Source organism: Stenotrophomonas sp. YJH_SMC_122, from assembly GCF_059369535.1.
In genome coordinates, this window is sequence record NZ_JCAFST010000009.1 from 110897 (window position 1) to 168336 (window position 57440).

At 67.1% G+C, this 57440-nt stretch carries 51 protein-coding genes and 2 tRNA genes (2 of these 53 running past the window's edge); 22 read left to right on the forward strand and 31 right to left on the reverse strand.

Translation table 11 applies throughout. The features are described 5' to 3' along the window. Together AC5P66_RS13485 and AC5P66_RS13490 are read right to left on the reverse strand one after the other, a co-directional pair. Positions 1 to 623, reverse strand: partial view of a bifunctional alpha/beta hydrolase/class I SAM-dependent methyltransferase gene (locus AC5P66_RS13485; RefSeq protein WP_100478835.1) — the start only. Its footprint begins 1129 nt before the window's first position; 623 of the gene's 1752 nt are visible here — the first part of the coding sequence; its start codon is at positions 621 to 623; the stop codon falls past the left edge of the window. A 34-nt stretch (positions 624 to 657) separates the two neighbouring features. Then, positions 658 to 1275: a CDP-alcohol phosphatidyltransferase family protein gene (locus tag AC5P66_RS13490; protein WP_099485488.1), complete on the reverse strand. Its 618-nt coding sequence runs from the start codon at positions 1273 to 1275 to the stop codon at positions 658 to 660. Positions 1276 to 1488: 213 nt separating this feature from the next. On the opposite strand from AC5P66_RS13490, the gene purH reads away from it, so the two are divergent. Together purH and purD are read left to right on the forward strand one after the other, a co-directional pair. Next, positions 1489 to 3072 (forward strand): bifunctional phosphoribosylaminoimidazolecarboxamide formyltransferase/IMP cyclohydrolase, encoded by a 1584-nt coding sequence (gene purH / locus AC5P66_RS13495; protein ID WP_099495605.1) that lies wholly within the window; start codon positions 1489 to 1491, stop codon positions 3070 to 3072. Between the two features lie 61 nt (positions 3073 to 3133). Next, entirely contained in the window at positions 3134 to 4417 is a 1284-nt protein-coding gene (purD, locus tag AC5P66_RS13500; RefSeq protein WP_099495604.1) for a phosphoribosylamine--glycine ligase, read from the forward strand. Positions 4418 to 4521: 104 nt separating this feature from the next. On the opposite strand, the gene rpoH is transcribed toward purD, so the two are convergent. The 6 genes from rpoH to rhlB all read right to left on the reverse strand — a co-directional run bounded on the left by rpoH (position 4522) and on the right by rhlB (position 10758). Beyond that, positions 4522 to 5397 carry an RNA polymerase sigma factor RpoH gene (rpoH, locus tag AC5P66_RS13505; protein ID WP_049412914.1) on the reverse strand — a complete coding sequence of 292 codons (876 nt, stop codon included), beginning with the start codon at positions 5395 to 5397 and terminating at the stop codon, positions 4522 to 4524. Positions 5398 to 5675: 278 nt separating this feature from the next. Next, positions 5676 to 6389 carry a uracil-DNA glycosylase gene (gene ung, locus AC5P66_RS13510; protein ID WP_049412912.1) on the reverse strand — a complete coding sequence of 238 codons (714 nt, stop codon included), beginning with the start codon at positions 6387 to 6389 and terminating at the stop codon, positions 5676 to 5678. Beyond that, positions 6386 to 7228, reverse strand: coding sequence for a response regulator (locus AC5P66_RS13515; RefSeq protein WP_005411271.1), 843 nt, complete (start codon positions 7226 to 7228; stop codon positions 6386 to 6388). The genes ung and AC5P66_RS13515 overlap by 4 nt, the downstream gene beginning before the upstream one ends. Before the next feature lie 7 nt (positions 7229 to 7235). Next, positions 7236 to 8183, reverse strand: a complete 948-nt coding sequence (gene ftsX / locus AC5P66_RS13520) for a permease-like cell division protein FtsX (protein WP_049441097.1) — start codon at positions 8181 to 8183, stop codon at positions 7236 to 7238. 3 nt (positions 8184 to 8186) lie between these two features. Beyond that, a complete protein-coding gene (ftsE, locus tag AC5P66_RS13525; protein WP_005419728.1) occupies positions 8187 to 8873 on the reverse strand; it encodes a cell division ATP-binding protein FtsE in 687 nt (228 codons plus the stop codon). A 160-nt stretch (positions 8874 to 9033) separates the two neighbouring features. After that, complete coding sequence (gene rhlB, locus AC5P66_RS13530; RefSeq protein ID WP_088497439.1) at positions 9034 to 10758, reverse strand: ATP-dependent RNA helicase RhlB; 1725 nt, start codon at positions 10756 to 10758, stop codon at positions 9034 to 9036. 508 nt (positions 10759 to 11266) lie between these two features. Between rhlB and trxA the strand changes: the two genes are divergently transcribed. The 3 genes from trxA (at position 11267) to AC5P66_RS13545 (ending at position 15357) form a co-directional block, all read left to right on the forward strand. Beyond that, a complete protein-coding gene (gene trxA, locus AC5P66_RS13535) occupies positions 11267 to 11596 on the forward strand; it encodes a thioredoxin (RefSeq protein ID WP_005411275.1) in 330 nt (109 codons plus the stop codon). A gap of 228 nt (positions 11597 to 11824) precedes the next feature. Further along, positions 11825 to 13573, forward strand: a complete 1749-nt coding sequence (gene rho / locus AC5P66_RS13540) for a transcription termination factor Rho (protein WP_049412906.1) — start codon at positions 11825 to 11827, stop codon at positions 13571 to 13573. A gap of 209 nt (positions 13574 to 13782) precedes the next feature. Further along, positions 13783 to 15357, forward strand: coding sequence for a sensor domain-containing diguanylate cyclase (locus tag AC5P66_RS13545; protein WP_049412905.1), 1575 nt, complete (start codon positions 13783 to 13785; stop codon positions 15355 to 15357). Positions 15358 to 15395: 38 nt separating this feature from the next. Here the strand turns inward: AC5P66_RS13545 and AC5P66_RS13550 are convergent, their stop codons facing one another. From AC5P66_RS13550 to AC5P66_RS13600, 11 genes are all read right to left on the reverse strand, one after another. After that, positions 15396 to 16298 (reverse strand): energy transducer TonB, encoded by a 903-nt coding sequence (locus AC5P66_RS13550; RefSeq protein ID WP_099495602.1) that lies wholly within the window; start codon positions 16296 to 16298, stop codon positions 15396 to 15398. Between the two features lie 80 nt (positions 16299 to 16378). Beyond that, positions 16379 to 18109: a bifunctional isocitrate dehydrogenase kinase/phosphatase gene (aceK, locus tag AC5P66_RS13555; RefSeq protein ID WP_495216424.1), complete on the reverse strand. Its 1731-nt coding sequence runs from the start codon at positions 18107 to 18109 to the stop codon at positions 16379 to 16381. Between the two features lie 146 nt (positions 18110 to 18255). After that, positions 18256 to 18615, reverse strand: coding sequence for a hypothetical protein (locus AC5P66_RS13560; protein WP_005419760.1), 360 nt, complete (start codon positions 18613 to 18615; stop codon positions 18256 to 18258). A 53-nt stretch (positions 18616 to 18668) separates the two neighbouring features. Further along, entirely contained in the window at positions 18669 to 19085 is a 417-nt protein-coding gene (locus AC5P66_RS13565) for a roadblock/LC7 domain-containing protein (RefSeq protein WP_049440368.1), read from the reverse strand. Further along, complete coding sequence (locus AC5P66_RS13570) at positions 19078 to 19626, reverse strand: GTP-binding protein (RefSeq protein WP_099495601.1); 549 nt, start codon at positions 19624 to 19626, stop codon at positions 19078 to 19080. The genes AC5P66_RS13565 and AC5P66_RS13570 overlap by 8 nt, the downstream gene beginning before the upstream one ends. Further along, positions 19619 to 20584: a hypothetical protein gene (locus AC5P66_RS13575; RefSeq protein WP_099488376.1), complete on the reverse strand. Its 966-nt coding sequence runs from the start codon at positions 20582 to 20584 to the stop codon at positions 19619 to 19621. The genes AC5P66_RS13570 and AC5P66_RS13575 overlap by 8 nt, the downstream gene beginning before the upstream one ends. 316 nt (positions 20585 to 20900) lie before the next feature. After that, complete coding sequence (locus AC5P66_RS13580; RefSeq protein WP_495216425.1) at positions 20901 to 23123, reverse strand: NADP-dependent isocitrate dehydrogenase; 2223 nt, start codon at positions 23121 to 23123, stop codon at positions 20901 to 20903. Between the two features lie 315 nt (positions 23124 to 23438). Further along, positions 23439 to 23951: a hypothetical protein gene (locus AC5P66_RS13585; RefSeq protein ID WP_049410689.1), complete on the reverse strand. Its 513-nt coding sequence runs from the start codon at positions 23949 to 23951 to the stop codon at positions 23439 to 23441. Between the two features lie 45 nt (positions 23952 to 23996). Continuing rightward, complete coding sequence (locus tag AC5P66_RS13590) at positions 23997 to 24290, reverse strand: LysM peptidoglycan-binding domain-containing protein (protein WP_049410686.1); 294 nt, start codon at positions 24288 to 24290, stop codon at positions 23997 to 23999. A gap of 189 nt (positions 24291 to 24479) precedes the next feature. After that, the gene (gene queF, locus AC5P66_RS13595) at positions 24480 to 25298 is read right to left on the reverse strand and encodes an NADPH-dependent 7-cyano-7-deazaguanine reductase QueF (RefSeq protein ID WP_049410682.1); all 819 of its coding nucleotides are present in this window, start codon (positions 25296 to 25298) and stop codon (positions 24480 to 24482) included. Between the two features lie 492 nt (positions 25299 to 25790). After that, the gene (locus AC5P66_RS13600; RefSeq protein WP_049410704.1) at positions 25791 to 27110 is read right to left on the reverse strand and encodes a M20 family metallopeptidase; all 1320 of its coding nucleotides are present in this window, start codon (positions 27108 to 27110) and stop codon (positions 25791 to 25793) included. A 186-nt stretch (positions 27111 to 27296) separates the two neighbouring features. Here AC5P66_RS13600 and AC5P66_RS13605 point away from each other — a divergent pair, with 186 nt between their 5' ends. From AC5P66_RS13605 to AC5P66_RS13645, 9 genes are all read left to right on the forward strand, one after another. Beyond that, positions 27297 to 28541 carry an efflux RND transporter periplasmic adaptor subunit gene (locus AC5P66_RS13605; protein ID WP_099494580.1) on the forward strand — a complete coding sequence of 415 codons (1245 nt, stop codon included), beginning with the start codon at positions 27297 to 27299 and terminating at the stop codon, positions 28539 to 28541. 74 nt (positions 28542 to 28615) lie between these two features. After that, positions 28616 to 31849 carry an efflux RND transporter permease subunit gene (locus tag AC5P66_RS13610; protein WP_099494579.1) on the forward strand — a complete coding sequence of 1078 codons (3234 nt, stop codon included), beginning with the start codon at positions 28616 to 28618 and terminating at the stop codon, positions 31847 to 31849. Positions 31850 to 31880: 31 nt separating this feature from the next. Beyond that, positions 31881 to 35003: an efflux RND transporter permease subunit gene (locus AC5P66_RS13615; protein ID WP_099494578.1), complete on the forward strand. Its 3123-nt coding sequence runs from the start codon at positions 31881 to 31883 to the stop codon at positions 35001 to 35003. A gap of 171 nt (positions 35004 to 35174) precedes the next feature. Next, a complete protein-coding gene (gene yccS, locus AC5P66_RS13620) occupies positions 35175 to 37352 on the forward strand; it encodes a YccS family putative transporter (RefSeq protein WP_049439062.1) in 2178 nt (725 codons plus the stop codon). Positions 37353 to 37492: 140 nt separating this feature from the next. Next, complete coding sequence (locus AC5P66_RS13625) at positions 37493 to 38287, forward strand: SDR family NAD(P)-dependent oxidoreductase (RefSeq protein WP_049439061.1); 795 nt, start codon at positions 37493 to 37495, stop codon at positions 38285 to 38287. A gap of 98 nt (positions 38288 to 38385) precedes the next feature. Further along, positions 38386 to 40275 carry an MFS transporter gene (locus tag AC5P66_RS13630; protein WP_049410662.1) on the forward strand — a complete coding sequence of 630 codons (1890 nt, stop codon included), beginning with the start codon at positions 38386 to 38388 and terminating at the stop codon, positions 40273 to 40275. Positions 40276 to 40504: 229 nt separating this feature from the next. Further along, a complete protein-coding gene (locus tag AC5P66_RS13635) occupies positions 40505 to 40792 on the forward strand; it encodes a CD225/dispanin family protein (protein WP_005419784.1) in 288 nt (95 codons plus the stop codon). Between the two features lie 34 nt (positions 40793 to 40826). After that, the gene (locus tag AC5P66_RS13640; protein ID WP_005419785.1) at positions 40827 to 41105 is read left to right on the forward strand and encodes a CD225/dispanin family protein; all 279 of its coding nucleotides are present in this window, start codon (positions 40827 to 40829) and stop codon (positions 41103 to 41105) included. Between the two features lie 43 nt (positions 41106 to 41148). Next, a complete protein-coding gene (locus tag AC5P66_RS13645) occupies positions 41149 to 41574 on the forward strand; it encodes a DUF2752 domain-containing protein (protein ID WP_049410657.1) in 426 nt (141 codons plus the stop codon). Between the two features lie 630 nt (positions 41575 to 42204). Here the strand turns inward: AC5P66_RS13645 and ampE are convergent. The 5 genes from ampE to AC5P66_RS13670 all read right to left on the reverse strand — a co-directional run bounded on the left by ampE (position 42205) and on the right by AC5P66_RS13670 (position 45900). Further along, entirely contained in the window at positions 42205 to 43092 is an 888-nt protein-coding gene (ampE, locus tag AC5P66_RS13650; RefSeq protein ID WP_099495301.1) for a regulatory signaling modulator protein AmpE, read from the reverse strand. A 146-nt stretch (positions 43093 to 43238) separates the two neighbouring features. Continuing rightward, entirely contained in the window at positions 43239 to 44144 is a 906-nt protein-coding gene (nudC, locus tag AC5P66_RS13655; RefSeq protein ID WP_049415385.1) for an NAD(+) diphosphatase, read from the reverse strand. 119 nt (positions 44145 to 44263) lie between these two features. Further along, entirely contained in the window at positions 44264 to 44656 is a 393-nt protein-coding gene (gene erpA / locus AC5P66_RS13660) for an iron-sulfur cluster insertion protein ErpA (RefSeq protein ID WP_005419789.1), read from the reverse strand. Between the two features lie 31 nt (positions 44657 to 44687). Further along, positions 44688 to 45152 carry a bactofilin family protein gene (locus AC5P66_RS13665; protein ID WP_049415389.1) on the reverse strand — a complete coding sequence of 155 codons (465 nt, stop codon included), beginning with the start codon at positions 45150 to 45152 and terminating at the stop codon, positions 44688 to 44690. A 4-nt stretch (positions 45153 to 45156) separates the two neighbouring features. Next, complete coding sequence (locus AC5P66_RS13670; protein WP_005411304.1) at positions 45157 to 45900, reverse strand: DUF6776 family protein; 744 nt, start codon at positions 45898 to 45900, stop codon at positions 45157 to 45159. Positions 45901 to 46079: 179 nt separating this feature from the next. On the opposite strand from AC5P66_RS13670, the gene AC5P66_RS13675 reads away from it, so the two are divergent. The 3 genes from AC5P66_RS13675 to AC5P66_RS13685 are packed head-to-tail and all read left to right on the forward strand — an operon-like array spanning position 46080 to position 50867. After that, positions 46080 to 46697, forward strand: coding sequence for a DUF4126 domain-containing protein (locus AC5P66_RS13675; RefSeq protein WP_049415391.1), 618 nt, complete (start codon positions 46080 to 46082; stop codon positions 46695 to 46697). A 44-nt stretch (positions 46698 to 46741) separates the two neighbouring features. Continuing rightward, positions 46742 to 48631: an EAL domain-containing protein gene (locus AC5P66_RS13680; RefSeq protein ID WP_099495302.1), complete on the forward strand. Its 1890-nt coding sequence runs from the start codon at positions 46742 to 46744 to the stop codon at positions 48629 to 48631. A 1-nt stretch (position 48632) separates the two neighbouring features. Further along, the gene (locus AC5P66_RS13685; protein ID WP_099495303.1) at positions 48633 to 50867 is read left to right on the forward strand and encodes an ATP-binding protein; all 2235 of its coding nucleotides are present in this window, start codon (positions 48633 to 48635) and stop codon (positions 50865 to 50867) included. A gap of 1 nt (position 50868) precedes the next feature. Here AC5P66_RS13685 and bfr read toward each other — a convergent pair whose 3' ends face one another. The 3 genes from bfr to AC5P66_RS13700 form a co-directional block, all read right to left on the reverse strand. Beyond that, positions 50869 to 51339 (reverse strand): bacterioferritin, encoded by a 471-nt coding sequence (gene bfr / locus AC5P66_RS13690; RefSeq protein ID WP_005419804.1) that lies wholly within the window; start codon positions 51337 to 51339, stop codon positions 50869 to 50871. A 142-nt stretch (positions 51340 to 51481) separates the two neighbouring features. Next, positions 51482 to 51691: a (2Fe-2S)-binding protein gene (locus tag AC5P66_RS13695; RefSeq protein WP_005411309.1), complete on the reverse strand. Its 210-nt coding sequence runs from the start codon at positions 51689 to 51691 to the stop codon at positions 51482 to 51484. Between the two features lie 203 nt (positions 51692 to 51894). After that, positions 51895 to 52518 carry an RNA pyrophosphohydrolase gene (locus AC5P66_RS13700; RefSeq protein ID WP_005419809.1) on the reverse strand — a complete coding sequence of 208 codons (624 nt, stop codon included), beginning with the start codon at positions 52516 to 52518 and terminating at the stop codon, positions 51895 to 51897. Positions 52519 to 52639: 121 nt separating this feature from the next. On the opposite strand from AC5P66_RS13700, the gene AC5P66_RS13705 reads away from it, so the two are divergent. Beyond that, positions 52640 to 52716: transfer RNA gene (locus AC5P66_RS13705), tRNA-Met, on the forward strand. Between the two features lie 55 nt (positions 52717 to 52771). Next, a tRNA-Gln gene (locus AC5P66_RS13710) sits at positions 52772 to 52846 on the forward strand. A 322-nt stretch (positions 52847 to 53168) separates the two neighbouring features. On the opposite strand, the gene rpsI is transcribed toward AC5P66_RS13710, so the two are convergent. Then, a complete protein-coding gene (rpsI, locus tag AC5P66_RS13715) occupies positions 53169 to 53561 on the reverse strand; it encodes a 30S ribosomal protein S9 (protein WP_099495304.1) in 393 nt (130 codons plus the stop codon). A 2-nt stretch (positions 53562 to 53563) separates the two neighbouring features. Beyond that, positions 53564 to 53992 (reverse strand): 50S ribosomal protein L13, encoded by a 429-nt coding sequence (gene rplM, locus AC5P66_RS13720; protein ID WP_005414692.1) that lies wholly within the window; start codon positions 53990 to 53992, stop codon positions 53564 to 53566. A 196-nt stretch (positions 53993 to 54188) separates the two neighbouring features. Here rplM and coq7 point away from each other — a divergent pair, with 196 nt between their 5' ends. Further along, positions 54189 to 54833 (forward strand): 2-polyprenyl-3-methyl-6-methoxy-1,4-benzoquinone monooxygenase, encoded by a 645-nt coding sequence (gene coq7 / locus AC5P66_RS13725; RefSeq protein WP_099495305.1) that lies wholly within the window; start codon positions 54189 to 54191, stop codon positions 54831 to 54833. 82 nt (positions 54834 to 54915) lie between these two features. On the opposite strand, the gene AC5P66_RS13730 is transcribed toward coq7, so the two are convergent. Both AC5P66_RS13730 and speD read right to left on the reverse strand, forming a co-directional pair. Beyond that, positions 54916 to 55236 (reverse strand): DMT family transporter, encoded by a 321-nt coding sequence (locus AC5P66_RS13730; protein WP_005419816.1) that lies wholly within the window; start codon positions 55234 to 55236, stop codon positions 54916 to 54918. A gap of 168 nt (positions 55237 to 55404) precedes the next feature. After that, positions 55405 to 56199 (reverse strand): adenosylmethionine decarboxylase, encoded by a 795-nt coding sequence (gene speD, locus AC5P66_RS13735; protein WP_005411315.1) that lies wholly within the window; start codon positions 56197 to 56199, stop codon positions 55405 to 55407. A 149-nt stretch (positions 56200 to 56348) separates the two neighbouring features. On the opposite strand from speD, the gene crp reads away from it, so the two are divergent. Together crp and AC5P66_RS13745 are read left to right on the forward strand one after the other, a co-directional pair. After that, a complete protein-coding gene (crp, locus tag AC5P66_RS13740) occupies positions 56349 to 57038 on the forward strand; it encodes a cAMP-activated global transcriptional regulator CRP (RefSeq protein ID WP_010482649.1) in 690 nt (229 codons plus the stop codon). 133 nt (positions 57039 to 57171) lie between these two features. Beyond that, on the forward strand, positions 57172 to 57440 hold the start of the coding sequence (locus tag AC5P66_RS13745; protein ID WP_049415405.1) for a sulfite exporter TauE/SafE family protein. Its footprint extends 493 nt past the window's final position; only the first 269 of its 762 coding nucleotides appear in the window; it begins with the start codon at positions 57172 to 57174; its stop codon lies off the right edge, out of view.

Consider the following 57440-nt stretch of genomic DNA (forward strand, 5'->3'; position numbering starts at 1 on the left):
CGATCGGCCGCCTCGTACAGGCCCAGCAGCACCCGCACCGAGATTGGCCGGGTGATCAGCGGATCGGTGCGGTAGCTCTCCACCCGCGCCGGATCGTGGGTCAGCCATTGCGGCTTGACGTAACTGTTGACGAAGAAGTTGCCGCGCAGCTTCTGCATCAATGCCAGGCCCGGGCGTGCGAACGGCACGTACAGCTTCACCTTGAACGCCGGGGAGGCCATCACCAGCGCACGCAGGCGTGGCGCGTAGTCGTGCACCCAAGTGGCGGCGACCACGGCGCCCACGCTCTGCGCGATCACCACGATGTCTTCCACCGCGATCCCATGCTCGGCGCCGATGTGGGCGATGAAGCTGTCCAGGTCGCGCACCAGCGCCGGAAAGCCCGGTGCATCGCCACGCGCGCCCGGCGAACGGCCATTGCCGCGCGCATCCCAGGCGAAGAAGGCGGTGTCAGGCAGGTCCAGCTCATCGACCAGATGGGTGACACGCCCGGAGTGCTCGTGCCCACGGTGCAGCAGCACGATGGCCCGGGTGGCCGGGGTGGCGGTGGTGCCCGCCCAGTACCGGTAGAACAGCGGTACCTGGTCGAAGCTGTGGAATTCCCGTTCCTGCGCCTGACGCATGCAATCTCCTGATTGTCTTTTTCTATCTGCTTGATTAATTTGGCGAAACTGCGGTTTCCCGCAGTCCGCGACGGACCCGGTTGATCATCGTCAGCACGCACAGCACCGCCATGGCCGCGGCCACGCCCGTGACCGTCATCGCGCCAACCCACTCAAACGCCAGCAGCAGGCCCAGCGCACCGATCACGAAGGCGCGGTCGCTCTTGCCCATCGGGCCGTCATAGCGGCGGCTGGCGCCGACCATCAGCCCCAGCACGCCGGCGTATTCGCTCAGCGCCGCGGTCCAGGCCAGCAGCCACAGCGCCTCCGGGCGCACGCCCGGCACGCTGAGCAGGCTCAGGTACAGCGCCGCATCGGCGATCACATCGCACAATTCGTTCAGATAGGCCCCCAGCCGCGACTGCTGGCCGAATTCGCGGGCCAGCATGCCGTCCACCGCGTTGAGCGCCATGCGCAGCAGCATCCACAGCGGCAGCAGCAGGTACAGCCATGGCTGCGCCGGCGCGCAGCACCAGACGGCGCCGGCCACCAGCAGCGAGACCACGGCAGCGGCCACGGTCACCGCATTGGCGGTGATCCCCATGCGGTACAGGCCGCGTACGGCCGGGCGCAGGAGGTCCTGAAAACGTCCCTTCAATGCATAGATCGACACGATCCGAACCCGCTGATCCTTGGCAGTTCCGGCACAGCCTACCCGATTGGGGCCGCGCGCCCCATCGAATTGATTGCCGCCCCCCCCCCCCCCGGCCAGACTGTGCCGAAGGCGGCCACAGGCCATCGGTGCGGGTTGATTGCCACCACCAGCGCCCGCCACCGGCCCCCACCGCCTACAATATCGGCCCCGCTCCGCTGCCGATTCTGTCCCATGACTGCTGATCTGTTGCCCGTCCGCCGGGCCCTCCTCTCCGTTTCCGACAAGACTGGTCTGGTCGAGCTGGCCACTGCGCTGGCGGCACGCGGCGTGGAGCTGCTGTCCACCGGCGGCACCGCCAAGGCGATCCGCGAGGCGGGCCTGGCAGTGAAGGACGTGGCCGAGGTCACCGGTTTCCCGGAAATGATGGACGGCCGGGTCAAGACCCTGCACCCGATGGTGCACGGCGGCCTGCTGGGCCGCTCCGGCCTGGATGACGCGGTGATGGCCGAGCACGGCATCGGCGCCATCGACCTGCTGGTGCTGAACCTGTACCCGTTCGAATCGGTCACCGCCAAGGCCGACTGCACCCTGGCCGACGCGGTCGAGAACATCGACATCGGCGGCCCGGCCATGCTGCGTTCGGCGGCCAAGAACTTCGCCCGCGTGGCAGTGGCCACCGACCCGTCGCAGTACCCCGAGCTGCTGGCCTCGCTGGAGGCCAACGACGGCCAGCTGTCGGCCGCCACCCGCTTCGCGTTCTCGGTGGCCGCGTTCAACCGCGTCGCCCAGTACGATGCGGCGATCAGCAACTATCTGTCGGCGGTCACCGCCACCGACGCCGCCGTGCCGGTGCGTGCCGAGTACCCGGCACAGATGAACTCCACCTTCGTGAAGGTGATGGACCTGCGCTACGGCGAGAACCCGCACCAGAGCGGCGCGTTCTACCGCGACCTGTACCCGGTGCCGGGCACGCTGGCCACCTTCCAGCAGCTGCAGGGCAAGGAACTGAGCTACAACAACCTGGCCGATGCCGACGCGGCGTGGGAATGCGTGCGCCAGTTCGATGCGCCGGCCTGCGTCATCGTCAAGCACGCCAACCCGTGTGGCGTGGCCGTCGGCGCCGGCAACGGCGATGCCTACGAGCTGGCCTACGCCACCGACCCGACCAGCGCCTTCGGCGGCATCATCGCCTTCAACACGCCGCTGGACGCCGCCACCGCCAAGGTGATCCTGGACCGCCAGTTCGTGGAAGTGCTGATTGCCCCGGACTACGAGCCGGCTGCGCTGGAATACGCGCAGAAGAAGGCCAACGTGCGCGTGCTGCGCATCCCGCATGGTGACGGCCTGAACAACTTCGACAGCAAGCGCGTCGGCTCGGGCCTGCTGCTGCAGTCCTCGGACAACCGCGGCATGACCCGCGACGAGCTGAAGGTGGTCAGCAAGCTGGCGCCGACCGACAAGCAGTTCACCGACCTGCTGTTCGCCTGGAAAGTTGCCAAGTTCGTGAAGTCCAACGCGATTGTGTACGCCAAGGACAACCGCACGATTGGCGTGGGCGCCGGCCAGATGAGCCGCGTGTACTCGGCGCGCATCGCCGGCATCAAGGCTGCCGATGCGAACCTGGTGGTCGAGGGTTCGGTGATGGCTTCCGATGCGTTCTTCCCGTTCCGGGACGGCATCGACGCCGCCGCTGCCGCCGGCATCAAGGCGGTCATCCAGCCGGGCGGTTCGATGCGCGATGCCGAAGTGATCGCCGCCGCCGACGAACATGGCCTGGCCATGGTGTTCACCGGCGTGCGCCACTTCCGCCACTGATCCGCATCACCAAGCCGGGCCCTGCCCGGCTTTTCTTTTCCGTATCCGAGAACCCTGTCCCATGAAGATCCTCGTCATCGGCTCCGGCGGCCGCGAACACGCCCTGGCATGGAAGCTGGCCCAGTCCTCCCGTGTCACCGACGTGATCGTGGCGCCCGGCAACGCCGGTACCGCCTGCGAAGACAAGTGCCGCAACGTGGCGGTGAAGGTGACCGATATCGACGGCCTGCTGGCGCTGGCCCAGGCTGAAGGCGTGGCGTTGACCGTGGTCGGCCCGGAAGTACCGCTCGTGGCCGGCGTGGTCGACCGCTTCCGCGCCGCCGGCCTGCGCATCTTCGGGCCGACCGCCGCCGCCGCGCAGCTGGAAGGCAGCAAGGCCTACGCCAAGGACTTCCTGGCCCGCCACAACATCCCCACCGCGTTCTATGCCGTGCACACCGACGTGGACGCTGCCCTGGCCTACATCCGCGAGAAGGGCGCACCGATCGTGGTCAAGGCCGATGGCCTGGCCGCCGGCAAGGGCGTGATCGTCGCAATGACGTTGGCCGAAGCCGAAGACGCAGTGCGTGACATGCTCTCCGGCAACGCGTTCGGCGATGCCGGCGCCCGCGTGGTGATCGAGGAATTCCTCGGCGGCGAGGAAGCCAGCTTCATTTCGATGGTGGACGGCGTGCATGCGCTGCCGATGGCCACCTCGCAGGACCACAAGCGCGTCGGCGACGGCGACACCGGCCCCAACACGGGTGGCATGGGCGCGTACTCGCCGGCGCCGGTAGTGACGCCGGAGGTGCATGCACGCGTGATGCGCGAAGTGGTGAACCCGACCGTGCAGGGCATGATCGCCGACGGCATCCCGTTCACCGGTTTCCTCTACGCCGGCCTGATGATCGATGCCAGCGGCGCGCCGAAGGTGATCGAATTCAACGTGCGCTTCGGCGATCCGGAAACCCAGCCGGTGATGCTGCGCCTGCAGTCGGACCTGGTCGAGCTGGTGGAAGCGGCGATTGATGGCCGCCTGGACCAGGTAGAAGCGCAGTGGGATGCGCGCCCGTCACTGGGCGTGGTACTGGCCGCGAAGCCCTACCCGGAAGCGCCGATCACCGGTGACGTGATTTCCGGCCTGGGCGACGTGCCAGCCAGCGCCAAGGTGTTCCATGCCGGTACGGCGTTGGATGCCCACGGCCAGGTGGTCAGTGCCGGCGGGCGCGTGCTGTGCGTGGCGGCACTGGGTGACAGCGTGCGTGATGCGCAGACGAAGGCCTATGCCGGCGTGGCCAAGGTCAGCTGGGCCAACGAATTCCACCGCAACGACATCGGCTGGCGCGCGATCGCGCGCGAGGGGTGAGGCGGGTGCGGCATCAGGGCATCCACGTGGCGTGGATGAGAACGCCGCAAAAAACAAAAAGGCCCGGCAATGCCGGGCCTTTCTTCATTCCAACGCCTTCCCGCTTACGCGGTGAACAGCGCCTTCATCTTCTTCAGCGCGTTCGCCTCGACCTGGCGGATGCGCTCGGCGGACACGCCGTACTCGTCGGCCAGCTCCTGCAGCGTCACCTTGCTGTCGGCATCCAGCCAGCGACGACGGATGATGTCGCGCGAACGCGCATCCAGTTCGGCCAGGCCTTCGCGCAGCAGCTGCATCTGGTTGTCTTCGTTGTCCTCGCGCTCGTAGGCCATCGACGGGTCTTCGTCATCGGCAACCAGGAACGCAGCCGGCGACGGCGGTGCGTGTTCGTTGTCCTCGTCGGTCGGCGCATCGAAACCGATATCGCGACCGGACAGGCGCGACTCCATTTCCATGACCTCGCGCTCGGACACGTTCAGGTCCTTGGCCACCGCGCTGACTTCCGCCGCGTTCATCCAGCCCAGGCGCGTCTTCGACTTGCGCAGGTTGAAGAACAGCTTGCGCTGCGCCTTGGTGGTGGCGACCTTCACGATGCGCCAGTTCTTCAGGATGAACTCGTGCATTTCGGCACGGATCCAGTGCACGGCGAAGGAGACCAGGCGCACGCCCATGTCCGGGTCGAAGCGCTTGACCGCCTTCATCAGGCCGATGTTGCCTTCCTGGATCAGGTCGCCCAGCGCGAGGCCGTAGCCGTTGTAGCCGCGGGCCACGTGCACCACGAAGCGCAGGTGCGAATGCACCAGCTCGCGGGCGGCGTCCAGATCGTTGCCGTCGCGGAAGCGACGGGCCAGGTCCTGTTCGTCATCGACCGACAACACCGGGATCTGGTGCACGGCACCGATGTAGGCGTCCAGCGAACCGAGCGCACTGGGAATCGGGAGATTGTTTGCCACAAGGGCAGTAGAGGTGTTCTGGCTCATAGGCACCCATCTTAGCAGTCCGGGATTTGGACTGCTAAAGGAGGAAAAAGTTCCAGCATCCTATTGATGCAACACTGGTCCCAAACAGAGCCCTACCGTAGCGCGATTTGATGACAGTGGCGAGCACGCTTTTCGGGATTCACAATCCCTTGCAATTCAAGCAATTACCTGCCGTAAAGCGGCCGATTCCAGTCAAGCGGAGCTGAACGGGCCGTTCTGGAGGCCCATTCAGGCCCGGGGACGTTGCCCGGTGTTCAGGCCCAGCGGCCCGCCGGCGCTCAGAGCGCCGAACGCGGCGGCAGCGACCAGTCGATCGGGGTCTGGCCGCGGCGCTGCAGGTACTCGTTGGCCATCGAGAAATGCCGGCAGCCGAGGAAGCCACGATGGGCCGACAGCGGCGACGGGTGCGGCGACTTCAGCACGCGATGGCGACGGGTATCGATGACCTTGCCCTTCTGCTGCGCATAGGCACCCCACAGCATGAACACCAGGCCTTCGCGTTCGCGGTTGAGCACGTCCACCACGTGATCGGTGAAGCCCTCCCAGCCACGTCCCTGGTGGGCGCCAGCCTTGCCCTCTTCCACCGTCAGCACGGCATTGAGCAGCAGCACCCCACGTTGCGCCCACGGAATCAGGCAGCCGTGGTCCGGGCGCGGGATGCCGAGATCGCTCTCGATCTCCTTGTAGATGTTCAGCAGCGACGGCGGCACCGGCACGCCCGCCGGCACCGAGAAACTCAGGCCATGCGCCTGGCCGCGGCCGTGGTACGGGTCCTGCCCGAGGATCACCACCTTCACCTGCTCGAACGGCGTGGCGTCGAACGCGGCGAAGATCTGCGGGCCGGGCGGGAACACCGCCGCACCACTGGCCTTGCGCTGGCGCAGGAAGCTGGACAGCTCGCGCATCTGCGGCTGCAGCAGGTAATCGCCGACATGCTGCTTCCAGCTCGGTTCCAGCTGGATCGTCGGGGTGTCAGCTACTTCATCCATCATCGAATCAGGGGTCCATCGTTCAATCGGGCCAGGCGCAGCTGGAACAGCACCTTGGTGACCAGCAGCCGCTCTTCGATCGGCTTGAGCACCAGGTCGTTGGCACCGGACTGCAGCAGCCCGGTCTGGTTGTGCGGGTTGCCGTCACCGGTCATCACCAGCACCGGCAGGCGGCGCTTGCCGTAACCGAAGTCCACGCGCACGCGCTGCACCACGTCGCGCCCACTCAGTTCGCCCTTCAGGGTGACATCGGTCAGCACCAGGTCGATGCGGTGGCGGCTGCGGCCCAGCGACTCGGCAGTGAGCAGGGTGAATGCCTCTTCGGCGCTGACCACGTGCAGGACGTTCAACTGCTGCCGCTCAAGCATGCGCTTGGTGGCCTCGGCCACCACGCGGCTGTCCTCGATGTAGAGGATGGTGGCGCCGGGGATGGTCTGCGGCTGCACGTAGCCACGGATGAAGGTCGCCAGTGCCTCATGGCCCAGCGCCTTGTCGAAATAGTCGGTGACGTACTCGGTGAAGCGACGCTGCTCCAGGTGCTGCTGGGCATCGCCGGACACAACGATCACCGGCACATAGGCCTGACCGGCGGCTTCGCGCACCATCCGCGCCAGCGCCAGACCGTCGCCATCGCGCAGGGTCAGCGAGGTCGTCACCAGGTCCACCGGGCCCTGCGCCAGCGCCTGCTGCGCATCCTCGATGCTGTCGCAGCCGATCACCTCCACGCCCGGCAGGTCACGCTGCAGGACATCGGCGATCAGCTTGCGCACCAGCTTCGAACCATCGACCACCATCACCCGCGTCGCGGGCCCTTCAAGGTGCTTCAGCGCTTGCGGTTGCATGCCGGTCTCAGGTGTCGGTCGGGCGGGTCTGGCGGAGGAAGTGGCCGGTTACCAGCCAGGCGCCCAGCCAGCCCAGCAGCAGCGTGCCGACCAGGACCAGGCCGCCGTGCAGCAGGTCCAGGCCATGCAGCACGAACGGGCTGCCGTAGCTGCGCGAGAGTTCGGCCAGCGGCACGCGCAGGGCGGCACCGGCGGCGCCGATCAGGGCCAGCGCTACCGCGCCGGCGCCCAGCCCGTACCACGCGCCCAGGTACAGGAACGGGCGGCGGATGAAGCCATCGCTCGCGCCGAGCAGCTGCAGCACGCCGATCTCTTCGCGACGGGCCTGGATGTCAAGGCGCACCGTGTTGCCGACCACCAGCGCGGCGCCCACGCCGAGCAGCACCGACAGCACCTGCACCAGACGTGCACCGAACGCCAGCCAGGCGTCCAGGCGCTGGCGCCACAGCGCATCGTGCTGCACCAGATCGGCCTCGGGCAGGCTTTCCAGCGCGCGTGCCAGACGTGCGTCGTCCTTGCCCTGGCCCGGGGTGATCACCAGCAGCGAGGGCAACGGATTGTCGTTGAGCGCATCGATCGCCTCACCGAGGCCGGCATCGCGCAGTTCCTGCAGGCCCTGCTCGGGTGTGCGCACATTCACTCCGGCCACATCATCGCGGTCGCGCAGCTGGCCGGCCAGGCGAAGCGCACCGGGACCATCGACGTTGCTCTTCAGGAACACGTTGATGTCGCGCGACTGCTGCACGCTGCCGGCGAACTGCTTGAGGTTGTCCAGCGCGATCGACAGCCCCAGCGGCAACGCCAGGGCCAGCGCCATGACCATCACGGTCAGCAGGGTCGCCCACGGCTTGCGGCAGGCGCGGCCCAGGCTGAACACCACGCTGTGCACGTGGTGCTGGAACCAGACGCCCACGCGCGACGGGGCGGCGGCTTCGCTGTTTTCGTTCTTCGCCATCGGTTACTCCGCCAGGTCCTGCGGCGAGATGTCATCCACCAGCCGGCCGTGGTCGAGGATCAATACGCGCTTGCGCATGCGGCGCAGCAGCGGCAGGTCGTGGCTGACCACCAGCACGCTGGTACCGCGCGAGGGCAGCTCGGCGAACAGGGCCATGATCTCCGCTGCCAGGGTCGGGTCGAGATTGCCGGTCGGCTCATCGGCCACCAGCAGCTTGGGCTCGCCGACGATGGCGCGGGCGATGCCGACGCGCTGCTGCTCGCCGGCCGACAACTGCGAGGGCAGTGCTTTCTCACGATGGCCCAGGCCCATGCGCTCGAGCACTGAACGCACGCGCTTGTTGATGTCGCCCCGGCGGGTACCACGCAGGATCAGCGGCAGCGCCACGTTCTCGGCAATCGAGCGATCCATCAGCAGGCGGTGGTCCTGGTAGACCGCCCCCACCGCGCGCCGGTGGCGCGGCACGTCGCCGCCGCGCACCTTCAGCAGGTTGCGCTCGTCGAACACCACCGCGCCGCGGCTGGGCCGCTCGTCGAGGTGGATCAACTTGAGCAGCGTACTTTTACCCGCACCGGAATGGCCGGTGACGAACAGCATCTCGCCCGGCGCGACCTCGAAGCTGACATCGGTCAGCGCCTCGTGGCCACCGGCGTACTGTTTGCTGACATTGTCGAAGCGCAGGACACTCATGCCCCGATTATGCAGGACCGGCGCGACGGCGTGGAGATGGTCACGGGATCGGTAGTGCCGGCCGCTGGCCGGCAGCTATGTGGGTTGCCGGCCAAGGTGGGTGCCGACCGTTGGCCGGCACACCTTTCAAGGCCACCCGACCAAGGTCGGGTGCTACCCGCTAGTTGCCCGACAGCATCCGGCGGATCTTGCGGCCGATGCGGGTCAGGAACGAATCGCCGGTATCGGCGGCGGTACGCACCGGCTTGGCCACCACCTGCACCGGGGTGACCGGGCTGGCGCCGTTGCCGGCGTTGGCCTGCACACCCTCTGCACCCTCGACCGGACGGCCGTGGCGACGACGACGGCGCTTGCGCGGCTTGTGTTCACCATCCACGGCAGCGTCCGGTGCACCTTCGGCGCGCGGCGGACGCGGTGGACGCGGGGCCTGGGCAGCGGCGCCTTCAGCACCGGCGACCGGGGCGGCAGCCCCCTGCTCGCCTTCCACGCGCGGCTTGCGCGGGCCGCGCGAACGGCGTTCGCCGCTGCGCTCGCCGTCACGGCCACCACGACCACCACCACTGCCGGAACGACCGCCACTGCGGCCGCCACCCCGACGCTCTTCTTCGGCGGCGCGGGCTTCGCGCGCTTCACGGAAGATCTGGCCGACGCTTTCGTTGTCCTCGCCTTCCTCGCCTGCAGCCGGCGCCGGGCGTTCCGGGCGCGGCAGCGGCGTCAGCAGTTCCTTGGTGACCGGCTCGGAGGGAATCTTCTGCTCGATGTAGGCCTCGATGTCCGGCAGGCCCATCGCGTAGCGTTCGCAGGCGAAGCTGATCGCATCACCCTCTTCGCCCAGGCGCGCGGTACGACCGATGCGGTGCACGTAGTCTTCGGCATCGAACGGCAGGTCGTAGTTGTAGACGTACTTGATGCCATCGATGTGCAGGCCACGGGCGGCCACGTCGGTGGCCACCAGGATTTCCAGCTGGCCCTTCTGGAAGCGGTTGAGCAGGCTCTCGCGCTTCTTCTGCGGCACATCGCCGGACAGAACGCCGACACGGTAGCCGGCCTTCTCCAGCGAGCGGGCGACGCGCTCGACGAAGACCTTGGTGTTGACGAACACCATGGTCCGCGCGCCTTCGCTGCGCGACAGCAGGCCCAGCAGCAGCGGGATCTTCTCGTCGTCGGCCGGGAAGTAGATGCGCTGGCGCACGCGGGCAGCGGTGATGGTCTCGGCTTCGACCACCAGCTTCTGCGGCTCGTTCATGTGCTCGTAGGCCAGCTCCAGCACGCGATGGCTGAGGGTGGCGCTGAACAGCAGGGTCTGGCGGATGGTGCGTTCCGGCATGCGGCGCAGCAGGAAGCGGATGTCCTTGATGAAGCCCAGATCGAACATGCGGTCGGCTTCGTCCAGCACGCAGATCTCGCAGGCATGCAGCGAAACCACCTTGTGCTGCTTGACGTAGTCGATCAGGCGGCCCGGGGTGGCGATGATCACGTCCACGCCCTGCTGCAGCAGCTCGCGCTGCTTGTCGTAATCCACGCCACCGTAGACCAGCGCGAAACGCAGGCCCAGGTCGGAACCGAACTTCACCGCATCCTTGTGGATCTGGATGGCCAGCTCACGGGTTGGGGCGAGGATCAGGGCGCGGGGATCTTCCGGCTTGCGGTCGGCCAGCGCCGGACGGGTCAGCAGGCGGTTCACGACAGCGACCAGGAAGGCCAGGGTCTTGCCGGTACCGGTCTGGGCCTGGCCGGCAACATCACCACCGGGCAGCGCGACCGGCAGGGTCAGCGCCTGGATCGGGGTGCAGCGGGTGAATCCGGCTCCTTCAAGGCCGGCCTGCAGGGCCGGGTGCAGCTCGAAGGAGGAGAAGGTCAAATCGGTCAGCGGTTTGTCGCTCATGAGTCCGTCTTGGTATGGCCGCCGGCCCGTGGGGCGGCTGGCACTTCATCGTCTGGGGGCACCGTCGCAACTGCGGCCCCTGCGGCGGGTTGGCAGGCAGGGACCACCTGGTCCGCACGCCGCGCAATGCCCCAGTTTACCGCACTCGGGCAGGCAAACCGGAATGCGGCGTCTCATGGCATGCAGAGACACCACCTTCACCCAGCCACACCGGACTTGAACGGCCCGCACGGGGGCGCTGGTGTCGCCCACTGCCAGCCCCATCTTCAGGAAGACAGTGAAATCCGACACATACCGGCCATCGAAGCGATCACGATACGCTGGGTTCCAGACGGCGCCTGTCCCTGCCCCGCGATAGGGGTACACTGCCGGCCGTGAGCGTCCAGGCATCCCGCCGAACGCACCGCGGCAGTGCGCCGCGAGGCAACGACGAGGGTCGCGCCACCGGGCAAGGCCCAGTTCACCCACCTCCGGCATGGCCGGGTGCAATCCAAGACGAGAAACCAAGATGAGCGACAAGGTTGTACATGTCGGCGACGCCGACTTTGATAGCGCAGTGCTGAATTCCAAGGAACCGGTGCTGGTCGATTTCTGGGCCGAGTGGTGTGGCCCCTGCAAGATGATCGCCCCGGCGCTGGACGAGCTGGCCGATGCCTACCAGGGCCGCGCCAAGATCGCCAAGGTCAACGTTGACCACAACCGTGCGCTGGCCGCGAAGTACCACGTGCGTTCGATTCCGTACCTGGTCGTGTTCAAGGATGGCGAGAAGGTCGGCGAGCAGATCGGTGCGGTGGGCAAGGCCCAGCTGGCCGGCCTGCTGGACAAGGCCCTGGCCTGATCCTGCCGGTCTCCGGCAGCCGCCGAGCGCGGCTGCCGGCGGGCGCACCACGCCCATGATGAATGCTGTTCCCGGCGACCCTTGCATGGCGCCGCAGGCCGATGATAGTGTCGGCATATCCGGCCGCGTTCGCGTGCCGCACCCTCTGGACGCAGTTTCTTCCAGACCCATTCCCAACGTTCGCCGCCCCAGCCGGGCGCTCGCACCGTCAAGCGAGGAATAACGCTCTTGTCCGATAACACTTCCGAAACCGGCAGCGCTGATGCGCCCGCCGAAAAGCGCGTGCGCAAGCCCCGCGTGAGCAAGGCCGCCGCCCCGGCAGCCGCAGAAACCAGCGCCGCTCCGGCGCAGCCGACCCTGCCGCTGGCCGCCGCGCCCGAAGCAGCGGCGCCGGCCGCAGCACCTGCGCCGAGCGCGCCCGCCGCCGAGGCCCCTGCCAGCAGTGGCGGTGGCGAGGGTGGCGAGGGCCGCGAATCCGGCCAGCCGCGGCAGCAGAATCACCAGGGGGGTGGCCAGAACCAGGGCCAGAACCCGTACAACCAGAACGGCCAGCAGGGCCAGGGGCAAGGTCAGGGCAACCGACGCGACCGCTTCCGCAACCGCCGCGACCGTGACCGCAACAACCGCTTCCGCGACGATGGCATGTCCAATGACGGCGGCGAACAGCAGCCGTTCGTGCCGCGCCCGCACGCCAACGTGCCCGAGGGCTTCCCGGTCTACTCGCTGAGCGACCTCAAGCGCATGCCGGCACAGAAGCTGCTGGAAATCGCCGAGCAGCTGCAGATCTCCGAAGGCGTGGCCCGTGCCCGCAAGCAGGACGTGATCTTCGCCCTGCTGAAAGTGCTGACCCGCCACGGTGACGGCGTCGCCGCCGACGGTGTGCTGGAAATCCTGCCGGATGGCTTCGGTTTCCTGCGCGCGGCCGAAGCCAGCTACCTGGCCGGACCGGACGACACCTACATCTCGCCCAGCCAGATCCGCCGCTTCAACCTGCGCACCGGCGACCACATCTCCGGTCGCATCCGCTTCCCGAAGGACGGCGAGCGCTACTTCGCGCTGAACATCGTCGACACCATCAACGGCGAGCCGATCGAAGCGTCGAAGAACAAGGTGCTGTTCGAGAACCTGACCGCACTGTTCCCGCGCCGCCGCTTCACCCTGGAGCGTGGCAACGGTTCGTCGGAAGACATCACCGGCCGCATCCTCGACCTGATGGCGCCGCAGGGCAAGGGCCAGCGCTCGCTCATCGTGTCGCAGCCGAAAGCCGGCAAGACGATGATGATGCAGCAGGTCGCCACCGCCATCACCACCAACCATCCGGACGTGCACCTGATCGTGCTGCTGATCGACGAGCGCCCGGAAGAAGTGACCGAAATGCAGCGCACCGTGCGCGGCGAAGTCATCAGCTCGACCTTCGACGAGCCGGCCGCGCGCCACGTGCAGGTGGCGGAAATGGTCATCGAGCGCGCCAAGCGCCTGGTCGAGCACAAGAAGGATGTGGTGATCCTGCTCGACTCGATCACCCGCCTGGCCCGGGCCTACAACAACGTGGTGCCGAGCTCGGGCAAGGTGCTGACCGGTGGTGTGGACGCCAACGCCCTGCACCGCCCGAAGCGCTTCTTCGGTGCCGCGCGCAACGTGGAAGAAGGCGGCAGCCTGACCATCATCGCCACCGCGCTGGTCGACACCGGCTCGAAGATGGACGAGGTGATCTACGAAGAGTTCAAGGGCACCGGCAACAGCGAAGTGCACCTGAGCCGTCGCATCGCTGAAAAGCGCGTGTTCCCGGCCATCGACATCAACCGTTCCGGTACCCGCCGCGAAGACCTGCTGATCGAACCGGAGCTGCTGCAGAAGATCTGGATCCTGCGCAAGCTGCTGCATCCGATGGATGAAATGGCCGCGATGGAATTCCTGCTGGACAAGATGAAGAACACCAAGTCCAACGACGAGTTCTTCGGTTCGATGAAGCGCTGATCCACGGCATTGCATTGAAAAGAACCTGCCGCCCGCTGCGGCAGGTTTTTTTTTGGCTGCAGGGCGACCTGTTTCACTTTGCCGCCGCTGACTTTTGGCGATAATTCGCCCGACACCCTGCCCGGCCCCAAGGGCGTGGCCACCGATTCCCGCTGTCGCCCCTTCCGGAGAACCGGTCGGGTCCAGCCTCCTGCCGGATCCGTCGACGCATGCGAACGCTGTCCCCCCGCCTCAACCTGGGCAAGCTGATCCTCGCCCTGGCCCTGCTCAGCGCCATCATCGCCCTGGCCAATACCCTGCTCGCCAGTTACCGCGTGCAGCGCGACCAGCTGGTCGGCAACACGCTGGAGGCCAACCGCGTCTATGCCACCAAGCTGGCCGAGACCACCCAGAATTTCCTGCTGGCCGCGCAGCAGGAGCTGGCCTATGCCGCCACCCGGCTCGGCCAGAATGATCTCGATCCGGCACAGGCCCAGGATGAAGCCAGCCGGCTGCAGCTGCAGACCAACAGCTTCAACTCCTCGCTGGTGGTCGACGCCGACGGCCTGGTGATCGCCACCTCGCCGCAGACCCTGCAGCTGCAGGGCGAGATCCTGCACAGCGCCGGCAACAACGCCGCACTGGCCGCGCGCCAGCCGATGATCAGCGATCCCTACCAGTCGACCACCGGCAAGCTGCTGGTCTCGCTGTCGCACCCGATCTTCGACCGCAGCGGCCACTACCGCGGTTACGTCAGCGGCACCCTGTACCTGCGCCAGCGCAGTGCGCTGCACACGCTGCTGGGCAAGCACTATTACCGCGACGGCTCGTACCTGTACGTGGTGGACCGCAATGGCCGCCTGTTGTACCACGCCGATGGCAAGCGGGTCGGCGACTACGTGGTCGGCAACCCGGCGGTGAAGGCAGTCGTGCGCGGTGAACGCGGTGCGCAGCAGGTCCGCAACAACCTGGGCGTGTCGATGCTGGCCGGCTATGCACCGGTACCGGCCACCGGCTGGGGCATCATCGCCCAGCGGCCGACCGAGGCCACGCTGCAGCCATTGTCACGGTTGATGACCGCGGTGATCTGGAATGCGATCCCGCTCGGCCTGCTGTCACTGCTGGTCACCTGGTGGTTCGCCCGTCGCATCTCGATGCCGCTGTGGCAGCTGGCGCGAAACGTGCAGGGTGGCGAGGACACCGGCAACGCGATCAGCCACGTCAGCGGCATCCGCGCGTGGTACTTCGAGGTGGCCCAGCTCAAGCAGGCGGTGCTGCACAGCTTCAACGCGCTGCAGGACCGCATCGGCACGCTCAGCCGCGCCAACCGTACCGATCCGCTGACCGGCCTGCTCAATCGCCGCGGCCTGCAGCAGGCGCTGGATGCATTGCAGGTGCAGGGCATTCCGTTCGCGATCCTGGCGCTGGACATCGATCGCTTCAAATCGATCAACGACAGCCACGGCCATGACGTCGGTGACGCCGCCATCGTCCATATCTCCGACCAGATGCGCCGCTACTCGCGCGACAGCGACATCCTCTGCCGCGCCGGCGGCGAGGAATTCCTGCTGCTGTTGCCGGGCATCAGCACCGACTCGGCGCGCCAGGCCGGCGAGCGCCTGCGCCAGCACATCGCCGATCATCCGTTCGCACCGGTCGGCACCATCACCGTGTCACTGGGCGTGGCCCACTTCCCCAGCTTCCATGTCGATGCCGAGCAGGCGCTGCGGCTGGCCGACAAGGCCCTGTACATGGCCAAGGAACAGGGCCGCAACCGCGTTGTGGTCTACCCGTACGCGGACTGAGACGCGGCCGGCTGACCGACCGCTTCACCGCGCCGGGCTCAGCGCTGCGCCAACGGTGTCAGCAGGCGCAGGCCGCGCTGGGTGCCATCGACCATGTACACGCCCCCGGCAGGCAGCAGATCACTGCCCGCCTGTCCGGCGGCATCCGGCTTGCGCCACGGTGCGGCCTGGCGCGGGCCGGGGATGAAGGCACGCCAGCGGCCATAGCGTTCCGGCTGGGCATTGCCGTTGCTGCCGGTGTCGCTGTTCAGGGCGAAGTTCACCGGCACGCGCACGGTCCAGAAGTCGCGCGTGCTGTTCTCGCCGGTGGTCGGCGGGACGAAGGTCCACTTGCGGGCGCCGCTGATGCTGGCCTTGGCGAGCAGGTCGCGCATCTTGGCCAGGGTCCGCTCCGGCGCGACCACGGTCATGTTCACCTGTTCGGCAATGACGTCGGCCACGGTCCCGTCGCGGGCCACCTTGACCAGCAACAGCACATCACCCTGCCCACCACTGCGGAAGACATCCTCGGGGTAGCGCGGTGGCGGCATGCTCTTCCGGGTCACCGAATCGGTAGCCTTCGGGTCATACTCACTGAAGTCGACACCGGTCATGCTGACCTGGTAGCTGCCGTCGTCCTGCTGCTTGCCACGCAGGCGCACCCGCAGTGGTGCGTGGACCGCCACCGGCTTGCCATCGCGCAGCGTCGGCTCGAACTGCCAGCCACGGATGGTGCCCTCCACGAATGAGGCGATACCCGGTGCGAGCATCGCCTGCTGGTCCAGGACCAGCGCGCTGACCGAGCCGTCGGCCGCCACCTCGATACTGCCCGACAGCGCCATGCTCATCTCGGCGGTGGCACGCACGGCGCGCGCGTTCTGGGCGACGGCCTCGGCTGGCAGCAGGGGGGCCCCGGCGGAGAACGCCAGGGCCAGCGCAAGGAACAGGTGGGAACGCATCATTGCCGGATCCGTGGTGATGAAGTGAGCACCGAGCGTACCGCAGTCCAGACCGGATCGGCACGCGCTTCACGCCACGCCGTTCAGGCCAGGCGATGGGCCGCTGCGTAGGGCGGCGTATCCGGATAATCACCCGCGACGAAGCGCGCCTGCAGGTCCTGCCACCACGTCGGATCGAACAGGTGCCGGTAGTGCTCCCTCACCGCCGCCAGTTCGCTGGCGGGCAGGCCCATGAACGGCCCGAAGCGCTCGGGAAACACGTCGCGTGGACCGACATGGAACCAGGGCTCGTCGGCCATGGCGTCCTCCGGCGTACGTGGCTGCGGCCAGGTGCGGAACACGCAGTCGCTGACCAGGCACAACTCGTCATAGTCGTAGAACACGGCCCGGCCATGCCGGGATACGCCGAAGTTCTTCGGCAGCATGTCGCCGGGGAAGATGTTGTTGCGCGCCATGTCGGTGATCGCCTGCGCATAGTCCAGTACCGCCGCGCGCACGGCCTCACCGCCCTGCTCGCGCAGGTACAGGTTCAATGGCCGGAAGCGGCGCTGTACGTAGCACAGTGCCACTTCCACCTCGTCGCCATCCACGCGCACGCTCTGCGCGCATTGCTGCAGCAGCTCTTCCAGCAAGGCCGGTGCGAAACGGTCTCGCGGGAAGCGCAGGTGGCGATACGGCTGCGCATCGAGCAGGCGGCCGACGCGGTCGAGGTTGAACACCAGCGCGTACTTCTCTTCCACCTGCTGCCGCGACATCGCCTTGGGCCAGGCGAAGCGGTCGCGGATCAGCTTGAACACCAACGGATAGCTGGGCAGGGTGAACACCGCCATGACCATGCCCGGCGTGCCTTCGGCGGGCACCAGCCGCTCCTGCGGATGCTCGTTGAAGTGGCGGAAAAAGGTGCGGTAGCGCTCGGTCTTGCCCTGCTTGGCGCGTCCCAGCACCGTGTAGATCTCATCGATGGGCTTGCCCGGCAGCAGGCTGCGCAGGAACACCACCGCATCGCCGACCGTGGCGAGGTCAGCCTGGAAGTAACTGCGCGATACACCGAACAGGTGGGCGACGTCGCGACGACGGGTCAGCACCGCGTCGGCACGCAGGCCACGCTCATCGTTGACCAGTGCGATCACGCACGGTGAGAAGCGGTGCTCGCCGAACACGCGGCCAACCAGGTAGGCACGGCGCTCGCGATAGAACACGGTGTCGAGCAGCTCGATGCTGCGCACCGGCGTATCGCCCCAGTGCGCCAGATCGTCCTGCAGGCGCACGGCAATGGCCGCCGCGCAGCGCAGCTGGTGCGCATACGGAATGTCGAAGCGGTAATCGGCCAGCACGCGCTGCAGGGCCTCCACCGGCCGCGTCGGCGAGACGGCATAGGTATGCCGGGCGACCGGATGGGTGATCGCGTCGGACGGCTCGACATCGAAGGCGATGAACTCCAGCGCCGGATCCACGCCACGGATGGAAAACAAGCGCCGCGACAACGTGTTGTAGAAGGTCTTGTACAGTTCGGCGTCGATCAGCCCCCGCAGCAGTGCGCTGTACTGCGCATGCACCTGCAGCCACAGCGCGCGCTCGCCGATCGCTTCGCCGGCGAGGCGGCGCAGTGCATCCATCTGCTCGGCGATGCACAGGTCATACAACGCGATGCGCTCGACTGCATCCTGGCGCGCGCCCGCCCAGTCACGCTGCTCGAAGCGCTGCCGTGCACGGGCGGTGATCGCCGCGAAGCGGGCATGGTACTGCTCGAAACCATCGCGGATGGCGCCGGCGATGCGCGGCGCCAGCTCGGCAGCGGTGTCAGGCTCGGACATGCAGGGCTCACCCGGAAGGACCGGCTTCACCATACGCTGGCGTGTGCAATGGCGTCGAGTGCGAAGGTAGTGCCGGCCGCTGGCCGGCAGCACCTGGACCGTCGATGGATCGATGCAGACGCCGGCCAGCGGCCGGCACTACCGGCTCAGATCGCCAGTTCGGCCTCTACGTCCTGCACCTTGCGTCGGGCCAGTGCAAGGTTGGACTTGGTCCGGTCCAGCACGATGTAGAAGAACAGGCCCTTCTTCTTCGCGACCGGTCGCATGATGTGGTACGCCTTGCCCAGCGAGATCAGGATATCCTCGATGCTGTCATTGAGGTTCAACGAGGCAGCGGTCTTCATCTTGGCCCGGATCACTTCGGTGTTGCCGGCGGCGGCCACTTCCATGTCCATGCCGGCACCGGCTTCGCCCAGCAGCATGCCGCTTTCGTAGTCGACCAGCGCCACTGCCTGCGCGCCGTCGATGCCCATCAGTGCGTTCAACGATTCATTCAATCCAGCCACGTCGCACCCCTTGTCGATGTTGGTTCGAGCCCCTCGTTCCCCTGCGGCCGGGCTCACGATCCGCCGAGTTCGGCCAGGATCGCCTGGCCACATTCCCTGCTCTGCCACAGCACCTGCCCGATCACGCTGCGCTGGTCGCAGGCCGCCATCAGCAGCAGCGGCGCACGCCCTTCGGCCTGGATCGCCAGCATCAGCACCTTCCCGCCCATCGCTTCGAGCATCAGCGTCTGCAGATCGCCCAGCACCAGTTCGCGCCCCACCGCTGCGGCCAACGCCAGCATCGCGCTGGTCATCGCCGCCAGCCGTTCACCGCGCCCGTCGGCTCCGGCGCTGACCAGGGCGAAGCCATCAACGCTGGCCAGGACCACGGTACGTACGCCTTCGACCCGCTGCTGCAGGTCCTGCAGCAGGGGTTGCAGGCGCTCACGCTGGCCGGCGTCGGGCAATACCGCCATCTGCCCGTCAGCCATGCGCAGCCACCAGTGCGTGCGCTTCCATTTCGCTCATCAGTACGTCCATCAGCAGCAGTCCCTGTTCCCGGTCACGGGCATCGATGGCCAGCAGCGGCAGTGGCTGGTCGTCCAGGCAGGCTCGGCTGGCCCAGTCATCCAGTGCCGCCTGCGGCGCCTGGTCGAGGTGGGTGACCGCCACCACCAGTGCCAAGGACGATGCAAACGGCTGCAGCACCTGCAGGTAGTCCTGCAGCTCGCTGGCCAGGCCCGCGCGACGTGCGTCCAGCAGCAGCACCCCGCCCCGTGCACCCTGCAGCAGGATCGGCCACAGGAAATCGAAACGCTGCTGGCCGGGCGTTCCGTAGAGACGCAGGCGTTCTCCGTTGGGCAGGTCGATGTCTGCATAGTCCAGCGCGACGGTGGTGGAGGCCTTGTCGGCACCGAGGCGATCACTGTTGGCCACATCGGTGTCGACTACGGCGCCGGCCGCGATGCTGCGCACCAGCGTCGACTTTCCGCTGCCCATGCCGCCCAGCACCACCACCTTGTGCTCACGCATTGCGCTCACTCCCACGCAGGTGCCGCCACAGGCGGGCAAGCAATCCGTTGTCGGTTCGGATGCCACCGGTCGCCACCATCGGCGCCGCCGTGGCGGCCTGCAGCTGCGCGTAGCCACACAGGTAGGCCGCGTGGATGAAATCGCGAACGGCCGCCGCCGGCAGTTCGAGCAGCATCGCGCATTCCTCAACCGTGCAGGCGCGCTTGAGCAGCAGCGAGCACAGGCGGAATCCATCGTGGTCGTGTCCCAGCACGCGGAAATCCGGCCAGCGCAGCAGCTTCACCGAAGCGCCGCGCAGGCGTTCGTCCAGTGCCTGCCAGTGGCGGCTGCGTTGCGCCCATTGCCACAGCAGCGGCCGCAGCGGCTGGCGTGGTCGCTCACCAGCCAGTGCCTGCAGGCGCGCCGGCGTCAGCGCATCCAGCTGCAGGCGTTCGAACGCATCGGCCAGGCGCTCCACCAGCACGCTCGCAGGTTCCTGCAACAGCACGGCCTGGTCGTGCTCCAGATCCATCAACAGCAAAGGTTCGCCCGCATCACTCAACAGTGCCTGGCCATGGCGCAGCGGCAACCGCTCGCGCAGCAGGCGGGTGATGGCGTGTGCGCCATCGGCCAGACGTATCAGCGCGGGTGCGGGCATGGCCAGGGGCTCCGGTGCCAACTGCATGCGACGCAGCGCGCGGCCGATGGCACCGTCGTCGAGCACATCCTGGTGTCCGTCGCCGTCGCGCAGTTGGCCGCCGTTGTCCTCGATCCAGCATTGCAGGCGCGGTCGCTGCTGGCGCATGCGCTGGGCCGCGTTGCGCAGTGCCGGGGTATCGCGGATGACCAGCAGGTCGCAATCGTCCAGGTCCTGGCTGCGGCGGACCTGGCCGTCCGGCAGTGCCGACGCCAGGCGCAGCCGTTGCAGCAGGGCCTGCTCGCCCTGGATGTCGGTCCCCACTACCAGCACGCGTGCCATCCGTGTTCCCCGGGCGACCACCTCCCCGGTGGTCTCGCGTCGCCAAGGCTAGGGTATCGCCGACGAAGACCGTCGTGATCGACTGCTCAGATTGAGCGGGGCTACATCGGCGTGCTGATCGGTTCTGCGACGGCCATCGCGGGCAAGTTTCATGCCCCGTTGACGGCAGTCCGACAGCTGACGGATGTCACGGTTTCATCGCTCGGGGTCGGATCGCTTTTGCGCGCAGAAGGGATCTGACCCCGAGCGGCCCCGGAAAAAGAAAACCCGCGCCGAAGCGCGGGTTTCCATGTTGCGGCAGGCGAACGGCGCTGGATCAGCCGCGCAGCTGCTCCAGCGCGGCGTTGAAGGTCGCGCTCGGGCGCATCGCCTTGCTGGCCTTGGCCACGTCCGGGCGGTAGTAGCCCCCGATGTCCACGGCCTTGCCCTGCACCGCGATCAGCTCGTCGACGATCTTCTGCTCGTTGTCGGTCAGCGCCTTGGCCAGCGGGGCGAAGCGCGCCTTCAGTGCGGCGTCCTCGTCCTGCGCGGCCAGGGCCTGCGCCCAGTACAGCGCGATGTAGAAGTGGCTGCCGCGGTTGTCGATGCCACCCAGCTTGCGCGACGGCGACTTGTCGTTGTCCAGGAACTGGCCGTTGGCTTCGTCCAGCGCCTTGGCCAGCACACGGGCGGCGGCGTTGTCATAGCGGTTGCCCAGGTGTTCCAGCGACGCGGCCAGGGCCAGGAACTCACCCAGCGAATCCCAGCGCAGGTAGTCCTCTTCGACGAACTGCTGCACGTGCTTCGGGGCCGAACCACCGGCGCCGGTCTCGAACAGGCCACCACCGGCCATCAGCGGCACGATCGACAGCATCTTGGCGCTGGTGCCCAGCTCCATGATCGGGAACAGGTCGGTCAGGTAGTCGCGCAGCACGTTGCCGGTCACCGAGATGGTGTCCTCGCCCTTGCGGATGCGGTCCAGCGAGAACGCGGTCGCTTCCACCGGCGGCAGGATGCGGATGTCCAGGCCGGTGGTGTCGTGGTCCTTCAGGTACTGCTCGACCTTGGCGATGACCTGCGCGTCGTGGGCGCGGGCGGCATCCAGCCAGAACACGGCCGGGGTGCTGCTCAGGCGGGCGCGCTCGACGGCGAGCTTGACCCAGTCCTGGATCGGCGCGTCCTTGGTCTGGCACATGCGCCAGATGTCACCGGCTTCCACGGCGTGCTCGAACACCACGGTGCCGGCATCGTCGGTGACCTTGACCACGCCATCGGCAGCGATCTGGAAGGTCTTGTCGTGCGAGCCGTACTCTTCGGCCTTCTGTGCCATCAGGCCGACGTTGGGCACCGAGCCCATGGTGGCCGGGTCGAAGGCGCCGTGCGCCTTGCAGTCGTCGATGACGGCCTGGTACACGCCGGCGTAGCAGCGGTCCGGAATGACCGCCTTGGTGTCCTGCAGCTTGCCTTCGGCGTTCCACATCTTGCCGGAGTCGCGGATCATCGCCGGCATCGAGGCGTCGACGATGACGTCGCTCGGCACGTGCAGGTTGGTGATGCCCTTGTCCGAATTGACCATGGCCACGCCCGGGCGCTGTGCGTACTCGGCAGCCAGGTCGGCTTCGATCGCAGCACGGGTGGCTTCCGGCAGCGACGGCAGGCGCGCAGCCAGGTCACCGATGCCGTTGTTGGCGTCGAAACCGGCCTGCTTGAGCACTTCGGCGTGCTTGGCCAGCACGTCCTTGTAGAACCCATTGACCGCCACGCCGAACATGATCGGGTCGGAGACCTTCATCATGGTCGCCTTCAGGTGCAGCGAGAACAGCACGCCCTGGGCCTTGGCATCGGCGATCTGCTCACCGATGAACGCGGCCAGCGCCTTGCGGCTCATCACGGCGGCGTCGACGATCTCGCCGGCCTTGACCGCAGTCTTTTCCTTCAGCACGACGGCGCTGCCGTCCTTGCCGTGGAAGGTGATCTTCAGCGAACCCGCGTTGGCGACGGTGGCCGACTTTTCGCTGCCATAGAAGTCACCGGCGGCCATGTGCGCGACGTGCGACTTCGAATCGGCCGACCAGGCACCCATGCGGTGCGGGTGCTTGCGCGCGTAGTTCTTCACCGACAGCGGTGCGCGGCGGTCGGAGTTGCCTTCGCGCAGCACCGGGTTCACCGCACTGCCCTTGACCTTGTCGTAGCGCGCCTTGTAGTCGCGCTGCTGATCGTCGGCCGGGGTTTCCGGGTAATCCGGCAGCGGATAGCCCTGGTCCTGCAGTTCCTTGATGGCCGCCTTCAGCTGCGGCACCGAGGCGGAGATGTTCGGCAGCTTGATGATGTTGGCGTCCGGGGTGGTCGCCAGCTGGCCGAGCTCGGCCAGGTCGTCGCTGACCTTCTGCGCGTCGGACAGCAGTTCCGGGAACTGCGACAGGATGCGGCCGGACAGCGAGATGTCACGGGTTTCCACCACGATGCCGGCAGTGGCGGTGTAGGCGTCAACGATCGGCAGCAGCGACTGGGTGGCCAGGAACGGTGCTTCGTCGGTCAGCGTGTAGAGGATCTTGGACATGGGGGACTTGGACTCTGTAGCAATGCTCAGGGGAAGGCCGGCGCCAGCGCCGGGCCACGTGCAACCGTGTCGCGCGCGGGGTTGGCCCCCGCGCTTTCCCCCGTCGCCGTCAGGGTGGGCGCGCGGCGGGGAAACCCCTGCATTGTCGCGTTTTCGGCCGCGCGGGGCAAAGCTGTGCCATACGCGGCGGTACTGCATGCCGGCAACGCTGTGATCCATCGACGCCTGGATGAAGCCGACCATCATCCAACAAAAAAGGACGCAGCCTCGCGGCTGCGTCCATCGTGAGCCCTGCCGGGAGAGAGTCGGCTGGACTTACTTGACCTCGAACTCCTGCGGCGTTCCGGCCGCCTTGCCATCGACGGTGACTTCGGCGCGGTACTTGCCGGCCGGCCAGCCCTTTGCATTCTTGAAGGTGACGTTGGTGGTTTCCGCACCGCTGGTGTTCAGCGTGGCATTTTGTTCGCCGGCCACCTGGCCGTCCTGGTAGGTCAGCTTCGCGCCAACGGTGACGTTGTTGGCAGCACCGTCGGTCTTGACCGAGACGATGATGTCGTCCTTCGGCGCGAACAGAGCCGTCGTCGCAACCGACTTGTCGGCGGCTGCGGTCTTGCCGACAGTGACCGACGAGACGCTGACAGCAGCGGCTTCGGCCATCGGCGGCGGCGCGCCGGTCATCGGGGCCGGTGCTGCCGGTTCGGCCGGAGCAGTCGCTGCCGGAGCGGCATTGGTGTCGGTCGACTCTTCTTTCTTCTTGCAACCGACCAGGGCGACGCTGCCCAGCAGGGCGGCGATCAGGGCGGTCTGGAGCGGGGTGGTCTTGATCATTCGGGGTTCCTCCCAGGGATTGTCGGATGGCGTTCGATCGCCGGCTTACTTCGGCGGCAGTTTCAGGGTCTGGCCCGGGAAGATCTTGTCCGGGTCATCAAGCACATCGCGGTTGGCTTCGAAGATCTTCTTCCAGGCATTGGCGTCGCCCAGATGCTGCTTGGCGATCTTCGACAGCGAGTCCCCCTTCTGCACGGTGTAGGTGCCGCCGCTGACAACGTCGGCGGTGCTGTCCACCGAGGCGCTGACGCCGGAAAAGTCCGCCTTCGGTGCCTGTTCGGCGGTACTGTCGACGCTGCTGCTGACGCCGGAGAAATCGGCTTTCTTCTCGGTACTCATCCACAACTCCCGTCTGCATGACTACGTGATTGGCACGGTGCCATGGAGGTTGTTAAATGGGGATGGTGCAGATGTGAAGCCGCCCCCGGGGGCGACTGAACAATCGGGGGAATGGACGCCCGGTAGTGCCGGCCGCTGGCCGGCGCGCGCCGGGCATGGCCCGGCACAACGGGTAACCGCCTGCGGCGGTTACTGCCGCAGCTCGCGGTAGGTCGCGGCCGGGGCGGCGATGCCCCGGCTGGCACGCCAGGGATTGATGTCCAGGCCACCGCGGCGGGTGTAGCGGGCCTCGACCTCCAGCCAGTGCGGCCGGCAGCGCGCGGACACCTCGCTGAAGATCCGCTCAACGCACTGCTCGTGGAACTCGGCATGCTCGCGGTAGCTGACCAGATAGCGCAGCAGGCCGGCGCGATCGATCTTCGGCCCGCGATAACGCAGGCTGACCGTGGCCCAGTCCGGCTGGCCGGTGACCGGGCAGTTGGACTTCAGCAGCGCCGAGACCAGGGTCTCCTCCACCACCTCGCCCGCATCGGCGGCGAGGAAGTCCGCCTGTGGCGGGCCGTAGCAGTCGATCTCCACGTCCAGCCCGTCGATGGATTCGCCGAGCGGCGTCTCGCGCAGCTCCGGCAGGCCGAACTCGACCTGGACCGGCGCACCGGCGCAGGCCGACAGATCCGCCACGATGCGCGCGCGCAGCGCCTCGGCGCTGTCGATGCGGGTGCTGTTGAGGGAGTTGAGGTACAGCTTGAACGACTTCGATTCGATCAAACGCGGCGAAGTGCATGGCACCTGGACGGTGGCGACGGCGACCTGCGGCTTGCCACGCGGGTCGAGCCAGCTCAGCTCGAAGGCGTGCCAGCGGTCGTGGCCGACGAATGGCAGCGCGGCGTCATCGAGGCCGATCTCGGCGCGGGCACCGCTGCGGGGGATCGGGAACAGCAGGCCGGGATCGTACTGCGACGGGTAACTGACCTCGCGACCGAGGCTGGAATCCTGTGGGGTGTTCATGGAGGTCATTGTATCGCGCGGAGACCGGGCCTTCGGCCGGGCCGGCCAACGGCGGAGCCCCTCCGTGGTGGGGTGTTGGGTCGTCGAAAGCCTGGATTCCCGGAAGTGGGCCGGGCGGATGGGGCTGGCGGGGACGCCGTGAATCCGTCCCTGGAGGCTTAGCCGCGCCATCCATGGCGCGGATACCCCGCCAGCCCCACCCGCCCGGCCCCCCCGACAGATTTCTGCCGCCGATCCACCACGGGAAAGATCAGAAAATCAAAATCCGATCCTTCGGACATTTTCGATGTCTGCCATCCACGCATGGCGTGGATTTACCGGCAAGCCACGGGATCGGGTCTGGAGGAAAGCCCCCCGAGTCAGGGGGCGGCCGCGAAGCGGCAGGGGTCTGGAAGCTGGTAAGGGGGGCCCACCGTTCGCGCAGCGAACTGTGGGAGCGACAGCGCGCATGCGATGTCGCGTACCCAGGGCTGCAAGCCCTGCCGGTAACCCTTACCCCGCCGGAGTACCGGCACCGTGCAGGTAATCCAGGCTCACCTGCAGCAGCGCACGCAAGCCCACATCCAGCGCCTTCTCATCCAGCAGGAACTTCGGCGAATGGTTGGCCGGCGCCGTCGCCGGGTCGATGCCCACGCTGGTGGACCCGACGAAGAAGAACATGCCCGGCACTTCCTTCGCGTACAGCGAGAAATCCTCCGCGCCCATCTGCAGCGGCGGCTCGTACACATTGTCCTTGCCCACCACCGCCTGCAGGCTCGGCAGCATCTTCGCGGTCAGCGCCGGGTCGTTCACCGTGGCCGGATTGCCCTCCGATTCGTAGATGTCGGTCACCGCCTTCGCACCGTGCGCGGCGGCCGTGTGCTCGGCCACGTTGCGCAGGTCGGCGAAGATCTGCTGGCGCATGCCTTCGTCGAAGGTGCGGATGGTACCGACCATCTCCACTTCATCGGGAATGATGTTGTAGCGGATGCCGCCGTTGATCGCGCCGAAGGTCAGCACGGCCGGCTGCTTGGACAGGTTGGCGCGGCGGCTGACGATGGTCTGCGCGGTCCCCACCAGGTCGGCGGTGGCGACGATCGGATCAACACCGTTCCACGGTGCCGAGCCATGCGTCTGGCGACCGATCACCTTGATCCCGAAGCGATCCGAGGCGGCCATCAATGGGCCGCCGCGCACAGCGATCTGGCCGGCCTGCACGCTGGAGAACACATGCAGGCCGAACACTGCCTCCGGCTTGAAGTCGGCAAACAGCCCTTCCTTCAGCATCAGTGCGGCACCGCCCTCTTCCGGCGGCGGCGCGCCTTCCTCGGCCGGCTGGAAGATCAGCATCACCTGGCCCGGCAGGTCCTTCTTCATTGACACCAGCGCTTCGGCCACGCCGAGCAGGGTGGCGGTATGCGCGTCGTGCCCACAGGCATGCATCACGCCCACGGTCTGCCCGCGGTACTGGTCGGTGGCCCTGGAGGCGAACGGCAGGCCGGTCTGCTCGGTCACCGGCAACGCGTCCATGTCCGCACGCAGTGCGATCTTCGGGCCCGGCCTGCCGCCCTCGATGATCGCCACCACGCCGTGGTGGGCGATGCCGGTCTTCGGCTTCAGGCCCATCGCACGCAGGCGCTTGGCGACCTCGGCCGAGGTGCGCGCCTCGCGGTTGGACAGCTCCGGGTGCTGGTGGAAGTCACGACGCCATTCGACCACCCGGGCCTGCAGCCGCTGCGCGGCGGCGGTCACTTCCGGGCGTTGCCCGTCCTGGGCATGGGCAAGCGCCGGCATGGCCAGCAGCAGGGCGGACAGCAGCAGCGAACGGCGCATCGCAATCTCCACAGCAAGAGGGTTCCAGCTGAATGTAGGGCAACACCGGCGCCACGGGAACCTCCGGCGCCGCATCCGGTCTTAGCGCCCGTCCCATCCGTCATGCAGGAAACGTGATGTGGCACAGGTATGCTTTGCGCATTGTCCCGGCGTCCCGTCCGGTCCAGCCCTCTCGGAGTCCTCGTAATGTCACGTGTTTGGAAGATCGTGCTGCTGGTCGTGGCGGTGCTGGTGCTGGCCGTGGTCGGCCTGCGCGTCATCGGCGGGGGCAAGGACATGGCGGGAAAACCTGCTGCGGGCGGGCGCCAGGGCGGCGAAGATCCGAATGCCGGTCCAGTGCCGGTGACCGTGGTGGAGGCCACGCGCCAGGACGTGCCGGTGTATGCCAGCGCGCTGGGTACGGTGACCGCGATGAACACCGTCACCGTCAGCCCGCAGGTCGGCGGCCAGCTGATGAGCCTGAATTTCCGTGAAGGCCAGGAAGTGAAGCAGGGTGATGTGCTGGCGGTGATCGATCCGCGCACCGCCCAGGCCAGCTACGACCAGGCCGCGGCAGCCAAGCGCCAGAACGAGGCCCTGCTCGCCACCGCGCGCTCCAACTACCAGCGCTCGAACGCGCCGGAGTATCGCCAGTACGTCGCCAAGACCGATCTGGATACACAGCGAAACCAAGTGGCACAGTACGAAAGCGCCGTGGCCGCCAACGAGGCCAGCATGCGCTCGGCGCAGGTGCAGCTGCAGTACACCCGGGTCACCGCACCGATCTCCGGCATCGCCGGCATCCGTGCGGTCGATGCGGGCAACGTGGTCAGCGCCGGCACCGCGCTGGTCACGCTCACCCAGATCCATCCGATCCACGTACTGTTCAACCTGCCCGAGCGCCAGCTCGGCGATGTGCGCCAGGCGCAGGCCGCCGGCACGGTACCGGTGGCGGCGCTGGACCGCGCCGATTCGCACGTGCTGTCCGCAGACGGCAAGCTCGATGTGGTCGACAACCTGATCAGTGCCGACAGCGGCACGTTCAAGGCGCGCGCCGTGTTCGACAACACCGACAACGGCCTGTGGCCGGGCCAGTTCGTCAACGTGCGCATGCAGCTGCGCACCATCGGCGGCGGCGTGGTCATTCCGACCCAGGCGGTGCTGCGTGGCCCGGACGGCGAGTACGTCTATGTCGTGCAGGGCGACAACACGGTGAAGATGCAGACCGTGCGCAGCGGCGTGGAAGTGGGCGACAGCCAGGTGCAGATCGCCGAAGGCCTGAAGGGCGGCGAGCGGGTGGTCAGCGAAGGCCAGTTCCGCCTGAAGCCGGGCAGCAAGGTCACCGCGCTGAAGCCGGGCGAGACCCCGGCCGCGCCGACCGAGGCCGAGCTGAAGGCGGCCGAGCAGAAGAACGGTGGCGGCGGTGGCCGTCGCGGTGGTGGCCCGCGCTGAGCGCAGGCCACGGTTCTCCCTCGCGCCGGCGGACCTGCCGGCGCCGACATTGAAGTGACAGCAAGGATCCGTCCGTGGGCTTTTCGACGATCTTCATCCGCCGCCCGATCGCTACCTCGCTGTTGATGGCGGGCCTGTTGCTGCTGGGCATCCTCGGTTACCGCAAGCTGCCGGTGTCGGCGCTGCCGGAAATCGATGCGCCCAGCCTGGTGGTCACCACCCAGTACCCCGGCGCCAACGCCACCACCATGGCCTCGCTGGTCACCACGCCGCTGGAGCGCCAGTTCGGGCAGATCTCCGGGCTGGAACTGATGACGTCGGACTCGTCGGCCGGGTTGTCGACGATCATCCTGCAGTTCTCGATGGACCGCGACATCGACATCGCCGCGCAGGACGTGCAGGCGGCGATCCGCCAGGCCACCCTGCCCTCATCGCTGCCCTACCAGCCGGTGTACAACCGGGTGAATCCGGCCGACGCGGCCATCGTCACCCTGAAGCTGACCTCTGACACGCGTCCGCTGCGTGACGTCAACAACTACGCCGACTCGATCCTGGCCCAGCGCCTGTCGCAGGTGCAGGGCGTCGGCCTGGTCTCGATTGCCGGCAACGTGCGGCCCGCCGTGCGCATCCAGGTCAATCCGGCGCAGCTGTCGAACATGGGGCTGACCCTGGAACAGCTGCGCAGCGCGCTGACCCAGGCCAACGTCAACGCGCCGAAGGGTTCGTTGAACGGCAAGACCCAGTCCTACAGCATCGGCACCAACGACCAGCTGGCCAGCGCCGCCGAGTACCGCGACACCATCATCAGCTACAAGAACGGCCGCCCGGTGCGGCTGTCGGACGTGGCCGAGGTGGTCGATGGCGTGGAGAACGACCAGTTGGCCGCCTGGGCCGATGGCAAGCCGGCGGTGCTGCTGGAAGTGCGCCGCCAGCCGGGCGCCAACATCGTGCAGACCGTCGAGCGCATCCGCGCGCTCCTGCCGCAGCTGCAGGGCGTGCTGCCGGCCGACGTGCGCCTGGAAATCTTCAACGACCGCACCGAGACCATCCGCGCCTCGGTGCATGAGGTGCAGTTCACCCTGATCCTCACCATCGGCCTGGTGGTGGCGGTGATCTTCGTGTTCCTGCGCCGGTTGTGGGCCACGATCATCCCGTCGGTGGCAGTGCCTTTGTCGCTGGCCGGCACCTTCGCGGTGATGGCCTTCGCCGGCATGTCGCTGGACAACCTGTCGCTGATGGCGCTGGTGGTGGCCACCGGCTTCGTGGTCGACGATGCGATCGTGATGATCGAGAACATCGTGCGCTACATCGAGCAGGGCAAGAGTGGCAAGGAGGCGGCCGAGATCGGCGCGCGCCAGATCGGCTTCACCGTGCTGTCGCTGACGGTTTCGCTGGTGGCGGTGTTCCTGCCGCTGCTGCTGATGCCCGGCGTCACCGGCCGCCTGTTCCACGAGTTCGCGTGGGTGCTGAGCATCGCCGTGGTGCTGTCGATGCTGATCTCGCTGACGCTGACCCCGATGATGTGTGCCTACCTGCTCAAGCCCGATGCCCTGCCCGAGGGCGAGGACGCGCATGAGCGCGCGGCGGCGGCCGGCAAGCAGAACCTGTGGACGCGCACCGTCGGCCTCTACGAGCACAGCCTGGACTGGGTGCTGGGCCACCAGCGCCTGACCCTGGCCGTGGCCGGTGGCGCGCTGGTGCTGACCGTGCTGCTGTACGTGCTGATCCCCAAGGGCCTGCTGCCCGAACAGGACACCGGCCTGATCACCGGCGTGGTGCAGGCCGACCAGAACATCGCCTTCCCGCAGATGGAGCAGCGCACCAGGCAGGTGGCCGAAGCACTGCGCCAGGATCCGGACGTGACCGGCGTGTCGGCCTTCATCGGCGCCGGCAGCATGAACCCCACCCTCAACCAGGGCCAGCTGTCGATCGTGCTGAAGGAGCGCAGCCAGCGCGATGGGCTGGAGGAGATCCTGCCGCGCCTGCAGAAGGCGGTGGCCGGCATTCCGGGCGTGGCGCTGTACCTGAAACCGGTGCAGGACGTGACCCTGGATACCCGCGTGGCCGCCACCGAGTACCAGTACTCGCTGTCGGACGTGGATTCGGCGACGGTGGCGACCCAGGCCACGCGCCTGACCGAAGCGCTGCGCAAGCGCCCGGAACTGGCCGACGTCGACAACAACCTGTCCAACCAGGGCCGCGCCCTGGAGCTGAACATCGACCGCGACAAGGCCAGCGTGCTGGGCGTGCCGATGCAGACCATCGACGACACGCTCTACGATGCGTTCGGCCAGCGCCAGATCTCGACCATCTTCACCGAGCTCAACCAGTATCGCGTGGTGCTGGAAGTGGCACCGGAGTTCCGCACCAGCACCGCGCTGATGGAACAGCTGGCGGTCGCCTCCAACGGCGCCGGCGCATTGACCGGCACCAATGCCACCAGCTTCGGCCAGGTCACCTCCTCCAACTCGTCCACCGCCACCGGCATCGGCGCGCAGAACACCGGCATCACCGTCGGCGCCGGCAACATCATTCCGCTGTCGGCACTGGCCGAAGGCAAGGTCAGCAGCGCACCGCTGGTGGTCAGCCACCAGCAGCAGCTGCCTGCGGTGACCGTGTCGTTCAACGTGGCGCCGGGCTATTCGCTGTCCGAAGCGGTGCGAGCGATCCAGGAGACCAAGGACAGCCTGGACATGCCCGCCCACCTGCATGCCGAGTTCATCGGCAAGGCCGCCGAGTTCACCGGCAGCCAGACCGACGTGGTGTGGCTGCTGCTGGCCTCGCTGGTGGTGATCTACATCGTGCTGGGCGTGCTCTACGAGAGCTACATCCACCCGATCACGATCATCTCCACGCTGCCGCCGGCCGGTGTCGGCGCGCTGCTGGCGCTGATGCTGTGCGGGCTGAGCCTGTCGGTGGATGGCATCGTCGGCATCGTGCTGCTGATCGGCATCGTCAAGAAGAACGGCATCATGATGGTGGACTTCGCGATCGAGGCGCGTCGCGCCGGTGCCAACGCGCACGAGGCGATCCGCCGTGCCTGCCTGCTGCGCTTCCGCCCGATCATGATGACCACCGCCGCAGCCATGCTCGGCGCACTGCCGCTGGCGCTGGGCACCGGCATCGGTTCGGAACTGCGCCGCCCGCTGGGCATCGCCATCGTCGGTGGCCTGCTGCTGTCGCAGCTGGTGACGCTGTACACGACGCCGGTGATCTACCTGTACATGGAACGTTTCTCGGAGTGGCTGGCACGCCGCCGCGAGCAGCGTGCGCTGCGCGATGGTTCGCTGCAGGAGCCGCAGGCATGATCCACGCCCCGCTGCCGTGGGCGGCCGCACGATGAACCTGTCCGGTCCCTTCATCCGCCGCCCGATCGGCACCGCACTGCTGGCCATCGGCCTGTTCATGGTCGGCCTGATCTGCTACCTGCGCCTGGGCGTATCGGCACTGCCGAACATCGAGATCCCGGTGATCTTCGTGCATGCCAGCCAGTCCGGCGCCGACGCGGCGACCATGGCCTCGACGGTCACCGCGCCGCTGGAACGCCACCTCGGCCAGCTGCCGGGCATCGACCGCATGCGCTCGTCGAGCTCGGAAGGCAGCTCGCTGGTGTTCATGATCTTCCAGAGCGGCCACAACATCGATTCGGCGGCACTGGATGTACAAACGGCGATCAACTCGGCACAGGCCGACCTGCCCTCGGGCATGGGCTCGCCGATGTACCAGAAAGCGAACCCGAACGACGACCCGGTGATCGCCATCGCGCTGACCTCGCAGACGCAGTCGGCCGATGAGCTGTACAACGTCGCCGATTCGCTGCTGGCGCAGCGCATCCGCCAGATCAGCGGCGTCGCCTCGGTCGACATCGCTGGCGCGTCGACGCCGGCGGTGCGCGTGGACGTCAACCTGCGCCTGATGAACGCGCTGGGCCTGACTGCCGATGACCTGCGCAACGCGGTGCGCGCGGCCAACGTGACCTCGCCCACCGGCTTCCTCAGCGATGGCAACACCACCACCGCGATCATCGCCAACGACTCGGTGGCACGCGCCGCCGACTTCGCCGACCTGGTGGTCAAGACCCAGGGCGACGGCCGGGTGATCCGGCTGAAGGACATCGCCAACGTCTACGACGGCCAGCAGGATGCCTACCAGGCGGCCTGGTTCGACCACAAGCCGGCGGTGGTGATGTACGTGTTCACCCGTGCCGGCGCCAACATCGTGGAGACCGTGGACCGGGTCAAGGCGCAGATCCCCACCCTGCGCGACTACCTGCAGCCGGGCACCACGCTGACGCCGTACTTCGACCGTACGCCGACCATCCGTTCGTCGCTGCATGAAGTGCAGATCACCCTGCTGATCAGCCTGGCGATGGTGGTGCTGACCATGGCGCTGTTCCTGCGCCGGCTGGCCCCCACCCTGATCGCGGCGGTGACCGTGCCACTGTCGCTGGCCGGCGCCGCGCTGGTGATGTACGTGATGGGCTTCACCCTGAACAACCTGAGCCTGCTGGCGCTGGTGATCGCGATCGGCTTCGTGGTCGACGATGCGATCGTGGTGATCGAGAACATCATGCGCCACCTCGACGAGGGCATGCCGCGCATGCAGGCGGCGTTGACCGGTGCGCGCGAGATCGGCTTCACCATCGTCTCGATCACCGCCTCGCTGGTGGCGGTGTTCATCCCGCTGCTGTTCGCCAGCGGCATGATGGGTGCGTTCTTCCGCGAGTTCACCGTCACCCTGGTGGCGGCCATCGTGGTCTCGATGGTCGTCTCGCTGACGTTGACCCCGGCGCTGTGCAGCCGCTTCCTCAGTGCGCACGACCACAGCGCGCCGCCGTCGCGTTTCGGCCGCTGGCTGGACGCCGGCCACGAGCGCATGCTGCGCATCTACACCGTGTTCCTCGACTTCTCGCTGCGCCACGCGCTGCTGTTGTCGCTGACGCCGCTGATCCTGATCGGCGTCACCATCTTCCTGTTCGGGGAGGTGAAGAAGGGTGCGTTCCCGCCACAGGACACCGGCCTGATCTGGGGCCGCGCCAACTCCAGCGCCACCGTGTCGTTCGAGGACATGGTCGCGCGCCAGCGCCGCATCACCGACATGCTGATGGCCGACCCGGCGGTGAAGACGGTGGGTGTACGCCTGGGCAGCGGCCGCCAGGGCTCCAGTGCACAGTTCAACATCGAGCTGAAATCACGCAGCGACGGCCGCCGCGAAACCACCGCACATGCGCTGGCGCGACTCAGCGCCAAGGCCGATCGCTATCCCGACCTGCAGCTGCGCCTGCGCGCGATCCAGGACCTGCCCAGCAACGATGGCGGCGGTTCCAGCCAGGGCGCGCAATACCGCATTTCCCTGCAGGGCAACGACCTGGCCGCACTGCAGGAATGGCTGCCCAAGCTGCAGGCGGAACTGAAGAAGAACCCGAAGCTGCGCGACGTCGGCACCGACGTGGACAATGCCGGCCTGCGCCAGAACATCCAGATCGACCGCGCAAAGGCCGCGCGCCTGGGCATCACGGTGGGCGCCATCGACGGCGCGCTGTACGGTGCGTTCGGCCAGCGCCAGATCTCCACCATCTATTCGGACATCAACCAGTACAGCGTGGTGGTCAATGCCCTGCCCTCGCAGACCGCCACCCCGGCGGCGCTGGATGAGGTCTACGTGCGTGCGCGCAACGGCGACATGGTGCCGATCACCGCGGTGGCCACGCAGATGCCTGGCCTGGCCCCATCGCAGATCACCCACGAGAACCAGTACACGACGATGGACCTCAGCTACAACCTGGCTCCCAACGTGAGCATGGGCGAGGCCAAGGCGATCATCGACGCGACCGTGGCCGGCATGCGCATGCCCGGCGACATCCGCCTGGCCGACGATGCGGGCTTCGGCTTCAACTCCGATCCCAGCGACATGCTGATCCTGGTGTTCGCCGCAATCCTGACCGTGTACCTGGTACTGGGCATGCTCTACGAGAGCCTGATCCACCCGGTCACCATCCTGTCCACGCTGCCGGCGGCGGGTGTCGGTGCGCTGCTGGCCCTGTTCGGCACCAACACCGAGCTGTCGGTGATCTCGATGATCGCGCTGGTGCTGCTGATCGGCATCGTCAAGAAGAACGCGATCATGATGATCGACTTCGCACTGGTGGCGCAGCGCGAGCATGGGCTGGCGCCGCGCGATGCCGCACGCGAGGCCAGCATCGTGCGCTTCCGCCCGATCATGATGACCACGATGGTCGCGATCCTGGCCGCAGTGCCGCTGGCGATCGGCCTGGGTGAAGGGTCCGAGCTGCGCCGCCCGCTGGGCATCGCGATGATCGGCGGCCTGCTGTTCTCGCAAAGCCTGACCCTGCTCAGTACGCCGGCGCTGTACGTGATCTTCTCCTGCCTGGCCGAGCGCTGGCGCACCCGTCGCGCGCGCAGGCGCGAAGCGAAGCTGCTCAAGCGCGCGCAGCAGGCGTAGTAGAGCCCATCCACGCATGGCGTGGATCTACGGGTAGAGCCGGCCGCTGGCCGGCTTCCTCCGTACAGCGAATCTGCCGGCCAGCGGCCGGCACTACCGGTATTCCTGCGCAGGCTGTCCCCTTCACCCTGCACCCGCAATAATGGTGGAAGACCCTTCCACCGAGCCTGCATGTCCGCCCGCCACTCCCGCCTCAGCCGCCTGTGGGCCCACGAAAAGGCCAGCTACGGCCTGCGCGTGTTCATCGCGCTGACCGCGGCCGTGGCCGTGTGCTGGCAGTTCGAGGCGCTGACCGCCCTGCCCGGCGTGTTCCTCGGCATCATCGCAAGCGCCATCGCAGAAACCGACGACAACTGGTGGGGCCGGACCAAGGCCGTGGTGTTGTCCCTGTTGTGCTTCTGCATTGCGGCGGCTTCGGTGATCTGGCTGTTCCCGTGGCCGTGGATCTTCATCGGCGCGCTGGCACTGTCCACCTTCGGTCTGACCCTGCTTGGCGCGCTCGGCGAGCGCTACGCATCGATTGCCCAGGCCACGGTGACGCTGGCGATCTACACGATGATCGGCCTGGAACAACATGGTGCCAGCGACCTGCACAGCGCACTGGAGGCGGTCAGCCATCTGCTGGCCGGTGCGGTCTGGTACGGGCTGTTGTCGATCCTGTGGACCGCGTTGTTCGCCAACCGGCCGGTGCGCGAACGCGTGGCGCGGCTGTACCTTGAATTGGGCCGCTACCTGCAGCTGAAGGCTGCGCTGTTCGAGCCGGTGCGCGAAGCCGACCTGCAACGTCGCCAGCTCGACCTGGCCGAACAGAACCGCCGTGTGGTGGGTGCACTGAACGAGGCCAAGACAGCGATCCTGGCCCGCTTCGGCCGCTCCGGCCGGCCCGGGGTGAACTCCGGCCTGTACCTGCGCCTGTACTACATGGCGCAGGATTTCCACGAGCGCGCCAGTTCCTCGCACTACCCGTATGGCGCGCTGGTGGACGCCTTCTTCCACAGCGATGTGCTTTACCGCTGCCAGCGCCTGCTCGACCTGCAGGGCCAGGCCTGTGCCCGCCTGGGCGAGGCGATCCGGCTGCGTCGTCCGTTCGTATACGGCGAAAGCAACCAGCAGGCCGGGCGCGACCTGGCCGACGCGCTGGCCTACCTGCGTGACCAGCAGCGCCCGCAGTGGCAGCGCCTGCTCGGCTCGCTGGACCTGCTGGTTCACAACCTGCGCAGCATCGAGCGCCGCCTGCTGGATGCCGAACGTTCCGAAGCCAGCCTGGACAACGTCGACACCCGCCTGCGCGACAGCAACCCGCATACCCTGCGCGAGATGGGCGTGCGCATCCGCCAGCAGCTCACGCCCGGCTCGGTGCTGTTCCGCCATGGCTTGCGCATGGCACTGGCGCTGATCGCCGGCTTTGCAGCGATCCGGCTGTTCAATGCGCAGAATGGTTCATGGGTACTGCTGACCATCGTGTTCGTGTGCCGGCCCAACTTCGGCGCCACCCGCCAGCGCCTTGCACAGCGCATCGTCGGCACCGTCGCCGGACTGGTGCTGACCTGGGCGCTGCTGCAGCTGTTCCCGCAGCTGCACGTACAGCTGCTGATCGCACTGCTGTCGGCACTGTTGTTCTTCTTCACCCGCACCGACCGCTACCTGGTGGCATCAGGCGCGATTACCGTGATGGCGCTGACCTGCTTCAACCTGATCGGCGATGGCTTCGTGCTGATCGTGCCGCGCATGGTCGATACGGTGTTGGGCTGCGCGATCGCAGCGGCGGCAGCATTCCTGATCCTGCCTGACTGGCAGGGGCGCCAGCTGCATCTCGTCCTGGCACGCGTGCTGGACACTGCGGCTCGCTACCTGGATTCGGTGCTGGGCCAGTACCGCAGCGGCATGCGCGACGACCTGGCCTACCGCATCGCCCGCCGCGACATGCACAACGCCGACGCCGCGCTGTCCACCGCGTTGTCGAACATGCTGCGCGAACCCGGCCACGTGCGCCGCAACCTGGATGCCGGCTTCCGCTTCCTGGCGCTGTCCAACACGCTGCTGGGGCATCTGTCGGCGCTGGGTGCGCACCGCGACCAGGTGGACAGCTACGCTGGCGATCCACTGGCGCTGGCCGCGGGCGATCGCGTGCGCAAGGCACTTCAGCAGCTGGCGACGGCGCTGACCGCGCGGCAACCCGTCGCGGAAGATGACAACGACGCCGACCGCGCGGTGGCCGCCGAGCTGGAGCAGATCGACGAGGCGATGCCGCCGAAACTGCAGTTGATCCGTACCCAGATGGCGCTGGTACTGCGCATGCTGCCGAAGGTGCGTGCAGCGGCCAATGAGGCGGTGACCAACCTGACCTGATCCCTCATCGCTGATCGGGCGTCCCATCCACGCACGGCGTGGATCTGCTGCGCTGCGTGCAACGGCGCGTTGCACCTGGCGATGCAGTTCGATCACGCCGCCACGCGGATACTGGGCAGCTCCCGCCCCGGATCATCACCATGAAAATCGAACTCAGCGGCCGCACCGCGCTGGTGACCGCCTCCACCGCCGGCATCGGCCTGGCCATCGCCCAGGGCCTGGCCAGCGCTGGTGCGCGGGTCGTTCTCAATGGCCGCAGCACCGACAGCGTCGAGCGCGCCCGCCGGCACCTGCTCGCGGCCGTGCCGGGAGCCGACGTACTCGGTATCGCCGCCGACCTCTCCGATGCGGCCGGTGTCGATACGCTGCTGGCTGGGTTGCCGAAGATCGACATCCTGGTCAACAACGCCGGCATCTTCGGCCCAGAGGATTTCTTCCAGACCGATGACGCCACCTGGGAGCGCTACTGGCAGACCAACGTGATGTCCGGCGTACGCCTGTCGCGTGCGCTGCTGCCAGCGATGGTCGATGCCGGCTGGGGCCGCGTGCTGTTCATCTCGTCCGAATCGGCGCGCAACATCCCGGCCGACATGATCCATTACGGGGTCAGCAAAACCGCGCAGCTGTCACTGTCGCGCGGCCTGGCCAAGCGCGTGGCCGGCAGCGGCGTCACCGTCAACGCGGTGCTGCCTGGCCCGACCCTGTCCGACGGCTTCGCGGCGATGTTCGAGGATGAACGCCGGCGCAGCGGCAAGCCACTGGAGCAGATCGGCCGCGAGTTCGTGATGGCGCATCGGCCGTCTTCGGTGATCCAGCGCACCGCTACGGTCGAGGAAGTGGCCAACATGGTGGTGTACCTGGCCTCGCCACAGGCCTCGGCGACTTCCGGGGCAGCGCTGCGCGTGGACGGCGGCGTGGTCGACGATATCGTCTGAGGGTGCTGGCAGGTGTGCGGACCAACGGTCCGCACCCACAGGTCCGCACCCACAGCGGATGGGCAGGAATGCTAGGCTGCGCCGGTCAAGGAGGTTCCATGTCCGGTCACAACCAGTTTGCCCTGCTGCGCCAGCGCCGTTTCCTGCCGTTCTTCGTCGTACAGGCGCTCGGTGCGTTCAACGACAACGTGTACCGGCAAGCGATCATCAGCATGTTGCTGTTCATGGCCGTGCCAGAGGAGGAACTCGGGCTGTACGCCACGTTGGCACCGGCCATCTTCATCCTGCCGTACTTCCTGTTCTCGGCACTGGCCGGGCAGATCGCCGACAAGCTGGAAAAATCGCGGCTGATCGTGATCACCACCACCATGGAGATCGTGATCATGTCGCTGGCGGCCGCCGGTTTCCTCACCCAGAGCCTGCCGGTGTTGCTGGTCGCCCTGTTCTGCACCGGCATGCAATCGACCCTGTTCGGCCCGGTGAAGTATTCGGTGCTGCCGTCGGTGCTCAGGCCCGAGGAACTGACCGGCGGCAACGGCCTGGTCGAGATGGGGACCTCGATGTCGATCCTCTCCGGCATGATCGTCGGCGGCCTGGTGTTCACCGTGGCCGGCAGCCACGGCACGGTGGTGGCTGCGTGCGCGATCATCGCCCTGGCGATCTGCGGCAACATCGCCGCGCGCCTGATTCCCAGGGTCGATGCCGGCGATCCGAACCTGAAGATCAACTGGAACCCGTTGCCGGAATCGCTGGCGGTACTGCGCATGGCGCGCCAGCAGAAGGCCGTGCGCAACTCGATCCTGGGCGTGTCCTGGTTCTGGTTCGTTGGCACCGTGCTGACCTCGCAGTTGCCGGCCTACGCGGTGACCAACCTGGGCGGCCAGCCGACCCTGTACATCTTCGCGCTGGCCCTGTTCTCGGTGGGCACCGGCGTCGGCTCGCTGCTGTGCGAGAAGCTGTCAGCCCGTACGGTGGAAATCGGCCTGGTACCGCTGGGCGCGTTCGGCATGACCGCGTTCCTGCTCGACCTGTACTTCGCCCGCAGCGGCGAAGCGACGGTGCACGGACTGACCATCGCGCCGTTCCTGCAGCAGCCCGGCAGCATCCGCATCGTCATCGACCTGGTCGGCATCGGCCTGTTCACCGGCATCTTCGTGGTGCCACTGTTCGCACTGATCCAGAGCCGCACGCCGAAGGCGCAGATGTCGCGCGTGTTCGCCGCACTCAACATCCAGAACTCGGGCTTCATCGTCGCTGCGGCGTTGCTGTCGCTGGCCGCGCACAAGCTGCTGCACTGGACCATTCCGCAGCAGTTCCTGGCGCTGGCCATCGCCAACGCGCTGGTGGCGATCTACATCTTCACCATCGTCCCCGAATTCCTGATGCGCTTCCTCAGCTGGCTGATGGTGCGCACCCTGTACCGGCTGCGCCCGCACGGCATCGAGGCCAACGTGCCCGACGAAGGCGCCGCACTGCTGGTCTGCAACCACGTCAGCTACATGGACGCGCTGATCCTGTCGGCGACGATTCCGCGCCCGGTGCGCTTCGTCATGTACTACAGGATCTTCAACATCCCGGTAATGCGCTGGATCTTCCGGACCGCCAAGGCAATCCCGATCGCCGGTGCTCGCGAAGACCCGGCACTGATGCAGCGCGCGTTCGACGAGATCGACGCTGCGCTGGCCGAAGGCGAACTGGTCTGCATCTTCCCCGAGGGTGCGCTGACCCGCGACGGGGAGATGGCGCCGTTCAAGTCCGGCGTCGAGAAGATCCTCGAGCGGCGGCCGGTGCCGGTGGTGCCGATGGCCCTGCGCGGCATGTGGTCGAGCATGTGGAGTCGCCGCGACAGCCGCCTCGGCCGCATGCGGGTGCCGCGCCGTTTCCGCGCTACCGTCGAGGTCGTGGCGGCACCGGCCGTCGATGGCCACGCCACCCGCGCCCCGGTGCTGGAGGCGCAGGTACGGGCCCTGCGTGGCGATCACGCCTGACCGGCCCAGCGGCCGCCGGTAGCCCTTCCAGGCGATAGCCCCAATCCTTGGAATGACGGCCTCTGTTTCATGGCAGAGGCCCGTCAAATAGCGCCCAGTCACGGGCCACACACTCCACCATCTGACTGTAAACGCATACATGCAGCGCAGGTTGAGGTAGATTACGCACCCACAGGGGGGAGGTTCGGCCAATGCACCATGGCCGGCCACCAAGGAATGGAGTCTTGCTTTGAATCAACCGCCACCGCTCAGCCGTCCGGTCTACATCCCCAACCATCTGGTCTGGGCGATCCTGACGACGCTGTTCTGCTGCCTGCCGTTGGGCGTGGTGTCGATCGTCTATGCCTCCCAGGTCGATGGCCGCCGCGCGGCCGGCGACCTGCCGGGGGCCTACAGCGCGTCGCGCAAGGCGGGCTGGTGGGCGGTGGCTTCGGCCGTGGCCCTGCCGGTCCTGTTGCTGTTGTGGTTCGGGCTGTTCGGCGGCTTGGCCGTACTGGGCGCTCTTTCCGACCAATGATTCACCACCACCACCCATCAAGGAGCTTGAACCCATGAATACCGCCACTCCGCAGGTCCCGAACAATCTGGTCTGGGCCATCCTGAGCACCCTGTTCTGCTGCCTGCCGGCCGGCATCGTGTCGATCGTCTACGCCGCCCAGGTCAACGGCAAGCTGGCCGCTGGCGACATCGCCGGTGCCCAGGAATCCTCGGCCAAGGCCAAGAAGTGGGCCATCTGGTCGGCCATTGCCGCCGTCGTGGTCGGCGTGCTGTACGGCATCCTGATCGTCGCTCTCGGCGGCATGGGTGCGATGAGCAACAGCGGCTACTGATCCGCGTGGACGGATCCGGCGCCTGCGCCGGATCCGTTGCTGCATGTCCGCACTGCCCACCCGATCCCGACTGGCCCGCTGGGCACCGCTGCTGGCCGCCACCGGCCTGGCCGCCGGTGCCGCGCTGGTGCTGCGCAACGTCAATCCGTATGTCGCCGGCAATCCCTTGCCGAGCTGCCCGCTGTACGCGCTGACCGGCCTGTACTGCCCGGGCTGTGGCAGCACCCGCTGCCTGTATTCGCTGGTCCATTTCGACCTGCCCGGCGCGATGGCGATGAACCCGCTGCTGGTCATCAGCCTGCCCTTCCTCCTGCTGATGCTGCTGAACGTCGCCGGCATCCGTCCGCGCCTGCTGGACCCGCTGATGCGGGTGCTGGCCAATCCCACGTTCTGGCTCTGGGTGCTGCCCGGGTATGCGCTGCTGCGCAACCTGCCGTGGGCACCGTTCACTGCACTGGCACCGATCTAGGTTTCCAGCCAACGGCCGCAGCCCCTCGTGGTGGGCGGCGTTTGAAGGCAGAAGCCCTGGGGTTGGCCGGGCGGGATGGGTTTGCGGGGGACGCCGTGAATCCGTCCGTGGAGGCTTGGCCGCGGCATCCATGCCGCGGACACCCCCGCAAACCCATCCCGCCCGGCCACGGACAGTTTCCGTGTGCGTCCACCACGGAAAAGAAAGAGAAGATCAAAAGCGGAAGCGGATCGCTTCGCTCTGTATCCACGCATGGCGTGGATCGACCGTGTCGACCAAGGTGGACACCCACCGGCAGTCGCGGTTGACCCACCGTCACCGGGAAACTGTCGGGGGTGGGGCGGTGTGGGGCAGCAGGACCGTTGGCGCCATGGATGGCGCCATCGAGCCCCCAGGGACGGGTTTACGGCGTGTCCTGCAGCCCCACACCGCCCCGCCCAACCCTCAGCAATCCAGAGCCGCTTTGGCTTTGGCTTTGGCTCTGGCTTTGGCTCTGGCTTTGGCTTTGGCTTTGGCTCTGGCTTTGGCTCTGGCTTTGGCTCTGGCTTTGGCTTTGGCTCTGGCTTTGGCTCTGGCTTTGGCTTTGGCTTTGGCCTCTGCAGGTGCAGGGCTGCAAGCCCTGCAAAACAACTACGTCACCCAACCTGCAATCACCAGCAACGCGAGGATCGCCAGCCACAGCAGCAGCATCCGCCACACCAGGCTCATCGCATCACGCAGGTCCGGCAGCCGCTGCCACACCGGCAACAGCCCCGCCTCGGTGTAATCGTGCGCGTCCTCGCGCAGCTCGGCGTTGACGCTGGCCCGCGCCACCGCGCCCAGGAACCCGATGGTGCCGGCCAAGCGTTCGCCATGGGCCTGGCGCCAGGCCTTCCACGCCGTATCGAAGTTGCCGACCAGCGCCATCGAGAACGCCATCAGCTGCGCTACCGGCCACTCGATCCAGCCCAGCAGGCGCTGCGCCAGCGCCAGCGGCTCCACCGGCACGCGAGCACGCATCGGGCTTTCCGCCATCAACGCCAGCAAGCGGTAGCCCAGCGCACCGGCCGGGCCCAGCAGCAGGAACCAGAACAGCACCGCGAACCAGCGACGCAGCGCATTGAGCACGGTCGCTTCGACCAGCGACGGCACATCTTCGCGCAGGCTGCCACCGGCGGCCTGCAGATTGCGCACGGCGGCCTGCCGCGTCGCGGCGTCGTCCGCATCAATGATCGCTTCGATATCACGATCCAGGTCGCGCGGCCCCCAGCACCAGGCCAGCACAGCCACGCCCAGCAGCAGCGACGGCAGGCCGAACAGCACTCCGCGCAGCAGCCACGCCAGCAGCCCCATCAGCAGCAGCGGCGGCAGCAGCGCCAGTGCCACTCCAGCCGGTCCCTGCCAGGCCTTGCCACCACGCGCGTCCAGCCAGCCCAGCCAGCGCCGGAAGCCGTCGAAACGGCGCATCGAGGCGGCAACGGCCGGGGCAACGTGGCCCAGGGCCAGCGCCACCAGCACGGCGGCCAGAGTGGTGAACATGGCAGGTCTCCCTACGAAACAGAACGCTCGGCGTCGCTACCTTACCTGTCGCAGCGGTGCCCTCGCGGGTGAACCGGACTGTAACCCGGGCCGTGTTCAGGTGGCGGCAATACAGCTGCCACGACCGGCCCTGCCGAAACGCCGACTCAGCCTCGCTGCTGGCGGTACCAGTGTTCGATCAGGCCCCGCGAAATCGAGATCGGTGGCGACAGGCGGATGCCCTGGCCGTCGTCCTCCACATCGCGCGCCAACGCGGCGCCGACCTCGTCGGCACTGAACCAGCGCGCGTCTTCCAGCTCGCCATCCACGGTCGGCAGGTCGTCATGCGCCTGTGCACGGAAGCCGACCATCAGCGCGCCGGGGAACGGCCACGGCTGCGAACCGAGGTACTGGCAGGCGGTCACCCGCACCTTGCTCTCCTCATGGACTTCGCGCACCACGGTCTGCTCGAAGGTCTCGCCGGGTTCGACGAAGCCGGCCAGCACCGAGTAACGGCGCGGGGCCCAGTTCGACTGCCGGCCAAGCAGCAGCCGGCCCTGGTTTTCCACGGCGACGATCACCGCCGGATCGACGCGCGGATAATGTTCGGTGGAACACTGCGCGCAACGGCCGACGAAGCCGCCACGGGCAAACGCCACCGCGCCGCCGCATACGCCGCAGAAGCGGGTGCGCGAGTGCCAGTAGGACATGCCACGGGCATAGCTGAAAGCGGTGGCATCGGCCATCGGCCACAACAACGCAGCCTGGCGCAGATCGAGTCGGCGTGGCGCGTTCACGGTGACATTGGTGGCTTCAACCGAGAACCATGCCTGATCACCGCGCAGCCCCAGGAAAACTGCGGCGCCCGGGCCACCGCCGATGTCGGCGCCGGTCAGCGCCAGCGGCTGGTCGTCATCGCCGGTGAAGGCACTGCCGTCCTGATCGAGCACGAGGATGCGCGCGCCCGGCCACAGGCGTGCCAGTGCATCGGCATCTTCGCGCAGGGCATCGGCGCGCTCCAACGGTTCGCCAACGAAGGCGAAACCGGAAAGCGGCGAAGGAGTATTGGGCATCCGCCAAGCGTGCCGCCAATCGATGCAGGTGGCAAGCCGCAGGCTTCGCGGAAACCGCCTGTCGGTGTGCCTCTTGCTCCACACACCTTGTCGCGCGGGACACAGGCCCCGCGCCCTGCTTACATGCTGAAACTGCTGCCGCAGCCGCAGGTGGTCTTTGCGTTCGGGTTGCGGATCACGAACTGCGCACCCGTCAGGCTCTCGGTGTAATCCACCTCCGCGCCCATCAGGTACTGCAGGCTCAGCGGGTCGACCAGCAGGGTCACCCCGCTGGTCTGTACCGCCAGGTCATCCTCGGCACGGTTCTCGTCGAACTCGAACCCGTACTGGAAGCCCGAACAGCCGCCTCCCTCGATGTACACACGCAGGGCCAGGTCGGGGTTGCCCTCTTCCTGGATCAGGGATTTGACCTTGGCGGCCGCCGACTCGGTGAAGTTCAGCGGGCGCTCCAGCGACTGGTAATCGGGCGCGGCAACCGGGGTGGCGCCGGGCAGGGAGACTAGCGTGCTCATGCTGCCAGCATGGGGGTGCCGGGGATGGCTTTCAAGCCATCGCCTCGGCCAGCTTGCGACGCGCGGCGGTATCGCCCTTGCCATCCGGGGCGTCTTCGCCTTCCGGCGCCGGCAAGGCTGCCATCGGGGCGCTGGCATGGATCAGGCGGCCGTTCAGCTGCGCGCCCGCGTTCATCTCAACCACCTGGTAGTGGACGTTGCCGTTGACCCGTGCGCTCGGGGTCAACTCGACCTTCTCGGTGGCGTGCACATCGCCGTCCAGGCGGCCGCTGATGACCACCACCTGGGCCCGGATCTCACCCTCGATCACGCCATGCTCGGCGACCGTCAGGGTCGCGCCGCTGGCGCCTTCGGCGGCGATCACCTTGCCGTGGATGCGGCCTTCCACATACAGGCCCCCGCTGAATTCCACATCACCGCGGATCACCACCTGGTTGCCGATCAGGGCATCCACCACCAGCTGGCCTTCACGGTTGGATTTGCTGCTTCCGAACATCTGCCTACTCCCCTTTGCTGGCCGGCGCACCGGCCTGTTTCCAGTCGAATACCTGGGTGGTACCCCCCGTACCACTCCCCAATGTCACCCGCACGCGTTGCGGGGTGAAGTCAGCCGGCAGCATCACGCTGCCGGTGAGCTGCTGGAAGTACCGGAACGAGTAGTCCTGTCCCGGCACCTTGCTGCGCTGGTGCAGATCATCCCAGCTGATCGTGGCCAGCTTGCCGTTCTTCACGCCTTCCACGGTGAAGCGCATCTGCCCCTGGCTGATGGCCCCGCGGTTGAGGTTCTGGGTCAGCACGGCGGTGTACTGCCAGGTGCCGGCCGCTTCCGGGCTGAACTCGATCGAATGGGTGTTCAGGCCCTTGCGCTGGCTGGTCGAGCCGACCAGCCGCTCATAGAAGGCAACATCGGCGCGCAGCCCGGCGATTTCCTCATCGCGCTCGGCCAGCGAGGACTGCACCTCGGTATTGGCGGCACGGCTGATGCGGTCGGAGGCTTCCAGCGTGGCCTGCTTCTGGCGCAACTCGGTCAGCTGTGCCTGCAGCGTCTCGGCACGCTTCTCGGCGGCCTGCAGGCGCTGGCCCTGGGCATCGCGCGGGGTGGCCATCCAGCAGCCGCCGAGCACCGCCAGCACCAGGCTGAGCAGCCAGATGCCGCCGATCACCAGCAGGCGGCGACGGTCGGCAGGCGGTTGCGGCGCGCCGGGCAGGCGGACCTGCACGCGCATGGGAGGACGGTTGGTCATGGGTGGTTTCCGGGGTATCGCAAGGGCGACACCGGTACGGCCCCTGTGGCAAACGACGGGCTAGTGTATGACAGGACGGGTGGGTTTCCTGCGCAGCGGCCGGCCACGGTCTGTGGCGTTCAGGCACGCCATCGTCGATAGTGTGGCCCCCTGCACAGTTCCGTCGCCGGAGCATCGCCATGACCGAAGCCCACCTGTTCGTGATCGGCATCCTGCTGGCCTGGCTGGCCGGTATCCGCGTCTACCTCACCGTGTTCGGTGTCGGCCTGGCCGGGCTGCTTGGCTGGGTCGATCTGCCCCCCGCCCTGCAGGCCACCGAATCATGGTGGGTGCTGGGCACCTCGGCGGCGCTGGCGGTGACCGAGTTCTTCGCCGACAAGATCCCTGGCGTGGATTCGGTGTGGGACCTGGTGCAGACGCTCGCGCGCGTACCCGCCGGCGCATTCCTTGCGGCGGCCACGCTGTCGCCGGATGGCCAGCTGGGCACCGGTGCGCTCGCCGCCGGTGCCGGCGTCGCCCTGGCCAGCCATGGCCTGAAGGCCGGTACCCGCGCCCTGCTCAACACCTCGCCGGAACCGGCCAGCAACTGGGTCGCCTCTGCGGCCGAAGACACCGTCGTGATCGGTGGCCTGGCCCTCGCGCTGGCACACCCGTGGATCGCGCTGATCGTGGTGCTGGCCTGCAGCCTGGCCGGTGCGCTGCTGGTGTGGCTGGTCTGGCGCGCCCTGTGGAAGGGTGTGCGCTGGCTGGCGCGCGGTGCATCGGCAGCACCGCCAGGGCACACCGGTACCGGCTGAGCGCCGGGCTTGTCGCATAATGGACGCGAACACCAGGAGCACCGATGGCCGCAAACGAATCCCCCGCGGGCGCCCGCCCGGGACGCGCTGAAACCCCTCCGGCCGACCATTGGCAACGCTGGGCCCCCGAGACGGCACCTCCGGCCGTGGACCCGCCGATGGCGGCGACCCCATCTCCTGTCGCGGCCGATGCGTCTACGCCGGCCAACAGCGCGCCGCCGCCGCTGCCCGGCCCGATCGCACTGGCCGACGCCGGCAACAACGATCTGGCCCCGTCGCCATCGGACTCGCCCTACCGCGTGCTGATCGTTGAGGACGATCGCGCGCAGGCCCTGTTCGCGCAGAGCGTGCTGCACGGCGCCGGCATGCAGGCGATCGTCCACAACGATGCCGATGCCGCGCTGCAGGCCATCAAGGAGCACCGCCCCGACCTGATCCTGATGGATCTTCATCTGCCCGGCCTGGACGGCATGCGCCTGACCGCGCTGATCCGCCAGCAGCCCGGCCTGCAGCTGCTTCCGATCGTGTTTCTCAGCGGTGATCCGGATCCGGAGCGCCAGTTCGAAGTCCTCGACAGCGGCGCGGACGACTACCTGAGCAAGCCGATCCGGCCCCGCCACCTGATCGCAGCGGTGGCCAACCGCATCCGCCGCGCACGAGCCCAGGCCGCGACCCTGCCCGGCGCCACCGGCGCACCGGCCACCAGCAATCCGGAAACCGGCCTGCCGACGCGCCACCACGTGCTGCAGCAGCTCAACACCGCACTGGCCCACCGCGATCAGGGCGGCGTGTTCTTCATCGAAGTGGCCAGCGCGCTGGGCCTGCGCGAACGCTATGGCTATGCCGCATTTGAACGGCTGATGGTGCAGGCCGGGCAGCGCCTGGCCGAAGCCGGCCATCCGCACCTGCTGGCACGCCTGAACGACAACAGCTTCCTGCTGCTGGCCCGCAGCGCCGACGAGGACGCCCTTGATAGCATCGCTGCCAGCCTGCGCGAGCAGCTGTCGGCACGTGCCTTCGTGATCCGCGACGACGAATCCGTGCACCTGCGCGGCGTAGTCGGCTATGCACCGCTGTCGCCGGGCTTCGACGATGCCAACAGCGCGTTGGAAGCCGTCGAGCGCACCACCCTGCAGGCGCGCCTGCTCAGCGCCGGGGTGGCCGGCCATGTGCACCGCCAGGCAGTCACCGAACAGGAACACCTGGCGCTGCTGGAAGGACAGCTGGAACTGGCCTATCAGCCGATCGTCGCTGTTGCCGGCGGCAATACCGCGCAGTACCAGTTGCTGTTGCGCCTTCGCCAGGCCGACGGCACCGTGCTGGCGGCCGGGCAGGTGATCCCGGCCGCGGAAGCCGCAGGCCGCATCGCCGATCTCGACCAGCAGGTGATGGATCACGCGCTGGGGCTGCTGGACCTGTACCGCCACGCGACGCAGCCACTGAACCTGTTCGTCTCGCAGTCGCTGCGCACCCTGCAGCGCGACGCCTTCGCCGACTGGCTGCTGGAATCACTGCAGCAGCGCGACCTGCCGGGCAGTGCACTGGTGATCGACGTGCGCCTGCCGGACGCACTGATCCACACCGTGCCGCTGCAGCAGTTCTGCCAGCGCATGGCCAGTGCCGGGGTGCGCTTCTGCCTGAGCCAGTTCGAACCCAGCGGCGAGGCCGATGCCCTGCTGAACCAGTTGCCGCTGTCGTTCGTGCGCATGGCTGCGCGCTTTTCCAGCAGCCATGCCAATCCGGCCACGCGCGAGGAGCTGCGCAAGGCGATCGATCAGGCCCATGCCGCCGGGCTGCAGATCATCGGCCAGCAGATCGAGGATCCGCAGGCTGCGGCGGCGATGTGGGTCGGCGGCGTCGACTACATCCAGGGCAACATGGTGCAGTCGGCCGGCAGCGACCTGAACTTCGACTTCCACAACGCGGTGCTCTGACGTGCCACTGTGGGGCGTGCTGCTGGTTGCCCTTGCCGCGGCCACCATCGCGCTGATGGTGCTGGGCCTGCGGCTTCGCGCGCGCGACCGTGCGCTGGCGCAGCTGCAGCGCACGCACGGCGCGCTGGCCGCTGAACGGGACCAGCTACGCCATACCACTGAACGCCAGGGCCAGCTGGAACAACAGCTGCTGCAGGCCAAGCAGGCCGCCGAGGCGGCCGTGCTGGCCAAGGGCGAGTTCCTGGCCACGATGAGCCACGAGATCCGCACTCCGCTCAATGGCATCCTGCCGATGCTGGAGCTGATCGCACGCGGGCCACTGGGCGAGGACCAGCGGCAGATGCTGGCCACCGCCTCGGCCAGCTCGCAGCAGCTGCTGCGCATCGTCGACGACATCCTCGACTACTCCCGGCTGGAAGCACAGGCGCTGGAGCTGGAAATCACCAGCTTCAACCTGCGCGATCTGCTCGATGGCGTGGTGCAGCTGATGCAGCGTGCCGCCGACGCCAAGGGCCTGGCACTGGGCCTGCAGCTGGACCCATCGGTGCGCCTGCCGGTGCGCGGCGACCCGGTGCGCCTGCGCCAGGTGCTGAGCAACCTGCTGGCCAATGCGATCAAGTTCACCGCCCGCGGCCAGGTGCAGCTGCGCGTGCTGCGCCTGGGCGAAAGTGCCGCGCAGCACCAGCTGCGCTTCGAGATCATCGATACCGGCATCGGCATCGACGACACGCTGCAGGCACGCCTGTTCCAGTCCTTCAGCCAGGCCGACGCATCCACCACGCGCATCTACGGCGGCACCGGCCTGGGCCTGGCCATCTGCAAGCGCATCATCGACCTGATGCACGGGCGTATCGGTGTGCAGTCCACGCCCGGCCAGGGTGCTACGTTCTGGTTCGAGATCCCGCTGCTGAAGGTTCCTGGGGACCTGCCGGCGATGGCGCGTGCGCCGGCACCGCTGCTGCTGTTCAGTGCCGATGCAACGCTGCAGGCCCGCATCGAGCGCGTCGCTGCCCACCATGGGCTGCAGGTGCAGCTGCTGGCGCAACTGGACAGCGTGGTCGAACGCCTGCGCGCTCCCGCGCGGCCCGGAAAACCGGCACCAGTCTGGCTGCTGGTCGATGCGCGCGCACGCCGCAACGGCGAGGCCACGCTGCAGCTTGCACTGGGCGAACGCGGCGACGACGATGCACTGCAGGTACTGTGGCTGCAGGAGGATGCGATTGCGCAACGCCCGCGCCAGCACCGGCTGCCCTCCCACTTCGACGACGCCGCCCTGCATGCACTGCTGGCGGCACCGGTCGCCTCTGCCCGCCCCGCTGCGCTGCTGGCCAGCGCGGAACACGAGCAACCGGCTGCCACGCTGCCGCCGCTGCATCTGCGCGTGCTGGTGGTGGAGGACAATACGGTGAACCGGATGGTGGCCGAGCAGCTGCTGCGGGTGTTCCAGTGCGAGGTGCGCAACGCCGCCGATGGCGAACAGGCACTGGCCGCCCTCCGCGAAGGCGGGCTGGACATCGTGCTGATGGATTGCCAGATGCCGGTGCTGGACGGCTACGCCGCCACGCGCCGCTGGCGCGCCGAAGAAGCGGAAACCGGGCATGCGCGACTGCCGATCATCGCGATGACCGCCAATGCGATGGCCGGCGACCGCGAGCGCTGCCTGCAGGCCGGCATGGACGATTACCTGTCCAAGCCGATCGCGCGCGCCACGCTGCATGCGCTGCTGCAGCGCTGGGGTGGCGGTAACGCCGCATCACCTGCACGGCCTTCTGTAGAGCCGGGCCAGGCCCGGCTGACGGCCAACAGCAGTCACGCTCCCTCAGCCGAGCACGGCTCGGCTCTACAGGACGATGACAGCCGAGTCGGCTCCAGGCCACAGCCGGTGCTCGACCGCGATGTGCTGGATGAACTGCACGCGGTGATCGGCGATGCTGCCACCCAGATCGTCACGGTATTTCTTGAAGATGCGCCGGCGATGGTGCAGCAGTTGCAGCTGGCCGCGCGCAACAGCGATGAACCGCGCATGCAGGCCGTCGCGCACAGCCTGAAATCATCAAGCGCGAACGTGGGGGCGTTGTCGCTGTCGGCGATCGCGCAGCGGATCGAGCACGAGGCCCGTAGTGGCAGCCTGCAGCGCCCCGCAGTGGCGGTGGCGCTGCTGGTTGCGGAATTCGCCCGGGCGCGCGTTGCGCTGACGGGCTACCTGGCACAGCATCGCGCCGGCCAGGACCGCTGATTCACTCTTCCAGCTTGCTCAGCAGGTACTTCGGCTCGCCGATGCGCTCGATCAGGTCGAGCTGGGTTTCCAGCCAGTCGATGTGTTCTTCCTCCGAGTCGAGGATCTTCACGAACAGCTGGCGGCTGACATAGTCGCCGACCGAATCGGAATAGGCCACCGCCTCGCGCAGGGTGACCACGCCATCGCGTTCCAGCGACAGGTCGCACTGCAGGATTTCGGTCGGGTTCTCGCCGATGCGCAGCTTGCCCAGCGCCTGGAAGTTCGGCAGGCCTTCGAGGAACAGGATGCGGTCGGCGAGCATGTCGGCATGCTTCATCTCGTCGATCGATTCCTTGTACTCGTGTTCGGCCAGTTCCTTGATGCCCCAGTTCTTCAGCATCTTGGCGTGCAGGAAGTACTGGTTGATCGCGGTCAACTCGTTGTAGAGGACCTTGTTGAGGAATTCGATGACCTTGGTGTCGCCCTTCATGGGGTTGCTCCTGCACGCTGAAAACGCAGGCACTTTAACGCCTTGCGCGCGGTGGTGAAGGAACGCGAATCGTGCGCATTGGCCTGCGCGGCTGCAGGTGAAGGTCGCGAAAGCGCGGCGTCAACAGGCCGCGAGGAAACGATCAGGCGACCTGGGCGAGGCCCAATACCGGCAGCGGCAGATCGTGCGTCGCGCGTGCCTTGGCCAGCAGGTCGCCGGCCATGTCCAGGCACGAACCGCAGGTGGCACCGCAACCGGTACGCATGGTCAGTTCGGCCACCGTGCTGACGCCATGGCTGGCGGCTTCGCGGATCTGGTGGTCGGTGACTCCGTTGCAGATGCAGACGTACACAGGCGGGAACCGGGCTGGCAGGCCAGAAGCGGCCTGTTGCGTATTCCAATGGAAACGAGAATGGTTGTCAATCAGAGAGCTGAACCATTCTCGATACCGTTCAGAGTCGGATTGACCGGCCCGCCGGACAGCCAAGTCCTGCTGGAGACAGCCGGCGGGTACGCGTTGTGGCGGATCGGCCGGCAGCCTGCGTGGCCTCCCACTCAAACCGCCCCGGACTCCCCCTTGGCCTTGCGCGGCCAGTAGCCGCCGCGCTTGGGCGTGCGCTTCCGGGGCCTGTCGTGGCCGGCTGCGTGGCCCGGCATCCAGGCCTCGGCGGCACTCTTGGGCATGGCGCTGACGCCCTGCCCGGCCACCCCACGCGCCAACGGCGCCAGGTGTCGCAGCGCGCGCGCATAGACGCCACGCTTGAACATCACCACATGCTCCACCGGGTACCAGAAGTCCACCCACCGCCAGTGGTCGAACTCGGGCGAGTCGGTATGGTCCAGCTGCACATGCGATTCATCGCCGGTCAGGCGCAGCAGGAACCAGACCTGCTTCTGCCCGATGCAGACCTGCCGCTCATTGCGGCGGATGGCCCGTGCCGGCAGCTTGTAGCGCAGCCAGCCGGGCGTCGCCCCGAGCACTTCCACGTGCTCAGGCAGCAGGCCGGTCTCTTCCTGCAGTTCACGATACATGGCCTCGACAGGCGTCTCGTCGGTGTTCATGCCACCCTGCGGGAACTGCCAGCCGTCCCGGCGCACGCGTCGTGCCCAGAACACCTGGCCGTCCTGCCGCATCAGCACGATGCCGACGTTCGGTCGATAGCCGTCCGGATCGATCACGATGCGGACTCCTAAGAAAATCTACTGGTCAGGACTATCCCATGCCCTCTGTCGGCCCACAAGCACGGCACAAAAGTGTTGACAGGGCCGATACACATCCGCAGAATAGCGGGCTCACCAAGGCTATGTAGCTCAGCCGGTTAGAGCACAGCACTCATAATGCTGGGGTCGGTGGTTCGAGTCCACCCATAGCCACCACATTGAAAATCAAGTTGTTTTTCAGTGTGGAAAGTGAGAAAATAGTTGCACGTTTTGCCCCGTCGCCAAGCGGTAAGGCACCTGACTCTGACTCAGGCATTCGGTGGTTCGAATCCATCCGGGGCAGCCAAATTAAAAGCAAAAGGCCAGATCGAAAGATCTGGCCTTTTGCTTTTAATTTGGTCACGCATTCCACCTTATCCCCGCGCCTGTCGGCGCGCCCCTTGAACAACAAGAGGGCTCTGCTCCAGAGAGAGGCCCGGGGTCGGATCCTTTTCCAAAGGAAAAGGCTCTGACCCCACCCCTTCCGAGATGCGGAACCACGGGTAGTGCCGGCCGCTGGCCGGCAACCAGGAAATCCATGACCCCAGAACGACAAAAGCCCGGCCGAAGCCGGGCTTTTGCTTTCCCATCCAGCGGGCTCCCGAAGGAGCCCAACCAGGCGCGGTAGATCAGCGCTTGGAGAACTGGGTGGCGCGGCGGGCCTTGTGCAGACCAACCTTCTTACGCTCGACTTCACGGGCGTCACGGGTCATGAAGCCGGCCTTGCGCAGCTCGGACTTCAGGGTTTCGTCGTACTCGACCAGAGCACGGGCGATGCCCAGACGGATCGCACCGGCCTGGCCGGTGGTGCCGCCGCCAGCGGCGGTGACCAGGATGTCGAAGCTTTCGGTGCTCTTGGTCAGCTCGAGCGGCTGGCGCACGATCATGCGCGCGGTCTCACGACCAAAGAACTCGTCCAGCGGACGACCGTTGACGGTGATGTTGCCCGAACCCTTGCGCAGGAACACGCGAGCGGTGGAGGACTTGCGGCGGCCAGTGCCGTAGTTTTGAGTGATAGCCATGATTAGATATCCAGAACCTGCGGCTGCTGTGCGGCGTGCGGATGCTCAGTGCCGGCGTAGACCTTGAGCTTGCGGTACATCTGGCGACCCAGCGGGCCCTTCGGCAGCATGCCCTTGACGGCGATCTCGATCACGCGCTCCGGGTGGCGCTCCAGCGCCTGGGCCAGGGATTCGGTCTTCAGGTTGCCGATGTAACCGGTGAAACGGTGATACATCTTGTCCTGCAGCTTCTTGCCGGTGACGGCAATCTTTTCTGCATTGATGACGACCAGGTAGTCGCCGGTATCAACGTGCGGGGTGTAGACCGGCTTGTGCTTGCCACGCAGACGGCGGGCCAGCTCGGTGGCGAGACGGCCCAGGGTCTTGCCCTCGGCGTCGACGAGGTACCAGTCGCGCTGGACGGTCTCGTTCTTGGCAGTGAAAGTGCTCATGAAGAACTCTATGTTAGGTCGGGCTCATTGCGGCGAACGGCTCGCCGGAACTCTGCCACGCGTTGTGAAAGGTGAAGCGTAAGAGGCGGGATTGTACGCAGGTCCAGCCCCCGGTGCAAGCCGGTCATACCCTGGGTTGGCAGGGGGCCGGAGCCGGGGGAGAATCGAGGGGTCTTCCGTCCCACCGCGTACCGCCATGACCGTGCTCCGCCAGACCACACCGCTGGACCACCTGCTGACCGAAGCGCAGCGCGCCCTGGACACGGTGTTCGGCAACCCGCCGGCGGCCCGCCCCTACCCGGCCGCGGACACCAACGAACCGGGCATGGGCAACGCTGAACGCCGCCACGCGGCCGGGCTGATGCGGATCAACCACGTCGGCGAAGTCTGCGCACAGGGCCTGTATTTCGGCCAGGCCGCCGTGGCCCGCGACCCTGCCACGCGTGAACACCTGCTGGAAGCGGCCCAGGAAGAGACCGACCATCTGGCCTGGTGTGCCACCCGGCTGGCCGAACTGGACAGCCGCCCGAGCCTGTTCAACCCGCTGTGGTACGCCGGCAGCTACACCATCGGCACCCTGGCCGGGTTGCGCGGCGACGGCTGGAACCTGGGCTTCGTGGTCGAGACCGAGCGCCAGGTGGAAGCCCATCTGGACGAGCACCTGGTCGACCTGCCGGCCGGCGACCTGCGCAGCCGTGCGGTCATCCAGGTGATGAAGGAAGACGAAGCCCGCCATGCGGAGCACGCCGAGCAGGCCGGCGCACGCCGCCTGCCGTTCCCGATCCCGGGCGTGATGGCGCTGGCCTCCAGGGTGATGAAGACCATCGCCTACCGCATTTGAAGGGTCGCCCGCACCAACGGTGCGGGCCTACCAGGAGGTGCGGGGGGCGACGGTGGGGCCCGACCGTTGGTCGGGCCATCCATCAGTTGGGCGACACCAGCTTCAAGCCGATCACGCCGGCCACGATCAGGCCCACGCAGGCCAGACGGGCCGGCGACGCACTGTCATTGAACAGGTAGATGCCGAGCACAGCCACGCCCATGGCACCGATGCCGGTCCAGATCGCATAGGCGGTGCCGACCGGGATGCTCTTCATCGCCTGGCTCATCAGGTACAGGCTGATCAGGGCCGATACCACCGTGGCAACGGTGGGCAGGGGTTTGCTGAAGCCTTCGGAGTACTTCATTCCGAGGGCGAAACCGATCTCGAACAGGCCGGCCAGCAGCAGGTAGATCCAGGGCATGGGTGGGGGCTCCTTACCTTTTTTGACAAAAACGAAACGGCCCGGTGTTTTCACACCGGGCCGTGGGTCGGTACATCACCGTGGAACTGTAACGCGTGCGGGGCACTGGTTCCACGGGGCGGGTCGTCCCGCCTGGGTGGCGATGCCTGCGGGCATCGCACATGGGGCTTACTCGGACAGGTTCCGGCCGTGGAACAGCTCTTCGATCTCGCGCTTGAGCAGCGCTTCGATCTTCATGCGTTCCTTGAACGACAGGTTCTTGGCCTTTTCCTCGAACAGGTACTGGTCCAGGTCGAAGTCCTTCAGGTGCATCTTCGTGTGGAAGATGTTCTCCTGGTAGACGTTGACGTCGAACATCTCGTAACGCGACTTGATGTTCTTGGCCAGGAAGTTCTGGATCGAGTTGATCTTGTGGTCGATGAAGTGCTTCTTGCCCTTCACATCGCGGGTGAAGCCACGGACGCGGTAGTCCATGATCACGATGTCCGACTCGAGGCTCTCGATCAGGTAGTTCAGGGCCTTCAGCGGGGAAATGACGCCACAGGTGGCCACGTCAATGTCCGCGCGGAACGTGGCGATACCTTCCTGCGGATGGGTTTCCGGGTAGGTATGGACCGTGATGTGGCTCTTGTCCATGTGCGCGACCACGGCGTCGGAGATCAGCTCCTTGCCGGCCAGCTTCTTGTCGATCACCGGTTCTTCGGAGATCAGGATGGTCACCGAGGCACCCTGCGGATCGTAGTCCTGGCGGGCCACGTTCAGGATGTTGGCGCCGATGATCTCGGCGACATCGGTCAAGATCTGAGTCAGCCTGTCGGCGTTGTACTCTTCATCGATGTATTCAATGTAACGCTGACGCTCCTCTTCGGTGCGCGCGTAACACACGTCATAGATGTTGAAGCTCAGCGCCTTGGTGAGGTTGTTGAAACCCTGCAGCCTCAGGCGAGGCAACGGCTTGACCACGGCGGTCGATTCCTGTGTAAGAAGGGAAAGGGGGAATTATGGGGCAAACTGCCCCCGGGGGGAACGTGAAGACGCAAGAGTTCTGGCACACTGTTTGCCCTTAACAATTGCGCTGGTTAAGCTCCGCTATCGACCCCGTGAATCCGTTCATGCGCAGAGGGAGCGCCCCTATCGTGTCAACCGTGCGCCTAGCTAGCAGTCCACTGGCCCTGGATATCGCCACAATCGATCGTTTCCTGGCGCACAGCCACAGGCGGCGATATCCCACCCGTACCGACGTCTTCCGGCCCGGAGACCCGGCGGGAACCCTGTATTACGTCATCAGCGGCTCGGTTTCGATCATGGCCGAGGAAGATGACGATCGCGAGCTTGTGCTGGGCTACTTCGGTGCCGGCGAGTTCGTCGGCGAGATGGGCCTGTTCGTCGAATCGGACCGCCGGGAGGTGATCCTGCGCACCCGTACCGCCTGCGAGCTGGCTGAAATCAGCTACGAGCGCCTGCATCAGCTGTTCCTTGGCCCGCTGTCGGCCGATGCCCCGCGCCTGCTGTACGCGCTGGGCCAGCAGATTTCCAAGCGCCTGCTCGACACCAGCCGCAAGGCCAGCCGCCTGGCATTCCTGGACGTTACCGACCGGATCGTGCGCACCCTGCACGACCTGGCGCAGGAACCGGAAGCGATGAGCCACCCGCAGGGCAGCCAGCTGCGCGTCTCGCGACAGGAACTGGCGCGACTGGTCGGCTGCTCGCGCGAAATGGCCGGCCGCGTGTTGAAGAAGCTGCAGACCGACGGCCTGCTGCATGCCCGCGGCAAGACCGTGGTGCTGTACGGCACCCGTTGATTGCCAGGCAACCCAACGCTGCGGCCATCCTGATAGAGCCGAGCCGACGCTCGGCTGATGCAGCCCGAAGGCAGCCGAGCAGGGGCTCGGCTCTACACGGCCCCTGCGCGGCCCGCTGGGCTAGGCTCGATGCATGGAGCTGAGCAGCGAATTCTGGTGGTTCATCCTCATCGGCCTGGGCGCACAGCTGGTGGACGGTGCATTGGGCATGGCGTTCGGCCTGGTGTCCTCGTCGGTGATGCTGAGCATGGGCCTGCCCCCGGCACAGGTCAGCGCCAGCATCCACACCGCTGAAGTGTTCACCACTGGCGCCTCGGGGGTGTCGCACCTCGCAGCCGGAAATGTCGATAAACGCCTGTTCCTGCGCCTGGCCCTGCCCGGCGCAGTGGGCGGTGCCGTGGG

Bases quoted from the DNA above. Each gene is read 5' to 3' on its own strand.
- purH (WP_099495605.1), top strand. From the start codon at position 1,489: ATGACTGCTGATCTGTTGCCCGTCCGCCGGGCCCTCCTCTCCGTTTCC.
- purD (WP_099495604.1), top strand. From the start codon at position 3,134: ATGAAGATCCTCGTCATCGGCTCCGGCGGCCGCGAACACGCCCTGGCA.
- rpoH (WP_049412914.1), bottom strand. From the start codon at position 5,397: ATGAGCCAGAACACCTCTACTGCCCTTGTGGCAAACAATCTCCCGATT.
- ung (WP_049412912.1), bottom strand. From the start codon at position 6,389: ATGATGGATGAAGTAGCTGACACCCCGACGATCCAGCTGGAACCGAGC.
- AC5P66_RS13515 (WP_005411271.1), bottom strand. From the start codon at position 7,228: ATGCAACCGCAAGCGCTGAAGCACCTTGAAGGGCCCGCGACGCGGGTG.
- ftsX (WP_049441097.1), bottom strand. From the start codon at position 8,183: ATGGCGAAGAACGAAAACAGCGAAGCCGCCGCCCCGTCGCGCGTGGGC.
- ftsE (WP_005419728.1), bottom strand. From the start codon at position 8,873: ATGAGTGTCCTGCGCTTCGACAATGTCAGCAAACAGTACGCCGGTGGC.
- rhlB (WP_088497439.1), bottom strand. From the start codon at position 10,758: ATGAGCGACAAACCGCTGACCGATTTGACCTTCTCCTCCTTCGAGCTG.
- trxA (WP_005411275.1), top strand. From the start codon at position 11,267: ATGAGCGACAAGGTTGTACATGTCGGCGACGCCGACTTTGATAGCGCA.
- AC5P66_RS13545 (WP_049412905.1), top strand. From the start codon at position 13,783: ATGCGAACGCTGTCCCCCCGCCTCAACCTGGGCAAGCTGATCCTCGCC.
- AC5P66_RS13550 (WP_099495602.1), bottom strand. From the start codon at position 16,298: ATGATGCGTTCCCACCTGTTCCTTGCGCTGGCCCTGGCGTTCTCCGCC.
- aceK (WP_495216424.1), bottom strand. From the start codon at position 18,109: ATGTCCGAGCCTGACACCGCTGCCGAGCTGGCGCCGCGCATCGCCGGC.
- AC5P66_RS13565 (WP_049440368.1), bottom strand. From the start codon at position 19,085: ATGGCTGACGGGCAGATGGCGGTATTGCCCGACGCCGGCCAGCGTGAG.
- AC5P66_RS13570 (WP_099495601.1), bottom strand. From the start codon at position 19,626: ATGCGTGAGCACAAGGTGGTGGTGCTGGGCGGCATGGGCAGCGGAAAG.
- AC5P66_RS13575 (WP_099488376.1), bottom strand. From the start codon at position 20,584: ATGGCACGCGTGCTGGTAGTGGGGACCGACATCCAGGGCGAGCAGGCC.
- AC5P66_RS13580 (WP_495216425.1), bottom strand. From the start codon at position 23,123: ATGTCCAAGATCCTCTACACGCTGACCGACGAAGCACCGTTCCTGGCC.
- AC5P66_RS13585 (WP_049410689.1), bottom strand. From the start codon at position 23,951: ATGATCAAGACCACCCCGCTCCAGACCGCCCTGATCGCCGCCCTGCTG.
- AC5P66_RS13590 (WP_049410686.1), bottom strand. From the start codon at position 24,290: ATGAGTACCGAGAAGAAAGCCGATTTCTCCGGCGTCAGCAGCAGCGTC.
- queF (WP_049410682.1), bottom strand. From the start codon at position 25,298: ATGAACACCCCACAGGATTCCAGCCTCGGTCGCGAGGTCAGTTACCCG.
- AC5P66_RS13600 (WP_049410704.1), bottom strand. From the start codon at position 27,110: ATGCGCCGTTCGCTGCTGCTGTCCGCCCTGCTGCTGGCCATGCCGGCG.
- AC5P66_RS13605 (WP_099494580.1), top strand. From the start codon at position 27,297: ATGTCACGTGTTTGGAAGATCGTGCTGCTGGTCGTGGCGGTGCTGGTG.
- AC5P66_RS13615 (WP_099494578.1), top strand. From the start codon at position 31,881: ATGAACCTGTCCGGTCCCTTCATCCGCCGCCCGATCGGCACCGCACTG.
- yccS (WP_049439062.1), top strand. From the start codon at position 35,175: ATGTCCGCCCGCCACTCCCGCCTCAGCCGCCTGTGGGCCCACGAAAAG.
- AC5P66_RS13625 (WP_049439061.1), top strand. From the start codon at position 37,493: ATGAAAATCGAACTCAGCGGCCGCACCGCGCTGGTGACCGCCTCCACC.
- AC5P66_RS13630 (WP_049410662.1), top strand. From the start codon at position 38,386: ATGTCCGGTCACAACCAGTTTGCCCTGCTGCGCCAGCGCCGTTTCCTG.
- AC5P66_RS13640 (WP_005419785.1), top strand. From the start codon at position 40,827: ATGAATACCGCCACTCCGCAGGTCCCGAACAATCTGGTCTGGGCCATC.
- AC5P66_RS13645 (WP_049410657.1), top strand. From the start codon at position 41,149: ATGTCCGCACTGCCCACCCGATCCCGACTGGCCCGCTGGGCACCGCTG.
- ampE (WP_099495301.1), bottom strand. From the start codon at position 43,092: ATGTTCACCACTCTGGCCGCCGTGCTGGTGGCGCTGGCCCTGGGCCAC.
- nudC (WP_049415385.1), bottom strand. From the start codon at position 44,144: ATGCCCAATACTCCTTCGCCGCTTTCCGGTTTCGCCTTCGTTGGCGAA.
- erpA (WP_005419789.1), bottom strand. From the start codon at position 44,656: ATGAGCACGCTAGTCTCCCTGCCCGGCGCCACCCCGGTTGCCGCGCCC.
- AC5P66_RS13665 (WP_049415389.1), bottom strand. From the start codon at position 45,152: ATGTTCGGAAGCAGCAAATCCAACCGTGAAGGCCAGCTGGTGGTGGAT.
- AC5P66_RS13670 (WP_005411304.1), bottom strand. From the start codon at position 45,900: ATGACCAACCGTCCTCCCATGCGCGTGCAGGTCCGCCTGCCCGGCGCG.
- AC5P66_RS13675 (WP_049415391.1), top strand. From the start codon at position 46,080: ATGACCGAAGCCCACCTGTTCGTGATCGGCATCCTGCTGGCCTGGCTG.
- AC5P66_RS13680 (WP_099495302.1), top strand. From the start codon at position 46,742: ATGGCCGCAAACGAATCCCCCGCGGGCGCCCGCCCGGGACGCGCTGAA.
- bfr (WP_005419804.1), bottom strand. From the start codon at position 51,339: ATGAAGGGCGACACCAAGGTCATCGAATTCCTCAACAAGGTCCTCTAC.
- rpsI (WP_099495304.1), bottom strand. From the start codon at position 53,561: ATGGCTATCACTCAAAACTACGGCACTGGCCGCCGCAAGTCCTCCACC.
- rplM (WP_005414692.1), bottom strand. From the start codon at position 53,992: ATGAGCACTTTCACTGCCAAGAACGAGACCGTCCAGCGCGACTGGTAC.
- coq7 (WP_099495305.1), top strand. From the start codon at position 54,189: ATGACCGTGCTCCGCCAGACCACACCGCTGGACCACCTGCTGACCGAA.
- AC5P66_RS13730 (WP_005419816.1), bottom strand. From the start codon at position 55,236: ATGCCCTGGATCTACCTGCTGCTGGCCGGCCTGTTCGAGATCGGTTTC.
- crp (WP_010482649.1), top strand. From the start codon at position 56,349: ATGCGCAGAGGGAGCGCCCCTATCGTGTCAACCGTGCGCCTAGCTAGC.